Source organism: Amycolatopsis sp. NPDC003676 (assembly GCF_053587275.1).
This window is the reverse complement of record NZ_JBSFNS010000041.1, coordinates 1-55,932: the sequence shown is the minus strand read 5'-3', so window position 1 is coordinate 55,932 and position 55,932 is coordinate 1. Positions and strand designations below refer to the sequence as shown.

Sequence of the window (55,932 nt, the reverse complement as noted above, 5' to 3'; positions counted from 1 at the left end):
CGCGTAGTCGGCGTCGGTGAACTCCTGGAAGTTCGCGGCGTCCCGGGAGCGCAGGTATTCGTCGAACGTCCGTTTCCACGCCTCGCGGTGGAGCACGGCCGTCCCGGTCAGTACGCCGTCCAGGTCGAAGAGGCAGGCGGTGATGGTGTCGGGCAGTCCGATCATGCCTGCAACGTACCGGTCCCGGGTGACATTCGCGGGCCGCGGCGCGACGTTTACCGAGCGTCAGGCGGCGCCTACGCGGCGGTCGAACACCAGTCGTTCCGCCGCCCGCAGGCCGACGCTGATCGCGCCGGTGAGGACGCCGTCGTCGCCGAGTTCGCCTTGCACCACAGTCGTTGTGAGCGGGGTGAACGCGCGGAGCGCCCGGTCGATCGGTTCCAGCAGCAGATCCGCCGCCGTCCCGACTCCGCCGCCCAGGACGATCAGCTCCGGGTCGATCACCGCGGCCACCGAAGCGACGGTGTACGCGAGCCGGTCTGCTTCCTCGGACACCGCGCGTTGCGCCAATTCGTCACCCTCGCGGGCGAGGCGGAAGACTTCGCGCGCCGATCGCGCTGTGCCCAGGCCAAGTTCGCGTGCGCCGCGGACCACCGATTGGGCGGCGGTGGCCTCCTCCAGGTGTCCGCGTGCGGGCGGTTCGCCGGGCTCGTCGGCGACATGCGTACGGCCGTAAGGCAGGTAGCCGATTTCGCCCGCCGCGCCGGTGGCACCGCGGAAAACCCGGCCGTCGACCATCAAGCCCATGCCGACACCGGTGCCGATGGTGATGCAGCCGACCACCGAAGCTCCGCGCGCGGCGCCGCTTTCCCATTCGCCGACCGCGGTGAGGTTCGCGTCGTTCTCCACCACCAGTTCCGGCCCGAGCACCTGCTCCAGGTCGTCGAGCAGCCCCGGACGGCCCCAGCCGGGCAGGTTCGGCGCGTGCCGGAAACAGCGTTTGACCGGGTCCGCGACGCCGGGGGAGCCCAGCACGCGGACCACGATGTCGTCGTTCGTCAGGCCCGCCTCGGCCACGATGTCCGTCGCCAGCTTGCCCAGCGCGGAGATCAGCGCGCTGCCGGAGCGGGCCGTGTTGCGGACGTCGCGCCGGGCCACCGTGGTGCGGCCCAGATCGGCGACCGCGACCCGGATGTGCTCGCGGCCGATGTCCAGGCCCAGCACGTACCCCGCGGTCGGGTCCGCCTCGTAGAGCACCGCCGAGCGGCCGGTGCCGGTGGACGTGTGCCCGGTCGCGCGCGCGAGCCCGGCGGCCTCCAGCGCCAGCAGAGCCTGGCTCACCGTGGGCTTCGACAGCCCGGTGTCCTTCGCCACCTGCGGCCGCGTCGCGGGCCCGCCGCGGCGCAACAGGTCGAGCACCGCCCGCTGGTTGATCATGCGCATCCCGGCCGGGGTGCCGACCGGTGGTGTACCCGACCCTGCCACCTGCTGAGTTTCCTTCCCGTTCGGACTTCCGTCCTGCCACGGTAACCGGATTCGCCCCGCTTTGGCAGGAAAGTTTCTTTTCTTCCGGCTCGGGAGGGCAGGCGGACGGCTCGGTCCCGACGATACGGGCTCGGCGGACGGAACCCGGGAGGGCACGCAGAGTTTGCCGTCCGCTGGTTGACCGGATCAGGCGTCGGGCAGCCAGTTGCCGTGAAACCCGGCTGGCACGCGGCCCGGCAGATGGACCGTCGCGACCGGGGCCGCTTCGATGTCCTGCGCGTCGAGCACCACCAGGTCGCTGCGGTCGTTCGGTCCGTCGTAGACGTAGGCGAGCAGCCAGCCCGCGCCGTCCGGACGGTCGTCTGCCGGAACGAACACCGCCTCGCCGGGGATGTGTCCTTCCGGGAACAGATGCTCGCGCGCGGCGTTGGTGTGCAGGTCATAGCGGCGGAGCACGAGCGGACCCTTCGGACCGTGCGATCCGGTGACGTGCCCGAAACGGGCGTCGAGCCCGGCGAGCCGGTCGTCGATGCGGGGGAAGTCGCCGTCGCGGTCGTCGAGCAGATCCTCGGTCACCGTGCCCGCGCGCGGGTCGATCGTCCACCGCCACAGCACGCCCTTCGGATCCGGGATGCCCGGCTTGGACAGATGCTCGTACCGCACGACGTGCACCACGATCCGGCCGTCGGCGGTGTCGTGCGCGTTGAGGGTGTGGAAGACGTAGCAGGGGTCGATCTCGAACCAGCGCACGCCGTCCTCCGGGCGCTCGCGGCTGAGCAGGCCGAGGCGCGCGCCGTACGTGTCGCTCCAGCGGAACGGCATGCCGCCGTCGGTTCCGTGCTCGAACACCACCGGCAGGTCGAAGAACACGACGTGCCGCCGGGTGAGCGCGAAGTCGTGCATCATCGTCAGGCCGGGCACGTCGATCGGCTGCCGCAGCACGAGTTCTCCGGCGGCGTTGGCACGGTAGTAGCTCACGTGCGGGGCGGTGATGCTCCCGTAGCCGAAGAAATGCAGTTCGCCGGTTTCCGGGCAGATCTTGGGATGCGCGGTCATCGAATCGGCGAGCTTGCCGCCGAAATCGTAGACGCCGACGGTGTCGAGATCCGTGGTGATTTCGTACGGCAGCGAGGATTCCACGAGCGCGAGCGTGCGTCCCGCGTGATTGACGACGTGGGTGTTGGCGACGCTCCATCTCAGGTTTCGCGTTCCGTCGGCGTTGTAGAGCGCCGGATTCGGGATGTCGAAGCTTTCGGTGCGCACCCAGCGGTTGCGGTACCAAGCCGCGCGGCCGTTTTCGAGCCGGACGCCGTGCACCATTCCGTCGCCGGTGAACCAATGCGCGCTGTCCTGTCGCGGGTTCGGACCGTTGCGCAGGTACCAGCCGTTGAGTTCCGGCGGCAACGCTCCGGTGACGGGCAGGTCGTAGGCGGTGAGTTCGTCGTGGACGGGGGCGTAATGGCCTTTGAGGTGGAAATCAGTGGTGGTCATTGATTCGCTTTCTGGGCGCGGGCCCGGACGATGCGCGGGTAGCGAATGGTGAATGCGATCGGGATCGCGAAGCCGAGCACCTTGATGATGATCAAACCGACAGTGGCGTGCGGTGCGGAATGCAGCAGAACGGCTTCGGCGATCCCGGCGACCGTGAAGCTGGCCGCCCACACTGCGGTGATAACGACATTGACCCGGCGAAACACAGCGGTGGCGGCGATTTCCGGCGGAACCATGGTTTTCGCGATCCCGAGCGTGAACGGCCGTTTCGCGGCGAGCGAACCCCAGGCGGTGACCGCCAGCCAGAGATCGGTAAGCGCGCCGACGTAATCCCTGAGCGGCGAGGCCGGATCGCTGAACGACCAGATCGAGAGCGCCGCGAAGAAGACGACCGCGGAGACCTCGATGAACAGCGTGTCCCAGCCCTTGCCGCGCCGGCGTTCCAGCACAAGGAGTCCGCCCGCGAGCACCAATCCGGTCAGTCCGGACCACCGCCAGTCGGCCTGCGTGGACACGACCGCGAAGGCGATCCACGGAAGGAAACTCTTCAGGTAGTTCATCGGTGCCCCTCGCTCACGTTCCTGTGCTGACATGTCAAAGCTAGAAGGTCCTGGCTGGACATGTCAATAGTGGAAGGTAAGGTGAGGGCATGACCTTGCGACACGCGGTGCTGGGGCTGCTCGCCAGCGCTCCCGGAAGCGGCTACGACCTGCTGAAACGCTTCGAAACGGCGATGTCGAGCGTCTGGACGGCCACGCAGAGCCAGCTGTACGGGGAACTGGGCAAGCTGGAGAGCGCGGACTTGATCGAGGTGTCCGCCGAGGGGCCGCGCGGGCGCAAGGAGTACGCGATCACCGACGCAGGACGGTCGGAATTGCGGAAGTGGCTGCTGGAGGAGCGGCCGCCTGCTGCGCGGCGGAACGAGATGCTGCTGCGGGTGTACTTCCTGGGCGAGGTCACGCCGGAGGAGGCGCGGGGGTTCCTTGGCCGGCACGGCGCCTTCGCGAAGGGACTGGTCGACGAGCTGGCGGCGCTGGAAGCCTCGGTCGATTGGGATGACAGCGATCCGTCGCTTTACGGCCGCCTGGCTCTGGAGTGGGGCAAGCGATACGCGGCGATGGAACGGGATTGGGCGAAGTGGGCGGCGGAGACGATCCGCACGGCCCGGGGCTGATCATGACCGGCAACCCGGCCAGCCACTGCGGCGACGATGCCGTTTTCGCGGCCGACCTTCAGGAGGAGGGCGAGCCGGAAGCCGAGTTCAATCCCGGCATCGCCACCCGGTTCCCGCGCAAGAACGCGGCCGCCGGAGTGCTCGCCCGCGACGAACACGGTCGAATCCTGTTCGTCTCTCCGACCTACAAGCCGTTCCTGGAGATTCCGGGCGGCTTGGTGGAAGACGACGAGTCACCGCTGGCGGCGTGCCGTCGCGAGGTCCGCGAAGAACTCGGCATCGACGTGCCGGTCGGACGCCTGCTCGTCGTCGATTGGCTGCCCACGCACGGCGTCTGGCGGGACAGCCTGCAGTTCATTTTCGACGGCGGTGTGCTGAGCCGGGAGCAGATCGGCGCCATCCGCCTGGCTTCGGACGAGGTGAGCCGGTTCGAGTTCCTTGAGCTCGAGACCGCGGTGCCGCAATTACGGCCGTCGAAGGCGCGGCGAATTTCCCTGGCGCACCAAGCGTTTCTGGACGGGGAGACGGTCTACGGAGAGTTTGGCCGGAGGCTCGGGTAGCCCGAACCTCCGGCCGCGCCGGGTCATCCGTTCGAGGACCGCTTCCAGATGTTGATGTCTTCTTCGGTGGCGTGCTGGTCGATCTCGGCCAGCTCCTCCGCGGTGAACGACAGGTTGTCCAGCGCGGCCACGTTGTCCTCCAGCTGCGCCACACTGCTGGCCCCGATCACCAGCGACGTCATCCGCGGATCCCGCAGCGCCCAGGCCAGCGCCAGCTGCGCCAAAGTCTGCCCGCGTCGCTCGGCGATCTCGCCCAGCGCCCGGATCTTGCCGAGCTTCTCCTCGGTGATCGTGTCCGGGTTCAGCGACTTCCCCTGCGCCGCCCGGGAATCCGACGGGACCCCGGAAAGGTACTTGTTCGTCAGCAATCCCTGCGCCAGCGGCGAAAACGCGATGCACCCGGCCCCGGCCTGCTCCAAAGTCCCGAGCAGGTCGTCAGTTTCGGTCCAGCGGTTGAACATCGAGTACGACGGCTGGTGAATCAGCAGCGGCGTGCCCAAATCCCGCAGCATCTGCGCGGCCTCCGCGGTCCGCGCGGAGTTGTAGGACGAGATCCCGACGTACAACGCCTTGCCCGACCGAACCGCCCGGTCGAGCGCGCCGACGGTCTCCTCCAGCGGCGTCTCCGGGTCGAAGCGGTGCGAGTAGAAGATGTCGACGTAGTCCAGCCCCATCCGCCCGAGCGACTGGTCGAGGCTGGCCAGCAGGTACTTCCGCGAACCCCATTCACCGTACGGCCCGGGCCACATGTCGTAGCCGGCCTTCGTCGAGATGATCAACTCGTCGCGGTAGGGCTTCAGGTCGCTCGCCAGCAACCGGCCGAAGTTCTCCTCGGCGCTGCCGTACGGCGGGCCGTAGTTGTTGGCCAGGTCGAAGTGCGTGATGCCCAGGTCGAAGGCGCGCCGGACGATATCGCGCTGAGTGGTGAGCGGGCGGTCGTTCCCGAAGTTGTGCCACAGTCCGAGCGAGATCGCGGGCAGCTTCAGCCCGCTGCGCCCGCAACGGCGGTAGGGCATCGAATCGTAACGGTGGTCTGCGGCAACGTAAGTCACGCCGCGATGCTAGCCCGCGAGGTGTCCGCGCACGGTGGGTGACATCCGGGTAGCGGGGCAAAATCCGGTTTCATGCGCGACATCCCATTTCGCTCCGTACTATGCGTGGCCATGATCAGGCGAGTGGCTCTGGGGTTGGCTGTCGTCGTCTCGGCGGCGGGATGCAGCGGTGCCGGTCCGTCGGAAGTGTTCGCGAGAACGGACGCCTGCAAGTTGCTGACGACTGCCGCTCGGGGCACGCCGATCGACCTGCGGCGGAGCGAGTACAAGCTGACGGCGTCCACTCCCGCCGCGGTGACGGGAGGCATAGGCGGCTGCCGCACCGAATGGAACCCGCCGCGCGGCAAGCTGACCGGCGGCGACCTGGCCGCGACTCTGGACCTGGCCGAGGCGGAGGACTGGAGCGGGCACAGCGAGTCGAGCGTCCAGGGCGGGCACGACGTCCGGAAGGACGCCACGAAAGGCGGCGGCGGATGCCGGTATCAGGTCCAGATTTCCGGCACTGACGCGGCGGTGCACGTCTGGTATCTCGATCGATCCGTGGGCAACGAAGGGTCCTGCGCGGTCGCGAAACAGTTGGTGGACCAGGTCATTCCCAGCCTGCCGTGACGACGTTTCCGATGCTCGGCATACGTCGGAGGAATGCCCGACTTCGCGGCGCTCTTGAGTCGTGCGCCTGGGCTTAGATCCGATGTCTGGTCGCCGGGACGTCTTCGGTGGCGACCGCCCAGTACAGTGCGGGTGAGCGAACGCTTAGGAGGCGACGTGGGCACCGGGTTTTTCTCGTCCGTCGACGATGTGTCGGCGCAGCTGGCCGAGGCCGGGTACCTCGCGTCGACCGCGGTCGCGACCACGGTGTTCCTCGCCGACCGGCTCGGGAAACCGCTGCTGGTCGAGGGGCCTGCGGGGGTCGGCAAGACCGCGCTGGCCACGGCGGTCGCCGAGGTCACCGGCTCGCGGCTGGTGCGGTTGCAGTGCTACGAGGGCATCGACGAGGCCCGTGCGCTCTACGAGTGGAACCACGCGAAGCAGCTGCTGCGGATCACCGCGGGCCGCGACGAGACGTGGGACGAGGCGCGCACCGACATCTTCGGCGAGGAATTCCTGCTGCGCCGCCCGCTGCTCACCGCGATCTCCGGCACTGAGCCGACCGTGCTGCTGATCGACGAAACGGACAAGGCCGACGTCGAGATCGAGGGCCTGCTGCTGGAGGTGCTCGGCGATTTCCAGGTGACCGTGCCCGAACTCGGCACGATCACCGCGACGCAGCAGCCGTTCGTGGTGCTGACGTCGAACGCGACGCGCGAGCTGTCCGAGGCGCTGCGGCGGCGGTGCCTGTTCCTGCACATCGATTTCCCGGACGAGGATCTCGAACGCGAGATCGTCCGGCTGAAGGTGCCCGGCATCGAGGCCGCGCTGGCCGATTCGGTGGTGCGGGTGATCGCCGCGTTGCGGGCGATGGACCTGCGGAAACTGCCGTCGGTGGCGGAGACCGTCGACTGGGCGCGCACGCTGCTGGAGCTGGGCGCGGGCGCGCTCGACGAGCGCGTGGTGCGCGAAAGCCTCGGCGTCGTGCTGAAGCATCAGGACGACATCGCGAAGGCCGGGGCCGGGCTGAGTCTCGACCAGGTGCTGGACGCGTCATGACCGCCGCGCCGGGCCTGACCGGACGGCTCGCCGAGTTCGTGCGGGCCTTGCGGGCGCAAGGCATCCCGGCCGGTCCGGGGGAAACGGCCGACGCGGCGGCCGCGCTGGAGGTCCTCGGCCTGGACGACCGCGAACTGGTCCGCGAAGGGCTCGCCGCCGCGCTGGTCCGCCGGGGCGGGCAGCGGTCGGTGTTCGACGCCGCCTTCGACCTGTACTTCCCAGCTGGCATTGGTGCGCCCGAGTTGGCCCGCGAGAACCCGCCGCAGGACCGGGAGGAACTGCGGGAAGCGCTCGCCGCCGCGTTGGCCGAAGGCGACGACCAGGCGTTGGACCAGCTCGCCGGAATCGCCGTGGACCTGCTCGGCCAATACGGCGTCGGAACCGGCCCGGGCGGCGGATACTCCGCGCACCAGACGCTGGACCGCCTGCAACCGCAGACGCTCATCGCGCAGGTGCTCGCCGCGATGCGCGCCGCCGGCACTCCGGACGAGTTCACCGACCGGCTCACCCGCGACGAAATCCGCCGCCGCGTGGAGGGTTTCCGCGGCCGGGTGCGTACCGAAGCGCGCCGCCGAGCCGCCGAACTTCGGGGCCGCGAACGGATCGCCAAGCACGCGATCGCCCCTGCCGCGGACCGCGTCGACTTCCTCATCGCCAGCCGCACGCAATTGGCCGAACTGCGGCGCACCATCCAGCCGCTGTCCCGCAAACTCGCCACCAGGCTTGCCGCGCGCCGCAAACGCACCACTCGCGGTCAGATCGACTTGCGCCGAACGCTGCGTCGTTCACTCTCTACTGGCGGCGTGCCCTTGCGTCCAGCCTACCGGCACCGCCGCCCCGGCCGCCCGGAAATCATCCTCCTGTGCGACCTTTCCGGTTCGGTGGCGGGTTTCGCGAACTTCACGATGCTGCTGGTGCAAGCGTTGCGGGACCAGTTCAGCAAGATCCGCGTTTTCGGTTTCGTCGACAGCACCGACGAGGTGACGCACCTAGTCGACACCGGTGCCGCGGATCCCGAACAACTGGGCGCGCGCATGCTCAGCGAGGCCGCGGTAGTCCGCTGGGACGGCCACAGCGATTACGGCCGCGCGCTCGGTCAGTTCACCGCTCATTGGCTGGACGCCGTCGGCCCGCGAACATCGGTCCTCATCCTCGGCGACGCCCGGACGAACGGCGGCGACCCGAACCTCGACGCCGTCCGCGCGATCCGCTCCCGCGCGCGGCACGTCCACTGGCTGAACCCTGAACGCCAATCCCTGTGGGGGACCGGTGATTCAGCCGCGCCGGACTACGCGGAACTGGTGGAGATGCACGAATGCCGGACCGCCCAGCAGCTGGGCGTGCTGGTCACGCGCCTTCTGCCGACTTAAGCCAGCCGTCAATCTCTTGATGCAGCAACGCTTGGGTCTCTTCAGGTGCGAACGATGCAGTCACGGCGTTGCTTGCCAGTTTAGCTAATGTCGTGTCGTCGTAACCGAAAACCTCACGCACACGGGTGAATTCGTCGGTGATCGTGGTGCCCGTGACGTCCGGTACATCCGTGTTGAGCGTGACCCTCAGTCCCGCCTCGACCAACTGCGGCAGCGGATGTTCCAGGAACGTCGGAACCAGCCCGAGCACGACGTTCGACGAGGGGCACACCTCAAGCGCGATCCCGCTCTCCGCGGTCTGCGAGGTCAGCTCCGGGTCCTCCAGAATGCGGATTCCGTGGCCAATCCGCTCGGCTCCGCCGATTTCGATCGCCTCGCGGATACTGTCCGGCCCCGCGTCCTCGCCCGCGTGGTGAATGAGGTGCAGCCCCGCCTCCCGCGCCCGGTCGAACACCTCCCGGAACGGAGCGAGCGAGTGCTTTTCCTCGCCGGCCATCCCGATCCCGATGATCTCGTCGTGCCGCTTGGCCAGCTCCAGCGTCTTCTCGGCGCGCTCGATCGACCGTCGCCGCGAGTGGTCGAGGATCAGCTTCCATTGCAGCCCATGCTCTTTCCCGCCCTCCGACAGTCCTTTGAGGACCGCGTTGAGGGGAAGTTCAAGATTTCCGACCCGTTCCCCGTGCGAGGCAGCCGTGAACGTGACCTCGACATACCGGGTCCCCTGAGCGGCTTCGTCCGCGCAGAACTCGCGCGCGATCCGCTCGAAGTCCTCGGTTGTTTGGAGGCACGATCGAGTGAGACTGTTGCGATCGGCGAACGCCCGGAACCCTTCGAACGCTTCGGGCTTCTCGGGCAGCTGGATGCCGTGGACGTCCGCGAGTTCCTTGAGCGTGCCGGGACGGATCGTGCTCTCGAGATGGACGTGGAGATGCACCTTGGGAAGAGCGGAAAGGTCGCGCACGCGTGGATCATGCCTGCCGCGCGCGCCGCCTGTCATCCAGGTTTCGCCGGGAACCCGCGGGGGTCGGGCGACGTTGGGGTAGGTGACGGAGGTTTCCGCAGGGGAAGGGACTTTGTGCGATGGCTTTGATGAAGAAACTCACCGTGCTGGCCGGCGCCGCGGGTGCGGTGTCGTACGTGCGGAACAACCCGCAGAAGGTCAACGAGGCCGTGGGCAAGGCGGCGCGTTTCGTGGACGAGAAGACCAACGGCCGGTACCACGCGCAGATCTCGGGGGCGGTGCGGAAGGTCGCGGATACGACGCGCCCGCGGACTGCTGAGTGATGCTGTCCGCGCTGCCTGTGGCCGCCAACCCGGGTCGGATTACTCGACTCGGTAGGCGGCGGCTCCGTTGTGCAGGAAGCGCGCGCGGCCGTGCCCGTCCGAGCCGATCAGGGACAGCACCTCGTGACCGGTGAGCTTCGGTTCGGCGGTGATGATCGCGCTGTCGTTGAGGCGGACGACCTCGACGCGACGAGCGCGCTTGCCGAACGACGCGGCGGTCTCGTCGCGTGGCCGGTAAGTGAGGAACGCGCGGTCGTGGTCGGAGGTCAGGGCGATGTCGTACAAGGTGGTGCGGTAGGTGCCGCACATCCGGCCCGCGTCGATGGGGGCGGGGTTCGCGGGCGGTACGGGCAGCGGTGCTGTCTCGACGCCGGCGAGGTCCCGGAGGACTGTGCTGAAGAGTTCGTGGGCCAGCGGTTCGGCTCCCGCGCTGTTGGTCAGGACGGCCATCGCCACACCGGCTGAGGGGACGACGCGCAGGAAAGCCTTCTGGCCCTTGGAGACGCCGGTGTGGCCGATGACGCCGTCCCGGTACAGCATCCAGCCGAGTCCCCAGCCGAGGACGCCGCCGCCGAAGTCCGGTATGGATTCGAGCTGAGGTTCGCGCAGTCCCGCGAGCGCGGGGTCGGCGAGGTGCAGGCGCACGAATTCCAGAAGGTCGTGGGCGCTGATCGCGAGATGCGAGCCGCTGGGCGTGGAGAAATAACGGACCGCCCAACTCTTGGTCGTTTCGAGCTTTCCCTCGTTCTCGACATGGCCGACCGCAGCGCGGTGCAGAATCGCCTCGTAGGTGTCGGCGGCGACGGTGGAAAGCCCCAGCGGGGTCGCCAAACGCTCGCGGATCACGTCGTTGAAAGGCTTGCCGCGCAAGACTTCCACCAGTCTGCCGAGTACCGCGTACCCGCTGTTGGAGTAGGAGAAAACACTGCCCGGCGGAAAGAGGTGACCGGCATCGGCGAGGGCGGCGACGAACTTTTCGATCGCGTCGTCGCTGCGGCCGGTGTCGACGAAGTGGTTGCCGTCGATGCCGCCCGTGTGAGTGAGCAGATGCCGGGCAGTCAGTGATTCCGTGGCGGCCGGGTCGCTCAGCCGGAAACCCGGCAGATAGTCGCGAACGGGATGGTCGAGATCCAGGAGATCCTCGCTCACCAGCTGCTGGATCAGCGTGGCCGTCCAGATCTTGGTGATAGAACCGATCTTGAACACCGAATCGGCCGTAGCCTCGACTCGCGTGCGGAGGCTCAGCACGCCCGCCGCCTCGTCCCGGATCTCGCCGCCAGTCAGCACGGCGACCTGTGCGCCCGGTACGTCGTGCTTCGCGATGAGCTCGCTCAGATCCCACCCCATCCGCTCAACCTAGCGCTCAGCTTCAACGCGCGGCTGGATGGGCGGAGAGGGCCAGATCTTCGCGCGGGACCGAGAGTTCCGGCTGCTTTTGCCGGTCTGTGGCTGGCGTGAGACGCGCACAGGGTGCGAAACTCCGGTACGTCGCCATAGGCTGACCGCTGAGGCGTCGACTCTCCCGAGCAAGACGGTGAGTGCCTCGGCGGCATTCCTGGCGAAACGGCCGACCCCGGCTCGGTTCCGACGTCGTTCCTCGGCGAATGCCCCTGGCCGGGCAACCCGGGCCAGACGGAGGTTCCTGTCTGGGAAGCTGACCTCAGTTCGGTCTCGGGTCGCTCTTCGGCGAGTGTTCCTGGTCAGGTGGCTGACTTCAGTTCGGTCCCGGGGTCGTTTCTCAGCGGGCGTTCCTGGCGAGGCAGTCGGCCCAGCTTCGCCGCCCCGAGGTCACTTTTCGGCGAGCGTTCCTGGCCAGGGAGCCGACTCCAGTTCGGTCCCTGGGTCGTTTCTCGGCGGCGTTCCCGGCGAGGCAGCCGACCCCAATCCCGTCCAGGGGCCGTTCCTCGGCCGGAGTTCCTAGCCAAACAGCCGACCCAGCTCCGCCCCGACCTCACTCCTCGGCCAGCGTCGCCAGCACTCCCTCCCCGTACTTGGCCAGCTTGCTCTCGCCCACTCCGCTCACCGTGCCGAGGGCGTCGAGCGTTGTCGGCATCAGCGTGGCGATTTGGCGCAGCGTGGCGTCGTGGAAAATCACGTACGCCGGGACGCCCTGTTCCTTCGCCGTGGCCCCGCGCCAGGCGCGCAGGCGCTCGAAGATCGGGGCCGCTTCCGCGGGCATGTCGACTGGAGCGGCCGCCGGCGTGCGGCGGGACGTTCGCGGGGCGCGCGCCGGGCGTTCGGGTTCGCGGCGCAGCTGTACTTCTTGGGAGCCGTTCAGGACCGCGGTCGAACCTTCCGTCAGCACCAGCGACCCGTAATCTCCTTCTACCGCAAGCAGGTTGCGCGCCAGCAGTTGCCGCACTACCGCACGCCATTCCTGTTCGCGCAGTTCGGTGCCGATGCCGAAGACCTTGAGCGTGTCGTGCTGGAACTGGGTGACCTTCGGGGTCGTTTTGCCGAGCAGGATGTCGATGATCTGGCCGGCGCCGAAACTCTGCCGCCGTTCGTTGCGCAGACGGACCACTGTGGACAGCAGCTTCTGCGCGGGAATGGTGCCGTCCCAGCGTTCCGGCGGGGTGAGGCAGGTGTCGCAGTTCCCGCACGGCTGGCCGGACTGCCCGAAGTACGCGAGGATCTGCGTCCGCCGGCATTCGACTGTCTCGCACAGTCCCAGCATCGCGTTCAGGTGCTGGGCTTGCAGGCGACGGTGCATCTCGTCGCCCTCGGAGTTGTCGATCATTTTGCGCAGCTGCACCACGTCTTGCAGCCCGTAGGCGAGCCATGCGGTGGACGGTTGCCCGTCGCGGCCCGCGCGGCCGGTTTCCTGGTAGTAGCCTTCCACCGACTTCGGCAGATCAAGGTGCGCGACAAACCGGACGTCCGGTTTGTCGATGCCCATGCCGAACGCGATCGTGGCGACGACGACGAGCCCTTCCTCGCGCAGGAACCTCGCCTGGTTCGCCGCGCGGGTCGACTTGTCGAGCCCGGCGTGGTAGGGCAGCGCCGGGATTCCGTTCTGCACCAGGAAGTTCGCCGTTTTCTCCACCGACGCGCGGGACAGGCAGTAGACGATCCCGGCGTCGCCTTGGTGCTCGGTGCGCAGGAGGTCGAGCAGCTGCTTCTGCGGCGAGTTCTTCGGCACGATCCGGTATTGGATGTTCGGCCGGTCGAAGCTCGCGACGAAATGTTTCGCGTCGTCCAGGCCGAGCCGCTGCGAGATTTCCTTGTGCGTGGCCTCGGTCGCGGTGGCGGTGAGCGCGATCCGGGGCACGTCCGGCCAGCGTTCGTGCAGCGACGAGAGCATCAGGTAGTCGGGCCGGAAATCGTGGCCCCACTGGGAGACGCAGTGCGCCTCGTCGATCGCGAACAGCGCGATTTTGCCGCGGTCGAGCAGGCGCACGGTGGATTCGACCGACAGCCGTTCGGGCGCGAGGTAGAGCAGGTCGAGTTCGCCCGCGACGAACGCGTCCTCCACCTCCTGCCGCTGCGCGAAATCCTGCGTGGAGTTGAGGAATCCGGCGCGCACGCCGACGTTGCGCAACGCGTCGACCTGGTCCTGCATCAGCGCGATGAGCGGCGAGATCACCACGCCGACGCCCGGCCGCACCAGCGCCGGGATCTGGTAGCACAGCGATTTCCCGCCGCCGGTGGGCATGAGCACCAGCGCGTCGCCGCCGGAGATCACGTGCTCGACGATCTCCGCCTGGTCGCCGCGGAACGCGTCGTAGCCGAAGACGCGCTGCAAGGTCTCGAGAGCGGGGGAACGGGTGGCCTGCTCGGCCAGATCGGGGTGCGCCACGCGGCCGATTCTAGGGCGGCGGGCCGTCCGGGCGAGCCTGCCCCGCCGGGTTCGGCGCGAGAGTCCCCATCGCACCGGCCGTTTCCGGGCGCTGCGATGGGCCCGGTCGCACAGGGTGAACAGCATGGCGACTGGTGACAGCCGGGATGACGGGACCCTTCACGCCACCCTCGTGACAGACCGTGCCGAGTCGGTCGTACCAGTGCCGTTCGCGTTCGGTGCGGAGGCGCACAATGGGATCCGTGGCTTTTCCGATCAATGACCTGACCGGGTACTTCTCGGGCGAATGGCAGCTCGCGCGCGAAATCGTCGATGTTGACGGGGCGCCGATGGGCGAGGCGAGCGGCCGCGCGACGTTTACCTCGGACGACGGGGTGCTCGTCTACCGCGAGTCGGGAGAGCTGCAGCTCGGAGCGCATCGCGGACCGTTCGTCCGGACGCTGCACTACCGGCCGGTCGGGGGTTCCCGCGCCGCGGTGCACTTCGACCACGGCGGGTTCTTCCACGATGTGGACCTGGCGACCGGGGAGTGGACGGCCGATCACCCGTGTGCCGCCGACTGGTACCGAGGTGCGTACCGCGTGCTCGACGATCGCCGGTGGGAACAGGAATGGGTCGTGACCGGACCGGCCAAGGACCACGTGATCACCAGCCGGTTCACGCGGATGGGCACGTAGTCATCAGTCGGATTCCGCACTGCCTTGCTTGAGATCCGGCGGATATCGAAGCAATGTCCCCTGTGGACTACTTGCGCCGGTTGCGCAGGATCACCAGCAGAACGACTATCGCCGAGACCGCGCAGGCGGCGGTGATCACCATGCCGGCCCAGGCGGGAATCGCGATCCCGGCGATGTTGTCGAAGCCGGGCAGGGCGCGGGGCGCGGTGATCGCCACGGGGCCCTCCGTTCGCGTCGTCGGCGTGCAAATCCGCTTTCGCGCCGGATTTTACCCGACACCGGACGAGACTGTCAGGTCCGAAGTGGACAGTCGCGGTCACCGCGGGTAATGAGCGGATTTCCCCGTGCTGAAGCCGGTTCGGCTGGTGCGAGTGGACCCCTCGCGCCCCTTGGAGTCACGACGCTGGGCAGAGCCGGATCTTCGAGGCATGATCGAGGCAAGCGCACGACGACGGAGGAGGAGCGCGAGATGAATGTGGCCGATCTGCTCGTGGACGGATTCGGCCGGGTGCGGGAAGTGGTGCACCAGGCAGTCGACGGACTGACCGCGGAGCAACTGGCGGCGCGCCCCGGCCCGGAGGCCAACTCGATCGGCTGGCTGGTCTGGCATCTGGCGCGGGTGCAAGACGACCACGTCGCCGACGTCGCGGGCACCGACCAGCTCTGGACGGCAGCGGACTGGCGCGAGAAATTCGACCTGCCGTTCCCGGCCGGGGACATCGGTTACGGGCACAGCAGCGAGGACGTCGCCCAGGTGCGCCCGGAGTCGCCGGATTTGCTCACCGGCTACTACGACGCCGTGCACGAGCACACGGTGTCCTGGGTGACCGGCCTGAACGGGACGGCGCTGGACCGCGTGATCGACGAAGCCTGGAACCCGCCGGTGACGCTGGGAGTACGGCTGGTCAGCGTGCTGTCTGATGACCTCCAACATGCCGGACAGGCCGCCTACGTGAGGGGGTTGCTATTGGGATGACTGTGGCGGAGTGACTGACGCGCCGGGCGAGTGACCGGCTCTGCCCGGACGGTGGCGGTTCGGCGGCGGATTGGCTGCGGCCAGTGGACAGCCGTGCAGCAGCCGTGCAGCCGAACGCTCAGCTGCGCAAGGGCTCACTCGTATCCCGTTCCCCGGTGGTCCGGCAGGCGGCGCGGGCCGGGGCCGTCTTGGCCCAGTTGGTCGTTGGGGTTGGCCAGGCGGCATTTGGCCAGCGACATGCAGCCGCAGCCGATGCAGTCGTTCAGCTGGTCCCGGAGTTGTTCCAGCTGGCGGATGCGCTGGTCAAGGTCGGAGCGCCAGCAGGACGAGATGCGGGACCAGTCCGCGCGGGTCGGGGTCCGGTCGTCCGGCAGGAGGGCCAGCACCTCGCGGATCTGCGCCAGCGGCATGCCCACCCGCTGCGACATGCGGATGAACGTGACCCGCCGCAGGGTGTCGCGGCGGTAGCGGCGCTGGTTGCCCGCGGTGCGCCTGCTGCGGATCAGCTGTTCGTCCTCGTAGAACCGCAGGGCCGACGCTGGTACGCCGCTGCGGTGGGAGAGTTCGCCCACGGTCAGTTCGGGCAGCTCCGTCTTCGCCATGCGCTCAGCATAGCTTGACTTAAAGGGAGCTTGAAGTTCGAGACTCCTTCCGTAGGCGGGAAACCTGTTCCGCCCCGGGAAAAGGAGAATAACGTGTCCGAAGCTCCCGTCCGGCTCACTGTGCTCGTCGGCAGCGCCAGGGAAGGGCGGTTCGCCCCCACGGTCGTGCGCTGGTTCACCCGCCAGGCGGACCGGCACGGCGGGTTCGAGGTCGACGTCATCGACGTCGCCGAGATCTCGTTGCCGCTCGCGATGAACGGCGAGGGGGCCGCGCCCGTCGCCGCCCGGCTCGAGGCGGCGGACGCGTTCGTCGTGGTCACGCCGGAGTACAACCACAGTTACCCGGCCGCGCTCAAGAACGTCCTCGACTGGTTCCGCGGCGAATGGCACGCCAAGCCGGTCGCTTTCGTGTCCTATGGCGGGATTTCCGGCGGGCTGCGCGCGGTCGAGCATCTCCGGCCGGTCTTCGCCGAGCTGCACGCGGTGACCATCCGCGAGACTGTGAGCTTCCACGGAGCGCACGGCCGGTTCGGGGAGGACGGCGAACCGGTCGACCCGAGTGTGGAGGCTGCGGCGAAGGCGTTGCTCGACCAGCTCGAATGGTGGGCCCGGGCCTTGCAGGACGCTCGGTTGGTGCGGGCTTATCCGGCGTAACCGGGCCGCGTGGTGGTGAAGGTCGGCGCTTAGGCGGGCATTGAAGCCGGAGCGGCGCAGGAAGGCAGTCAGCGGTGCCGTGGGGCCTCAACTGGTCCAGCACGGTTCTCTGGTGTCGTGAGGCCCCGCTGGTGCAGGACAGCTTTCCGGTGCCGGACCAGTTGAGGCCGGAGCGCGTTCCGAGCCGATGCTGGCTTGGAGCGGTGAATCCGAGGAATCGGCTAGCGCTCCAGACGCAGTCTCGGCCGAAATCGCCTCGACGGGTGGTGAGTCCGGGGCTGTGCCGCAAACAACGGTACGGCCCCGGCAAGAAGTTCAACCCGCATAACTGTCCACAGTGGACCGCCGAGCGAAAGCAGGTGCATGCTCCGGCCGTAGCCCGACCCCGCCCAGATAAGCCGTAACCCCGGAAAGCGCCGGAAAACGTTGCAGCGCACGCATCGGCGCGGGCAAGCGGTTCAGGGTTCCGTCGAGTGCGGGACGCAGCAGCATTCCATGCTCGCCCCGCTGGCTGGACTGCACCGCGACCGTCGGCAGCAAGCGGCGGCGGCGTACGGCGGCCAGGCGCGACACCGGGACCTTTCCGCGCCGCAACGGTTCCGCGAGAAGTCGGGCGGTGGCGACGGCGTCCTGCACGGCGAGGTTCACTCCGACACCGCCCACCGGCGACATCGGGTGTGCTGCGTCCCCGATGCACAACGCGCCGGGTGCGTGCCAGCGCGGCAGAAGGCCCATCGTTACTTCGAGCAGCTTCACGTCGTCCCACGAGCGTACGGCGGACAGTTGCGCGGGCGTCCAGCCGAACAACTCGCCCAGTCGCGCGCGGAATTCGGAGATCGGGCCGGAACGTAGCGAAGCATCAGAGCCGCGGGGGATGAGGTACGAGGTTTGGTAGTAATCGCCGCGGTCCATGGTCACCGAGGCGTATCCGGGGCCGAACCGGGCGAACACCCCCGGTTCGCCCGGTTCGGCTTTCGGCACCCGCACCTGCCAGACGTCCATCGGGACCTCCGACTCCCGCAGTGCGAGGCCGAGTTCGTGGCGCACCGTCGACCAGCGGCCGTCGCAGCCGACCGTGAGCGGGGCGGCGAGTTCGTGTACTGCACCGGTGTCGTCGCGGTAGCGGACTCCGGTGACGCGGCCGCCTTCGCGGAGCAGCGAAACGACGGAAGTGCCCATGCGCAGGGAGAATTTCGGTTCGGCGGCACCTGCTTCGGCCAACAAGCCGAGGAATTCGGCTTGGGGGACCATCGCGATGTGCCGGTGCGGGCCGCGCAGTTTGCTGAAGTCGGCGGCTATCACGGTCTCCCCGCCGATGTCCATTTTCATCCGTTCCAGGACCGAACGGGACAGAGCGGCGAACTGGGGGCCGAGACCCAGTTCGTCCAGCAGCCGCAGGGTCGACGGGTGCACGGTGTCGCCGCGGAAGTCCCGCAGGAAGTCGCGGTGCTTCTCCAGCACCACCACCTCGACCCCGGCCCGCGCCAGCAGCAGGCCCAGCATCACGCCGGCCGGTCCGCCGCCGGCGACCACGCATCCGGTCCGTTCCATCGGCCCTCCAATTTTAGAGACACTCTAAGTTTAGAGTAACGCTAAGATTCACGCCATGACCGGGTTGCGGGAAGAGAAGAAGCGGCGGACCCGCCAGGCGCTGATCGAGGCCGCGCTCACGTTGTTCGACGAGCAGGGCTACGACGGCACGACCGTCGCCGAGATCTCCGCGCGGGCGAAGGTTTCCCCGGCGACGTTCTTCAACTACTTCGCTACCAAAGAGGACGTCGTCTTCGCTGACCAGCATCTTTACGACGAGGTCGTGGACGGGGTGTTCGCCGCGGCGGAACCCGGCGAGCAGGTTGCCGAGCTGGTGACCAGGACCGTGCACGCGCTGGCGACGGCTGATGCGTGGAGTTTTCCGCTGGACCATCCGCTCACGGAGGTGCGCACCCGGCTGCTCGCCGCGGTGCCCGCGTTGCGCGCCGGATACCTGCTGCGCAACGCCGTGGTGGGCGATCGGTGGGCGGAGAAGCTCTACGAGACTTGCAAGCCGCAGCTGGACCGGGTCGAGGCTGCGGCGTTGACCGGGGCGGTGCTGGGCGCGTTGGAAGCGGCGTTGCGACAGCTGCCGGACGGAAGCAGCGCGACGGAAGTGGTCCTGGCGACTGTCGGCCGGGTCGTGTACGGATTCTTGCCCAAGAAGAAAGGCTAGTTGCAGTACAGGGATTCGAGCTTGGTGTCCGAGGCCACGACGGTGATTCCCGTGCCGACCGGCTGGCCGGACGCCGCCAGCGACGCGGACACGGTGCAGACCACTTGCTGCAGACCGATCGGGTACAGCAGCTTCATGGATTCGGAGACGGTCACGGTCACCGGCTGGGTCGAGGTGTCGACCGTGACGTGCCGGCCGGGGGAGAGCATCGAGTAGAAGCCCTCTTGTTCTTCGACGCGTGTCGGGCCGCCGAACAGTTCCGTGAGCACCGTCGTGGGGGTCGCGTCCCTCGCCCATGCGCGCTGCACCGGGCTGAGCTGTCCCGCGTAGACGAAGTAGAGCGTGATTTGCGGACGCGGTGTGCCCAGCTGGAATCCGCCGGGCGCTTCCCCGGCGGGGATCACCCCGGTCGGCTGGATGCCGCAGCCGGCCAGGAGCAAGACCGAAATCAGCGCGAGGAAGAGCCGGGGAAGTTTCATCGCTCCTCCTGCGCGGTGCGGGGCAGCCGGAGCGTGAAGCGTGCCCCGTCGCCGGTGTTTTCCGCTTCGATGTCGCCGCCGTGCAGCCGGGCGTTTTCCCGCGCGATCGACAATCCGAGGCCGCTGCCGTCGGACCGGGCCCGTGACGTGTCCGCTTTGGCGAAGCGGTCGAACACCTTGGGCAGGACCTCCTCGGGGATCCCCGGGCCGTGGTCGGTGACCGCCAGGGAGACGGTCGCGTCGTCGGTGCTCAGCTCGATTTCGACCGGCGGCGCGCCGTGGTGCAGGGCGTTGCCGACGAGATTGGCGATGACCAGGTCGAGCCGTCGGGGATCCGCGGGCACGGTGATGTTCGGCAGGTCGGCCGCGACGGAGTCGGTCCAGCCCCGGGCGGCGAGGGTGTTCTTCACGGCCTCGGCCAGGTCGACCTCCTCGACGCGCAGCTCGGCCTGTCCGGCGTCGAAGCGGGAGATCTCGACCAGGTCCTGCACGAGCCGGGTCAGCCGGCGCGTTTCGGACGACACCAGCCGCGCGGCCACGGCGGTGTCCGTGGGCAACTGGTCGGCGTCTTCGTCGAGGACGTCGGTGACCACGTTCATCGCCGCCAGCGGGGTGCGCAGTTCGTGCGAGACGTCCGCGACGAACCGGCGTGCGTCGGCCTCCATCTCGCGCAGCGAACCGACAGTGCGTTCCAGCTCCGCCGCGGTGTGGTTGAACGTGGTGACCAGCTGGGCCAGTTCGTCGGAACCCTTGGCCGGCAGGCGCACGTCGAGCTGTCCGCCGCCGAGTTTGCGGGCCGCCGAATTCAGCGCGCGCACCGGCTGCAGCACCTGGCGCGCGGCCAGCAGCGCCAGCGCGACCGCGATCGGCAGGGCCAGCGCGGTCATCTGCCACGCGCGCGTCGCCAGCTGGTCGATCGCGGCCTGCTGGGTGGTCAGCGGGACCGTTTTGTAGACCTCGATCCCGGTGTGTTCCCCTTGCGCCGCGCCGTAGCGCAGCAGCGGCATCCCGATGTAAAGCACCGGACGCCCGCCCTCGACGACCCGCTGGAACTGGACATTGGTCCCGCCCGCGACCGCGGTGCGCAGCCCGGCGGGTATTTCCGCCGGATTCAGCCCTACGCGCGAATGCAGCGACCCGAACACCACGGTCGTGACGCCCTTGAGCGAACTCGCCATGTTGTCGAGCTGCCGCTGGTCGGGCGGAAGCGTCAGCTGCGGCAGGTACGTCCTGACCTCGTCGCGCAGCTGCACCATCGCCGGGTCCTGCACGCCGGCCAGGATCGTGTTGCGCGCGGACACGTAGCTCGCGCCGGCCGCCGCGCCCGCGCCGACCAGCGTCATCGCCGCGAACGCCAGCACCAGCCGCAGGCGCAGCCCGGACACCCACGACCGGAGCCGCTTCACGGCGCGGCCCGCCTCACGAGCGGCCGAACCGGTAGCCGAAGCCGCGCACGGTCTGCACGTGGTCCGGTCGCGCCGGAACGTCCTCGATCTTCGCGCGCAGCCGCTGCACGCACGCGTCGACCAGGCGGGAATCGCCGAGGTAGTCGTGCCCCCACACCGAGGCGAGCAGCTGGCTGCGGCTGTACACCTGGCCTGGCGTGCGCGAGATCTCCAGCAGCAGCTTCAGTTCGGTCGGCGTGAGCGAGACCTGCTCGCCGTGCTTGCGCACCAGCATCCCGGCCCGGTCGATCACCAGGTCGCCGTGCTGTTCGGGGCCGGCGGCACCGGGTTCGGGGGCGGTGCGCCGCAGCACCGCGCGGATGCGGGCGTCGAGCACGCGCGGTTCGATCGGCTTGACGACGTAGTCGTCCGCGCCCGCTTCGAGCCCGGCGACAATGTCGAAATCGTCGCTGCGCGCGGTGAGCATGATGATCGGCACCTGGCCGAGCGCGCGGATCCGGCGGCACGTCTCGAACCCGTCGATGCCGGGCAGCATCAGGTCGAGCACCACGAGGCCGGGCGCGCGTTCACGCAGCTGCGCGACGCCGTCCTCGCCGGTCGCGGCGGTGTGCACCGTGTGTCCTTGACGGCGCAGCGCCAGCTCCATGCCCTCGCGGACGGACGCGTCGTCCTCGATCACCAACACCACAGCCACAGGAGCCATTATTCGGAACGCCCGCGGATTCGCGCGAGCCGGGCGGATCTTGTAGCGAAACCATGACACAGCTCTGACGAGATCCCGAAATCCCGCGGCCAGTCTCGAAGGCATGGCAGTGCTGACTCCTGAAACGCCGACCGTGCCCCTCTCCGCGCCCCGGCACGCGCTCGCCCCTCGACGGCGTTCGCGGACCGCCGTGCTGGTCGCGGCCGCGATCGGGTTCGCGGGCGCGTTCGTCGTCGCCTACCTGCTGTTCGTGCGGACCGAGGCCGGGCAGCGCGCCGAAGACGGGGTCGTCCGCTTCGCGCAGAACCTTCCGCGGTCCACTGTGGACTGGGCGCGCCCGCTGGCCGGGATCGACGGCGTGGAGGTGTTCGGCGCGGCCGGGATCGTCATCGTGGCGCTCGCCGTGCTGCGCAAGCGGTTCGCGCTCGGGGTGACCGCGCTGGTGCTGTACTTGCTGCCGCTGGCCGCCGCGCAACTGCTCAAGATCTATCTGCTCGACCGGCCGGACGTCGGCTCGGCCGGAGCCCCGCACCACAACAGCTTTCCGAGCGGGCACGTGAGCGCGGCGACCGCCGTGCTGCTGGCGCTGGCCGTGGTGCTGCCCGCGCGGTTCCGGACCTGGGTGCTCGCCGTGGGTGCGCCCGGCGTCGCCTGGGTGGCCGCGGCGACCGTCGCGCTGAGCTGGCATCGCCTGTCGGACACCGTCGGCGCGTGCCTGCTGGTGGCCGCGGTGGTGTCGGCGGGCGCGGCGGTCGTCTCGGCTCGGCGTCCGGATGGCGGGCGGGTTCCGGTGGTGCTGACCGGGGTCGCGTTGCTTGGCCCGACGGTGGTGGTGCTGGGCGGGTATGTGGTGCTGGCGTCGGCGACGTCGGTTCCGGCTCGGTTCGTGGCGGCGCTGGTGCTGGCGGCGTTGAGTGCGGTGGCGGTGGTGTTGCTGGCGGCTGGGCCGCTCCGGCGGGTGAATTTCGATCCGTCCGGGGCGCGGAATCGGTTGCGCGACGGGGAGTCTCGTTAAGGCGTCACGAGGGGTTGCGGCGGGGTTTGATCCGCACCGCGGGCATCGGGGGAGCGGGCAGCCGCGCCGGGCCGCCGGGGTACGGGTCGATCGCGCCGAACTGGTCGGAGTTCGCCTCCCACGCCTCGCGGTACTCGGCGATCTCGTCGTGGCTGCGGCCGACGAAGTTCCACCACATCAGGATTTCCTCGCCGAACGGCGGGCCGCCGAGCACGATCACCCGCGCTGGGGATGAGCCGGGGTTGTGCAGGTGGAGCGTGGTCGCGCCGATGCCGAGGTAGCCGAGTTGAGCTTGCTGCAGCGGGGTGCCCGCGAAGGTGACCTCTCCGGTGTCGAGCAGGACACCGTGCTCGAAGGACGGGTCTGCGTCGAGGCTGAGCTCCGCGCCCGGCTCGAGGACGATTTCCGCGCCCAGCAAGTGAGTGAACGTCTTCACCGGCGAGGTTTCTCCGGCAAGGGTGCCGAGGAAGACGCGGGCGGTGGCTCCGTCGAGTTCGGTGGCCGGTGGCGCGTAATGCTGGAAGTCGCGGGCGGTGTGCCGGTGCTCGTCCGGGAGCGCGACCCAGAGCTGGACTCCGTGCAGCGTCGTGGTTTCCGGCGTCGACACTTCTTCGTGGCAGATGCCGTGGCCGCCGGTCATCAGGTTGAGTTCGCCGGGGCGGACCATCGCGTGGGAGCCGAGGCTGTCGCGGTGTTCGATTTCGCCGGTGAACAGCCAGCTCACCGTTTGCAGGCCGGTGTGCGGGTGCGGGCCGACGGACATGCCGCCGCTGACGGAGGTGTCGTCCGGGCCGTAGTGGTCGGCGAAGCACCACGCGCCGATCAGCGAGCGCTGCCGTTGCGGCAGGGTGCGGCGGACAGGCATGGCCCGCGGGCCGCCGAGGGGCACCGAGCGGGCGTCGAGGACCTCGACCTTGCCGGGGTCAACGGGGTCGCCGCCGCACGCTAGTTCGGCCGGGTCGGTCTCGACGTTGCTCATGCCTGACACGATAACCGGCCGCGCGCGAGGTCCTGCTCAGCTGTCCGTGAGGGGAACCCTGAGGGGCTCAGATTCCCTCAGGGTTCCCCTCACGTACCGGAGACCCGGTCATATGGGCATCAATCGGGCGTTTCGACCGCGTCAGCGTCCTTTGTGGACGGGCAACTGGCTGAAGCGACGCAGCTTAAGTTCCCGACATTGGGATTCAGAGTCCGTGGGGTTCCCTTCACGGACAGCGGCGGCGGTCAGCGGGCGAGGAGGTTGCGCAGCCAGTCGAGCGCGGTCGGCAGCGCGTTCAGCACCGAGATGTGCCCGTCGCGCGGGCGCAGCCACAGCTCGGCGTCCGGGAGATTCCGCACGAGCCATTCGCTGTGGCTGACCGGGACGATCTGATCCTCGCCGCCGTGCACCAGCAGCACCGGGACCCGCACGTCGGCAGCCGAAAATCCCCACGGCGTCACGTACGCGAGGTCGTCGTCGGCTTCGGCGGCCACGTCACCGGAAGCACCGGCGTCCTCGCCCAGCGGGCCCCACGTGCCGCGCAGCGCCGTCCAGTCCGCGTCGGTGAAGCTCGTCGGGTCGAATTCTTGCGTTTCTCCGTGCTGCAGCCGGGTTTCCCGGCCTTTGCGGGCGGCGCGCAACGAGCTGTCGTCGACCATCCCGCCGTACCAGTCGTAGTCCTCGGAGTACGGCGCCAAACCGGCGAGCGACACCGCCGCCGTCACCCGATCCGGCAATCCCGCGGCGCAGGCCAGCGCGTGCGGCCCGCCGCCGGATGCGCCCAGCACCGCGAAACGCGGCAGGTCCAGGGCATCCGCCAGCTGCTGCACGTCCTCGGCAGCCGAGCCCACCGTTCGCCCGACGTGAGGGGTGGACCCGCCGTACCCAGGGCGACCGTAGGAAACCACCCGAAAACCTCGAGCGGCGGCAGCCTCCACCACGGGCGGCAGCAGGCGGCCGGACTGCGGAGTTCCGTGGTGCCACACCAGCGGAAAGCCGTCGCCCCCGCTGTCGTGCACTCGAAGATTCCGGCCGTCCGGCAGCAATAGGTCAGTCGTCCCCATGCCGGGAACTCTAGCCACTCCGGCGCGCGCGATCGGCGAAATTGTCCCAGGCCTGCCGCACCAGTGCGGGGTGCGCGAGAAGATCCGACGCGGTCCGGGCCAGCGCCGACGCGGTCGCGAGCAGCACTGTCCGGGCTCGCGGCGAGCCGGTCGCCTCGGCGAACGCCCGGCTGCCGACCGCGCGCACCGGATCGTGGAGCGCGACCGACGGATGGATCGTCGGCATCCGCACGCTCAGGTCGCCCACCTCGGCCCGCCCGGGCACCGCCGCCGCGCCGGACGGGGACGCGTGGATCCCGCACGCCGCGAGATGCCGGGCGAAATGCCCGGACAGCACCGGATTGTCCTGGAACCGCGCGTGAATCGGGCCGAACCGTTCGACGTTCGCCTTGGTCCCGGTCGCCATCGCGGCGCCTTCAGCAGCAGCAGTCACCTCGGTGACCACCCGGCCGAGCGCCTCCGAATCCGGCGCGCGCAACCCGAAGCGGGCTTCGGCGAAATCGGGCACCACGTCGGTCGATTCCCCGCCGTGCGTCACGATTCCCTGCACTGTCGCACCTGCGGGAAGCCGGGCCCGCAGCGCGGCGATCGCGGTGAAGACCTGCACCAGCGAGGCGACCGCGTCGGTGCTGTCCTCGGGCGCTGGGCCGGAATTCCCGTGCACGGTCACCCGCAGTTCGGTCCGCGCGGCGAGCGGCGCGGCGGCCCAGGTGTGCACGCCGGGCTGGAAAGTCAGCACCGCGTCGATCTCGTCGGCGGGGCGGTCGGTGACGACGACGGAACCGGATTGCAGCGTCCGCACGGTGGCGAGTGCCGCGCCGAGCACCGCCGCGGAGACGAGGTTGTGCCCGAATTCGCGAAGCCGGTCGGAAGGGAGCAGCAGGGCGACGCGCGGGCGTCCGGCGCCGTACGCGGCGGTGCGGCCGGTCACGTCGAAACCGGCGGCGGCGAGCGGCCCGAGGTCGGGCGCCTGGTCGTCGGCCGGTTCGCGGGACCAGGCCCAGAGCCGCTCGGCGAGCAGCTCGATCTCGTGGTCGGTCCGGTCGTGCCGGTCCTCGTCGGACTCCATGCCGCCCAGGTACCCAGCGGGCAAGGAATCGATCCCATTCGAAAGTGGGTAATTCGGCCGTGGGCGCGGCGGGGCCGGTGCGCGATGGTCACTGGCATGACAGCGGGAACCTACCGGGTGCTGCCGGCCGAGGTGTCGGCGATCGTGAAGAACGTGGAAGGCCTCGGCTCAGCGGCGTTCTCGGCCGTGCGCGACCTCGAGACGCTCGTGATCGACGCTTTGTCGTTCGCGGGCATCGGCAGCGGGGTCGCCGCGGCGAACACCTTGCTGCAGTCGAAACTCGTCTCGTCGCTCGGCGACTTCGTGAAGCTGATCGAACAGGTCAACGGCAAAGTCCAGCACGCGGCGCAGAACTACGCCGACGCCGACACCGCGGTGGCACAGGGCTACGGCGGCGGAACAGGTGGGGGAGGAGCCGGGGCGACCGGCGGCGGCGGTGCGGCTGCTGGGGGTGCCGCACCGCAGCAGCTGGACGAGCGGGTCGTCGATTCGATCATGCGGTCCGAGGGAGCGACCGGCGAACAGGGCGGAGTGCCGGAGGCGTACGGCTTCCGGCGGAACATGCACAACGGCTACGACCAGATCATGGCCGCCCGCCAGCAGTACGGCATCGGCAGCGCCGAGGAGCACGCCGTGGTCGCGCAGCTGATGACCGCGAACGCGCGCCACGCCGGGGCGCTGGAGTTCTCCGACGCGGGCACGCAGGCCGCGATCATGTCCGGCGCGCACATGCGCGGCGCGGGCGGCGTCCGGGCGATCCTGAACCACATGGGCGGCGCGGACATCGTGCAGAGCGCGCGCACCCTCGACCCGGCCGCGGTGCAGCAGCTGCGGGGCCTGTCGCCGCAGGAATTCCAGCAGCAGTTCCACGACGCCCGGATCGAGTACGACCGCGAGATCTACGGCGACACGACCACCCGCCAGAACGGGCACACGCAGAACTGGTGGGACCGCTACGGAAACGGCCTGACCCAGCGCTACGACCGCGAGCAGCAGGAGTTCCTGCGGCTGTCGCGGTAAAACCGCTTCAGTCCAAATCGGATAACCGGGCCGTCAGGTCCTCGACCAGCCGGGTCACCAGCCGGTCGAGGAGCTGGCGGTCTTCCGCTGTCCAGTCGCTCATCGCGCCGGCGAACCAGTCTTCGATGACGCCGATGTAGCGTTCGGCCGCGGCTTTTCCTTCCGCGGTCAGCTCGATCAGCCGGGCCCGCTGGTCGTCCGGGTCGGCCACGCGCCGCACCAGCCCGCGGCTTTCCAGCCCCTGCACCTGCCGCGTCACGTGCGGCCCAACGACGTTCATCCGGTTCGCGATCTCGCCGACCCGCAGCGGCGCGTCCTCGATGTGCAGGATGCCGAGCACGGTCATAGCCGGCCGTTCCAGCGGCAGCCCGGTGGCCTCGACCGCGCGCTCGAACAGCTTGCCCCGGCGCAGCGACCCGCTCAGCTCGTTCAGCCGGGGCAGCAGGTCCCGGAGCAGGGAAGGGACGGCGGACATCGCGGGCTCCTTGATTAGATACCTAAGTTAGGTATACAGTTGGCTCACCGGGATCGCGCAAGGCAGTTCCGGCCGGTCTCGAAAATGATACCTAAGGTAGGCATCTACCGCCTGCCGGGGAAAAGGGGAGAACCATGAGCAGGAGTGTGCTGATCTCGGGGGCGAGCATCGCGGGCCCGGCGCTGGCGTACTGGCTGAACCGGTACGGCTTCGCGGTCACCGTGGTGGAGAAGGCGGCGGCGGTGCGCGGCGGCGGGTACCCGATCGACATGCGGGGCCCGGCGGTCGAGGTGCTGCGGCGGATGGGGCTGGAGGAGCGGGTGCGGGCGCGGCACGTCGACACCCGGCGGCTGACGTTCCTCGACGGGGACGGCGGCGTCCTGAACAGTGTCGCACCGACCGTGATCACCGGGGACGAGTCCGGGTACGACATCGAACTGGCGCGCGGCGACCTCACCAGCGCGCTCTACGACGCGGTCCGCGACGACGTCGAGTTCCGCTTCTCGGAGTCGATCGCGACGCTGGACGACCGCGGCGACGGGGTCGACGTGACCTTCTCCAGCGGCCGGAGCCAGTCGTTCGACCTGGTCATCGGTGCGGACGGACTGCACTCGAAGACGCGTTCGCTGGCCCTCGGGCCGGAGGAGGAGTTCCACCGCTACCTCGGCTACTGCTTCGCCGGATTCACCATGCCGAACTATCTCGGCCTGTCGCACGAGGGCATGTCGTGGGCGGTCGCGGGCCGGTCGGCGTCGCTCTACGCCGCGGGCGACAGCGACCGGGACCAGGTGCACGGGTTCCTCGTTTTCACCCACGCCGACGCCCCCTTCTATGCGTTCGCCGACCCGGCCGCGCAGCGCGACCTGGTCGCGAGCCGCTTCGAGGGCTGCGGCTGGGAGGTGCCGCGGATGGTCGAGGCGATGCGCTCGGCGGACGATCTGTTCTTCGACGTGGTCAGCCAGATTCACATGCCGGTCTGGTCGAAGGGCCGCGTCGCGCTGGCCGGGGACGCCGCGCACGCGACGTCGTTCCTGTCCGGGCAGGGGTCGAGCCTCGCGATGATCGGCGCGTACCTGCTGGCGTACGAGCTGGCGGACGCTCCGCACGACGTCGCGTTCGCGGCGTACGAGAAGCGGTCGCGGGCGTTCGTGGAGGCCAACCAGGCGCTGGCGACGGGCGGGTCGGCGCTGATGTCGCCGCGGACCGAGGCCGAGGTCGCGGCGCGGAGCTCGGCGTTGCTGGCGTTGGACGGGCTGCCGGGGTCAGAGCACAGCGAGGTGCACAACTTGCTGACGCTGCCGCCGGAGCGCGCGACCGTCTGACCTGCTGCTGGCGAGTCGCTGCCCGGCGCCCGGACGCGGCGTGCGAGGCTACCCGGCGGCATTGCGCGGTGACGGAACGAGGCGGAATGAACGCGATTGCGCGCGGCGGCGGGATGCTCGCGGCGATTCTGGTGGTCGTCGGCGGCACGGCCGGGCTCGGGGTGGCGCTCGGGCTCGGCGGGACGGCGATGCTGGCCGGGCTGACCGCGTTGTTCTGCTTCATCGCCGCCACCGGCGGGCCGCTGCGGCCGGATCTGTGGCTGCTCGCGGCGTTCGCTCCCGCGGTCGTGCTCGGCGGGGCCGGGCCGCGGTTGCTGGGCGAGGTTTCGCCGGTCGCCTCGGTCGCGCTGCTCGTGCTGGTGGTGTTCGCTGCGGCCGTCGTGCCCGCGCTCGGGCCGCGGTATGTGACGGTCGGGCTCGGACTCGGCATGGCTTCGGTGTTCGGCTACGGCTTCCAGTTGAGCGGTGCGGCCAGCCCGGTGCAGATCATCAGTGCGCCGGCGCTGGCCGTCGGAGTCGTCTTCGTGCTGCGGCTTTTGATGGGCCTGCGTGACCCCGGCAAACCGACCCGCACCGCACTGGCCGACGCCCTCGCCGGACCAGACCGCGCGAGCGCGGAGCGGGCCGTGCGGTTGTGGGTGACCGACCGTCCGCGAGCGTGGCAGGCGCGAGTTCTCGCAGGCGGCGCGCGGTATCACGGCACGGCCGCGTTGTTGCGGGACCGGCTGCGCGCGTTCGACGAGGAGCAGGCAGCGGCCGTTTCCCGCGTGCTCGACGCCGCGGACGAACAGGTCGCGGCACTCGCGGAAGCGGTGCGGGCCAAGGCTGTCTCGGATCCGCCGGAGATCGAACGGCTCGACCCGGATGTCGCGCTGCCCGGGGACACCAGCGCGCTGCTCGACGAAGCCTGGGCCGGACTGTTCGCGATCCGGGAAGCGGTGCTGAATCGCGACGAGTCCATTGTGGACTTCCCAAGGCATCTCGTCCGTGAGGCCTTGCGACGCGAGGCGACCGGGGTGTTCTCGTGGCGGTCCGCGCAATTGCGGCACGCCGTCCGGTGTGCGCTGGGAATGCTGGTCGCGGCAGTGATCGCGACGTTCCGACCCGGCGACCCGCTCACGGTGTCTTTCCTGATGACGACCTTCGCGCTGATGCAGCCGGAATGGCGGGACACGCTGGCGAAGGCGTGGCAGCGCGCCGCCGGTGCCGTGGCCGGAGCCGTGGTCCTGGCGGTCGCGCTGTGGCTGTTGCCGCCGGGTGCGTTGCTGCCGCTGGGGATTGTCGCGCTGCTCGTCGGCTTCCCGTTCATGCAGGTCAAACCCATGGTGTTCAACGGCTGCATGGTGCTGATGAGCGTCGGAATGAACGCCACGACGCGACATCTGGACGCGGTTTCGGTGCTCGTGGAGTACCTGCTGCTGGTGGCGTTGGCGGTGGTGATCGGACTGCTGTTCGGCTTCGCCGCGGTGCCAGGCGTCCCGAAACCTTCAGTGGCACAACGATTTTCCGATGCTGTATCCGAGACTGGCGAACTGCTCGCGTCCGTAGCGGAACGGCTGCGCGGCGGAGGCGGACGACGCGAGGTCGGACTGCGGTTCCGCGCCGCCGCCCGAACGCACCAGGACCTGCTGAGTCCTGAACCCGGCAGCCGGGAGCCTTCGCCGGAGCAACGAGAAGCCCTGGAGGAAGCCGGGCAGGGTCTACGCGGGCTCGCCGCGTCGGCAGGCGCGCTGCTGCAGCGAGACGAACAGTCACCGACGATGGCGTCCTTCGCCTCGGCGGCTGCGGACGCGTTGGCGGGCAGTGGCGAGTTGCCGCCGCGTCCGGCCGACGTGGACGAGGAGGAACGGCTGCTGGCCGACCTCGTACGGGCTGACCTGCTCCGCGTGCATCGGGGCGCGGAGGTCCTCGCGAACTGAAGGCCGTGCGGCCACCGAATGCTTCCCTTGCGTACCTTCACCTTCTGTGCTCGCGGTGTCACCATCCGAACATGAGGAAACTCCCGATCGTGACGGTGACGGTGGCCATGGCACTGCTGTTCCCGGTATCCGCGGCGTACGCCGATCCGCCGCACAACCTGCCGCAGAACGCCAACGGGTACGAGCAATCCTTCTCGCCCGCATACGACTACGACGGCGACGGCTGCTACGCCACCCCCGCGATCGGCCCCGACGGCACGCTGGCGCCCGGCCTCAAAACCACCGGCGCGGTCAACGGCAACTGCCACGACAAGTCCGACCTGGACAACTCCCAGACCTACTCCCGGTCGACCTGCAACCACGGCTGGTGCGCGGTCGTCTACGCGAGCTACTTCGAAAAAGACCAGGCCGTAGACGGCAGCGGCCTGGGCGGGCACCGGCACGACTGGGAACACGTGATCTCGTGGATCGACCAGTCGGCGAACCAGGTCGAGTACGTGACGACCACGCAGCATTCCTCGCAGGTGACCTACCCCCGGTCGAAGGTGAGCTTCGACGGCGCCCACCCGAAGGCGGTCTACCACAAGGACGGCCCCGGCACGCACTTCTTCCGCCTGGCCGACGCTCACGACGAACCGCCGGAAAACCACTACCACGACTGGCGCTATCCGCCCCTGGTCGGCTGGGACGGCTGGCCGACGACCGCCCTGCGCGACCGTCTCATGGGCGCCGACTTCGGTGCCGCGACGATCAAGATCAGCGAAGGCCGGTACCAGGACCTGCTGGAAAAGTCGAAGCCCGCCGGCATTCCCTTCGACCCGCGCGGCTGACTTCCCGCAGCGTTCCGCCGAAAACCGGGTAATAGTAATCGGCATGCACTCGGACCCCGCGCTCCCGCTGGACGGATTCACCGTCGTCTCCATCGAACAAGCAGTAGCCGCCCCGCTGGCCACCCGCACCCTGGCCGACCTGGGCGCCCGGGTCATCAAGGTGGAACGCGCGGACGGCGGAGACTTCGCCCGGGAATACGACCACGTGGTCCACGGCACCGGCGCCCACTTCGTCTGGCTCAACCGAGGCAAAGAATCCCTGGCCGTAGACCTGAAAACCGAGGAAGGCCGCGACGCAGTACACCGCCTGATCGCCCGCGCGGACGTCTTCATCCAAAACCTGGCCCCAGGCGCGGCGGCCCGCCTGGGCTTCACCGCCGCAGACCTCCGGGCCAACCAGCCAGAACTCGTCACCGTAGACCTCTCCGGCTACGGAACCGGCGGCCCAAGGGAACAACGCAAGGCCTACGACATGCTCGTCCAAGCCGAAGCGGGCCTGATCGGCATCACCGGCACCCCGGAAACCCCGGTCAAAACCGGCATCCCCACCTCGGACATAGCCTCCGGAATGTACTGCGCGCAAGCAGTCCTGGCCGCCCTCCTGCGCCGCGTCCGAACCGGCCAAGGCGCGACAGTGGAGGTGACGATGCTCGAAGCGACCGTCGAATGGATGGGCTACGCGATGTACAGCCAGATGTACTCCGGCCGCCAGCCCGCGCGGATGGGCCTGAGCCACGCCTCCATCGCCCCCTACGACGCGTACCCGACGAAAGACGGTCAGATGCTGATCGGCGTCCAGAACGACAGCGGCTGGCGAACCCTGGTCATCGCGGTCCTCGAAGCCCCTCAACTAGCCGAAGACCCCCGATTCACCACCAACGTCCTGCGCGTGAAACACCGCGCGGAATGCGACGCGGCAGTAGCCGCCGAAACCGCCCGATGGTCCACAGTGGACCTGGACGACCGGCTGGCCAAGGCTGGAATCCCTGCCGCACAAGTAAAACAGGTCGCCGACGTCGTAGCAGACCCGCAGCTGCGCGCCCGCGACCGCTGGCGGACGATCGGCACCGAACACGCCACGGTCGACGCGCTGCTGCCGCCGGTGACGTTCGCGGACGTCGAGGCGCGGATGGGCGACGTCCCGGCGTTCGGCGCGCATACCCGTGCGCTGCTTGAAGAAGCCGGGCTGGACGCCGACGATCTGCTGAACCGGGGGATCGCCGCCGAGCCGCGTTGACAGTTGTATGGTGCATCTCTAGCATGCGGGGACATGCCGGGAGAAGACCGCGACGGCGATGCCCTGGACGCTATCCACCGCGCGATGATCCTGTTTTCCCGCGGGTCCCGGGTGCGCTCGAACGAACTGTACGAGGGGCTCGGGTTCGTGCAGTACACGATGCTGTCCTCGATCGACCTCGCGGACTGCGCGCACGCCGCGGATCTCGCTCAGGAGTACGGGCTCGATCCCTCGACCGTCAGCAGGCAGCTGGCGGAACTGGAGACCGCCGGGCTGCTGGTGCGCGGTCCGGATCCGCGGCATTCGCGCCGGCAGCGGCTCGAGCTGACCGAGGACGGGCATCGCGCGCTGGCGATTACCCGTGCGGCGCAACGGGAACGGCTCGAGGAGCGGTTGCGGGACTGGCCGCGCCGCGACGTGGCCGAGTTCGGGCGGTTGCTGACCAGGTTCGTCGAGTCCTAGCCGTCCACAGTGGACTCCCGGTGACCCGCAGCGGCTTGGTCAGCCGCGGCGGATCGGGCCCAGCTTCGAGGAAAGGTCCTCGGCGAGATCGGCCGGACGGGGCGGTCCGGCGGCGCGGTCGGCGGCCCAGGCGAGCGCGAGCCGGCTCGGTTCCCAGCCGTCCTCGTCGATCCGGACCAGCTGGAACTCCGGCGGCGAGAACATCCGGCCGATGAACGACGCCGGCGCGTAGGACACGAGGGCGACCAGCCGCCGGTTGAACACCTGCGCGGCCATTTCGAGTTCGCCGCCGCGTCCGCTGACCGCGCGGACGATGTTGCGGACGCCGCGTTTCGCGAGCCGCCGGGTCAGCGCGGCGAGGATGACCGGGTTCGGCCGGGCGAAGTCGATGACCACCTCGCGGTCGCGCAATTCCTCGATGTGGACGAGGTCGCGGCAGGCGAGCGGATCGTCCGCGCGGACCGCGATCGCGCCCTGGTACTCGGCGACAGTGCGGGCGCGCAGCCGCTGGTCCTCGACGGCCAGATGGATCAGCCCGAGTTCCAGATGCCCGGACACGAGCTTCGCGGTGACCTCGGCCGCGGACCCGGCTACCTCGAACGTCGCCGGGGAAGCGAGCCCGCTGACCGCGGTTTCGAGGTCTTCGAGCAGATCCGACGGCGCGTACGCGGTGGCCCCGACCCGGATCGGCGTGCCGTCTTCGAGGACTCCCGCCGCGATGTCCTTCAGCCCGTCGACCTGCCGCAGGATCGCCCGCGCCGGGCCGAGGAGCGCTTCGCCGAGCGGGGTGAGGCGGACCTCGTGGTAGTGCCGTTCGAACAGCGGGCCGCCGAGTTCGCGCTCGAGCAGCTTGATCTGCTTGCTGAGCGGCGGAGGGGTGATCCGCAGCCGGTCCGCCGCGCGCTTGAAATGGAGCTCGTCGGCGACCGCGACGAAGTACTTGAGCCGGGTGAAGTCGATCTCCATCGTCCAATGTCCAGCGGGGCGGGGTTTTCGGCGATCATACGGCGGGGGAGGGGAGTCCGGCCGGTTGTCGGTGCGGGCTGGGATCGGGGACGGCCGGGGCGAGCTGTGCGTTCGGTGTCGCGGGAATCCAGCGGGCGATCAGACGTCACGCTGCGCGAGCGTCCGCCCATCACCACCGGAATCCAGCGCGACAAGACCGCCGAACTGTCACCCCGCGCGCGCAGCCCGCCCGCCGCTCTCCTCCGGTGCCTCCAACACCCCGCGAGCCACCAGCCCAGCCGTCTCCGCGACTCCCAGCCCCAGCAACTCCGCGGCGATCTCGAATGTCTGCTCGCCCAGCAACGGTGCCTGCCCCACCGGCGGGTCGGCGACGTGCGCGGCATGGATCTGCACGTTCTCCAGCACGTACGGCTCCTCCGCGTACGGATGCAGCTCCTCCCGAAACGCGCGCCGCTCCCGGTACTGCTCCCATTCCGGCAGATCAGCGGCCCGCAGCATCGCCCCGGCCGGAACACCAGCAGCCTGCAGCAGATCCATTGCCGCGAACGGGGAATGCCGCTCCGTCCACTTGGTCACCGCCGCGTCGATCCGGGCGCGGGAAGCAGCCCGCCCGGACCGGGTGGCCAAAACAGGGTCGGCGGCCAGGTCGGGACGGTCCAGCACCGAGCACAACGCACCCCAATCCGCGTCGCCGCGGACGGTGACGGCCAGCCAATCATCGTCGCCGGCGGTCGGGAAGACGCCCCATGGCGCGTCGTGCGCGGGGCCGTCCCAACGGTGTCCTCGGCGGGCCAGGTCTTCGGCGGCGATCCGGCCCGCGAAGTGGCTCAGCATCACCTCGGACTGCGCGACGCTCACCGCCCCGCCCTGGGCACTGCGTTCGCGGCGGACGAGCAGCGCCAACGCGGCCAGCGCGCCGATCCGGGCGCACACGTGGTCGGGATAGACCGTGACGGCGTCACTGAACGTGCCCGGCTCACCCGGGTAGATCCACTCGCTGGTGAGTCCGGTCGCGGCGCGCACCAGCGGGCCGTAGCCGAGCCGCCTCGCCCACGGGCCGGTCGGGCCGAACGCGGAGCTGTCCACCACGACGATGCCGGGGTTGACCTCGGACAGCGTGGCCCGGTCGAGGCCGAGCGAGGCGATGACGCCGGGTTTGAAGTTGGTCAGCACGACGTCCGACTGCGCGACCAGCCGCCGCACCAGCGCCTGGCCTTCGGGATCCCGCAGGTTGACGCCGATGGCGCGTTTGTTGCGGTGCCCGGCGGCGAATCCGTGCGACATCAGGCCCGGCAGCGCGGCGCGGGAACCGTCCGGAAACGCCGAGTTCTCGATCTTGATGACGTCCGCGCCGAGATCGCCGAAGAGTCGTCCGGTATCGCCGCCGACCACGATCACGCCGAGGTCCAGGACCCGGATTCCTTCCAGCGGACGGCCTTCACCGCGACGGGCGCGAGCGGCCAGGATCGGCGCGGCGGTGACTCGCGCGCCGGTAGCCGGACCGGCGACGGCGCGGTGTCCGTCGATTTCGGTGATCCCGGCCGGAACTGGCGCGATCAGGCCGGGCGACAGTTCGGTGTCGCGGAAGAAGCCGCGGGCGGTGAGCTGGTCGGTGTGCAGGGCTTCGGCGAGCGTGCGCACCGCAGCGGTCGGCACGCCGTGGCGCTGGCCCTCGCACTCCAGCTCGGAGCGGGTGCGGTCGGCGAAAAAGCGGCCGATCGCGGGCAGCAGATCCGGTGCCGCATAACGTTCGCGCACCTGGTCGTACTTCGGGTCGGCGAATTCGGCCGGACTGCCCATCCATTCGAACATCCCGCGCCACTGCCGTCGCGACAGCAGGCAGATCCGGATATACCCGTCCTGGCAAGGGAAAATCGGGTACCGGTGGCGTTCTTCGGTGCGTCCGCGCGGAAGGTCGCTCAACGGCACTCCGGCGGCGGCGCTGCCGACCATGCCGAACGCCGGGTCCAGCGCCTGCATCGCTCCGTCGAGGACGGAGAAGTCGATGCGGTCGCCGCGCCCGGTGCGCAGCCGGCCGAGGTACAGGCTCACCGCCTGGAACGCGGCTTGCGCGGCGGCGACGTGGTACGGCAGTTCGCCGGGCGGCAGCAGTGGCGCGCGGCCGGGGATGCCGGACCGGGAGAGTTCGCCGGTCAGCGCGTGGAACACCGGGGTGGTGGCCTGCCAGTGCCGCCGGGTCGTAGCGCGGCCGAAATCGCTGATCGACAGGATGACCAGCCCGGGATGCCGGGTGCGCAGGCCGGAGACGTCGAGGAGTTCCTCGGCGGGCGAACCCGGCGGGGTGGTCTCGATCAGCAGGTCGGCGTCGGCGAGCAGCTGTTCCCAGCCGTGCGAGCCGGGTTCGGCGGTGGCGTGGGCGAAGCCGTGCCGGTCGATGGCGGTGCCGAGCGCGACGCCGTCGACGACCGGGCCGGTGGTGCGTTCGTCGGTGACGCCGGGCAGGACGACCCGGGTGACGCGCGCGCCGAGATCGGCCAGCAGCCGTCCGGTCGCGGTCATCGAGCCGGAGGACAGATCGAGCACGCGGACCCCGGACAGCGGCGGGTCGTAGGTGTCGGACAAGGAAACCAGCCTCCTCGATGGCTCAGCTGCGACGGACGGCGCGGAAGGGCAGGTCGCGGTCGATCTCGGGTTCCTTCGGCAGGCCGAGGACGCGTTCGGCGATGATCGTGCGCTGGATCTGGTCGGTGCCGCCGCCGATGGAGGTGAAAAACGCGTTGAGCGCCAGGAAGTTCACGTCGTCGGCGACCGGGTTCTCGTCCCCGGCGAGCAGCGTTTCCGGACTGGCGATGTCGGTGCGGAGGCGGCCTTCAGCGTGCAGGATGCCGGACATCGCGAGCTTTCCCAGCGACATCACCGAACTGGACGTGCCCTGTTCGGCGGCGGCCTTCGCGCGGGCGTTGTTCAGCGCGTTCAGTTCGCGCAACGCGAGCACGGTGGCCAGGTTGTCGCGGATGACCGGGTCGGCGAGGCGGCCGCGTTCCCGGGCCAGTTCGACCAGGTCGTCGGCGATCGATCCGTGCCGCGACGCCCGTGCGCCGTCGCCCATGATGGAGCGTTCGTACGCCAGCGCGGTCTGCAGCACGCGCCAGCCTTTGCCCTCGTCGCCGACCAGGTAGTCCGCCGGGATCTCGACGTCGGTCAGGAAAACCTCGTTGAAGTGCGATTCTCCGGTGATCTGCACCAGCGGCCGGATGTCGACGCCGGGCTGGTGCATCGGCACGACGAAGTAGCTGAGGCCCTTGTGCTTCGGGACATCCCAGTCGGTGCGCGCGATCAGCAGCGCGTAGTCCGCGGTTTTCGCGCCGGACGTCCAGACTTTCTGGCCGTTGACGATCCAGCGGTCGCCGTCGCGGACCGCGGTGGTGCGGACTCCGGCGAGGTCGGAACCGGCACCGGGTTCGCTGTAGAACAGGCAGGTCCGGGAGCGTTCGGTGAGAACGTCGTGCAGCAGGTCGTTCTTGAGTTTTTCGGTGCCGAACGCGAGGACTGTGTTGGCGGGGATGCTGTATTTGTCCTGTCGCGCACCAGGTGCGTTTGCGGCGTCGAACTCGGCGGCGATTACGTCGGCCAGCTCAGCCGGGTACGCGCGGCCGGACCATTCGACCGGCCAGGTCGGCACGGCGTATCCGGCGGCGACGACTTTTTCCAGCCACGCAATGCGTTCCGGCGTGGTGCTCCAGCGATCCTCGGCCGGGGCGAGCCCGGTCCATTCCGCGGCGAGCCACGCGCGGACTTCTTCGCGGAGCTGATCCGCGGCGGGCAGGGTGGTGGTCATGGGTCAGGCCCCTTTCGAGACGAGGTAACGCTCCCGGTGCAGCCGCGAGCTGCCGAACAGCTGTGCGCCGGAGCGGGCGCGGCGCAGGTACAGGTGCGCCGGGTGCTCCCAGGTGAAGCCGATCCCGCCGTGCATCTGGATCGCTGACAGAGCAACGGTTTCGTACGCTTCCGCGCACGCGAACCCGGCGAGCGCGATCGCGCCGGGACTGCCCTCTGACGCGGCGTGCCGGGCGGCGGAGGTCGCGGATTCGACGTCCAGGAGACGGTCGGCGGCGAGGTGCTTCATCGCCTGGAAACTGCCGATCGCGCGGCCGAACTGCACGCGGGTCTTGAGATATTCGACGGTCGTCTCAAAGATCTTGCGAGCGCCGCCTGCCTGTTCTCCGGCCAGCGCGATGATGGTGGTGTCCAAGGCTTTCCGCACAGCTTCCCAACCTGCCGTACCAACGCGCCGCGCTGGTGTATCAGCGAAGGTGAATTGAGACAGCCGTACGGTCGGGTCGAATACCTCCGCCGCAGTGCGGGTGAAACCGGACGCGTCGGGGGAGACCTCGAAGACGCCGATGTCGTCGCTGGTGCGCGCGACGACGAGAATGATGTCGGCGAGCTGGCCCCAGGTGACGTACGACGCGGTCCCGGTGAGAGTCCCGTTTGCTTGTACCGCAATGCTTTCGGGGGTCCACGCGCTACTGACGGCAACGGTCCCGATCGAAGAACCGTCGGCGAGCGCGGGCAGCAGACGGCGTTTGTCCTCTTCGGACCCGGCCGCGTCGATGAGCGTCGCGGTCAGCACCGAGCTGGACAGAAACGGCGACGGCAGCAGCGCCGCCCCGATTTCCTCCGACACCGCTTCGAGTTCTTCCGCGCCCAGCCCGACGCCGCCGTATTCGGTCGAGATCAGCAGGCCGGGCAATCCCAGTTCGGCCAGTTGCTTCCACAGTTCGGGGTCGTAGCCGGACTCGGTCGCCATCACGCGGCGTACGTCGGCCTCGGTGCAGCGGTCCGCGAGCAGGTCGCGCACCGCCTCCCGCAGCTGTTCGGTTTCCGCGGCGCTGATCGCCATCGCCGGACCGCCTTTCCCGTCGTCGGGTCCCGATTTCCATGCTGGGCGCGGAAAACGGCGATGTACATCACGGATTCCGACACCGGCAGGTTTCCGCAAGGGACATCAGGGCACGTGTCGCGGGCGCTCATCTGCCGGTGTCCCGACCGGTCGTTTACGCCGCGTCAGCGGGATGCGAACGTGGAGGTGCGACCACCGGTCGGGAACGGAGTGCGACGATGACGAGCAGGCGGGAGACCCCGGCGCGCCGGAGGGCGGCAATCGCCGGCCTCGGGCTCACTGAGCTGGGAAAAGTCTACGGTCCGAGCGCGCGGCAGTTCGCCGCGCAGGCGGTCCGGCGAGCGGCGGACGACGCCGGGATCGGGCTGTCGGACATCGACGGGCTGCTGGTGTCCGCCGGAACGACGCCCGGAGTGGACCTGAGCCTGCAAGTCGACTTAGGACTGCGCGACCTGCGCATGTTCACCCAAATGCAGGCGTTTGGCTCGACGGCGGGCGCGATGGTGCAGTACGCCGCGATGGCCGTCGAGGCGGGCATGGCCGACACCGTCGCCTGCGTGTTCGCGGACGCGCCGCTCAAGCAAGGCAAAGCGACCGGCGCGGCCTACGGCGGCCGTCGCGTGACCCCGACCGGCTGGGGAAGTCTGCTGGGCTCCAGCGGTTTCGCCGGGCCGAACTCGTTCTACGCGCTCGCCGCGCGACGGCACATGAAGACTTACGGCACCACGAGCGAGCAGCTCGGCGCGATCGCGGTCGCCCAGCGCGCGTGGGCGGCGAAGAACCCGCTGGCGCAGCTGCGGGAGCCGATCACCCTGGCGGATCATCAAGCGTCCCGGTTCATCGCGGAACCGTTCCACCTGCTCGACTGCTGCCTGGTGTCGAACGGCGGCGCGGCCGTGATCGTGACTTCGGCGGAACGAGCGGCAACGATGGCCCAGCCTGCGGTCCAGGTGCTCGGCTGGGGACAGGCGCACCCGGGGAATTCCTTCCGCCGCAACGACAATCTCGGCCTCGTGAGCGGCGCGGCGCAGTCCGGTCCGGCGGCGATGGAGATGGCCGGAGTGACCATCGAGGACATCGACGTCGCCGAAATCTACGACTGCTACACCTTCACCGCGCTGCTCACCCTGGAGGACTACGGGTTCTGCGGCAAGGGCGAAGGCGGCGAGTTCGTCGCGACGCCGGGCATGCTCGGCCCGGACGGCAAGCTCGCGGTGAACACCGGCGGCGGCCAGCTGTCGTCGTACTACCTGTGGGGCATGACGCCGCTGTCCGAGGCGATCATCCAGGCCCGCGGCCAGGGCGGCGAACGCCAGGTGCCGAAGCACGACACCGTGCTGGTGTCCGGCAACGGCGGCATTCTGGACCACCACAGCACGCTCGTGCTCGGAACGGAGGGATGACAGTGCGGATCAATCCAGTCGCCCGCGACGAGGAGTCCGCGGCGTTCTTCGACGGCACTGCGATCGGCGAGTTCCGGCTTCTGCGGCGGCGCAGCACCGGCGAGTACCTCGACCCGCGCACGGTCCCGGACCCCGACGACGATCTGGAGTGGACGCCCGCGGCGGGAACCGGCACGGTGGTGTCGTGGTCGGTGGTGCACAAGCGGGCGCGCGACGGCGGCGAGCCGGAACGCGTGGTCGTCGGCATCGTGGAGCTGGCCGAGGGACCGTGGTGGTGGTGCCGGCTCGACGCCGACCCGGACGCGGACCTCTGGCAGCTGCCGGTGCGGGCAGTGTTCGTGCCCTCCGGTCCCGATCCTGACCACGAGAAGGTGCCGGTCTTCGCACCGGCGGAGGAGGCAGACCATGCCCGATGACGCTCCCGCCGCACTCGTCGAACAGCGCGGACACGTCCTGGTCGTCACGCTCAACCGGCCGCACGCGATGAACGCGGTCAACGCCGAGCTGAGCGAACTCGTCGGCACCGCGCTGGAGCGGGCCGAACAGGATCCGGAAACGCGCGTCGTCGTGCTGACCGGCGCGGGGGAGCGGGCGTTCTGCGCCGGAGCCGACCTGAAAGCCGTGTCGCGCGGCGAATCGCTCGCCGCGCCCGGTCATGCGGAATGGGGCTTCGCCGGCTACGTGCGGCACCCGATTTCGAAGCCGACGATCGCCGCGGTGAACGGGTTCGCCCTCGGCGGCGGCACCGAACTCGCGCTGGCCAGCGACTTGGTGGTGGCGGCCGAATCGGCGAAATTCGGCCTGCCCGAGGTGAAACGCGGCCTCTTCGCCGCCGCCGGCGGGGTGTTCCGGCTGCCGAGGCAGATCCCGCGGAAGATCGCGATGGAGATGATGTTCACCGGCGAACCGCTGGACGCCGCCCGCGCGGCGACGCTGGGGCTGGTGAACCACGTGGTCCCGGACGCCGACGTGCTGACTGAGGCATTGGCGCTGGCGGAGAAAATCGCCGCGAACGCGCCGTTGGCGGTGCAGGCCAGCAAACGCGTCGCACTGGGCATTGTGGACGGTGCGATCTCGGCCGAGGACAGCGACTGGGACAACACGCGTGAGAACGCCGTCGGGGTCATGACGAGCGAGGACGTCCGCGAGGGGACGCTGGCGTTCGTCGAGAAGCGCGCGCCGGTTTGGCGGGCTAAGTAAGCGTTCTGTACTCGGGGAAACGCGCTCTGTTCGCATCGGGTACGTGAGGGAATCAGAGTCAATGAGGGTTCCCCTCACGTACCGCCCCGCCGACACCGGGATCGTGGCAGACTCGGCAGATGCGCGGGTGGGGGGCGACGCCGTGGACGCGGGCGCCGAGAACAGGGTGGCGGCAACCGGCGGTCGTAGTGGCCGCGATCGCGGCGGCGGTGCTCGTCGCGCTGCCTGCCGCGGCGGTGGCGTTGTTCCTGTCCTCGGCCGGGAACGCGACGCTGCACGACCAGATGGACCGGGCGTGCCAGTGGGCGGTCGGCGCGGAATGGACCGGCGGGCTGCCGATGTCGCGGCCGTATCCCGAAGACACCGGGCCGGCCGGGAAAGCGCTCTACGACGCCCGGCTCGCGGCCGCCCGCGACGCTGCTCGGCAGGTGCCGCGGCTGTCCGGCGTGCGGTCGACGCTCTCCAGCAGCGCGAAGGTCAACCCGGTCCGGCCGGGCTCGCCGAATCCGGAACAGTCCGCGACGTGGCTGGTCTACCAGGACGATTTCGCGTCACACCTGCAGGTCCTGGAGGGCGGCAAGGGCCAGGGGGTCTGGGTGTCGAGCCAGTTCGCGCAGGCGCGCGGGCTGCACGCGGGCGACCAGGTCGCGATCCAGGGCGGCTGGGCGCCGAGGACGGGCGTGCCGCCGGGCGCGCCGGTGGCGACGATGCCGGTCGCCGCGGTGTACCGGGACCTGCGCGAGCTGCCTGACCAGCCGTTCTGGTGCCATCTGCAATCGCTGTACCGGCCGAATCCGCTGAGCGAGGCGCCAGTGTTCCCGGTGGCGTTCGTGTCTCGGGACGCGCTGTTCGGCTTGACCCCGGCAGACTCGGGCGTCGGCAGTTACCTCGAAGCCTCGGTCGACCAGGACGGCCTGACCACGGAGAACGCGCCCGCCACGATCGCTGGCCTGGAACAGGTGAGGACGCGCACCGAGAATCAGCCGGACCTGTTCGCGCAGCGCGGCCGGATGCAGTTCACGTCGTCGCTGCGCGGCATCGCCGACCGGGCTGACCAGGTCGAATCCTCGCTCGCCGCGACGGTCGTGCCGATCGGCGTCGCCGGATCGCTGACCGGGCTGGTCATTTCGGTGACGGTCGGGTCGTTCTGGGTCGAACGCCGCCGGGCCGAGCTGGCGGTGCTGTCCGCGCGCGGGGCCGGGCCGGGCGCGCTGGCCGGGAAAGCGTTGCTGGAGCTGGGTTCCATCGCGCTGCTCGGCACCATCGGCGGCTGGTTCGCCGCGCGCGGGCTGGTCAGCGCGCTGGGGCCGAGTCCGCTGGTGACGTCGTCCGCGCTGGGCTCTTCGATCGGCGGCGCGGCGGTCGCTTTCCTGGCGACGCTCGCCGGGATCGCCGGTTCGGTCGTCCTCCGCACGCGGGCGATGTTCGACGCGCGCACGTCGCGGATCCGGCATCTGCCGTGGGAAATCCTGCCGCTGGTCGCTGCGGTGGTCTGCTACTTCGCGCTCGGCGACGGTACGCAGACCGGGCTCGGCCAGGCCGGTTCGGTCGCGCGGATCCCGCCTCGGCTGATTGTCGTGCCGCTGTTGCTGGTGCTGGGGTTGGCGATGCTGGTGACCCGGGTCGTGCGGCTGACGTTGCCCCGGATCCGTGCGGTACGGCGAGAACGGGCGGTGGCGTTCCTGGCCTGGCGGCGGCTTGCTTCGGCACCGGCCGCGGCAGCCGTGCTGGTCGGAGCGACCGCGGTACCGGTGGCGCTTTCGATCTTCGCCACCACGGTCACCGGATCCGTCCAGCGCACGCTCGACGACGAGGGCCAGCTCGTGGTCGGCTCGGACGTCGTCGTGCATTTGACCGGTCCTGCCGCGATTCCGGCTGGCCTCAGTGGACAGTCCACATTGGTCGATCGCTACGACTCGGCGTACCTGGGCGCCAAGACGGTGAACGTGCTCGGCGTCGACCCGGCGACCTTCGGCTCCGCCGCGTTCTGGGACGACCACTTCAGCGGGCCGACGCTGTCGGAGCTGCTCGACCAGATGTCCGGCGACACCGCGGTCGGTGTCATCGCGGGAGTCCCGGACGCGCCCGAGCAGGCGACGCTCAGCATCGGGGGCAAGGACCTGCCGCTGCGCGTGGTCACGGTGGCGCAGTTGCCCGGGAAGAGCGCTGGGTTCCCCGAATTGCTGCTGCGCAAGGACATTCTCGCCAAGTTCGCCGGAGAGAGCGTGCACCGCGAGCTGTGGGCGCGCGGCGATCCGGCGCAGGTGCTGCCGGAACTGGGCAAGGCCGGGGTTCCGTCCGGGACAGTGAGCCGCGCGACCGACGTCACCGCGCACGGTGTGTATGGCGGAGTGACTTACACGTTCGCGTTTCTGACCGCAGTGTCCGCTTTGGTCGGTGTGGTTGTCCTAGTTGGACTCTTGCTGTACCTCAATGCCCGGGCGCGCGCCCGCCGCGGAGCGTATGTCCTATTGCGACGGATGGGCATCACCTCGGGTGCGCACTGGCGGGCGCTCGCCTACGAGGTCGGCGGGTTGCTGGCGGCCGGCTTCGCGTTGGGCATCGGTTTCGCGGCCATTGCGGTCTCGGTGACCTCCGAGGGCTACGACCTCGATCCGGCGACGCCGCCGGGCACCGTGATCCCGGTGCCGTGGGGGCCGGGCGGGCAGCTGTTGCTGGCGGCAGTGGTCGTCGCGCTTGTCGTTACTTATGCGGCCCAGCGCGCGGCTGCGCGGGCGTTGCCTTCGGAGGTGCTGCGTGACACTGCCTGATGCTGTTCGAGGTACTGGATTGACGCACAGCTACCGCACCGCGGGCCGTTCGCTGACCGCTTTGCACGAGGTCTCGATCGCCGCCGCACGCGGCCGGATTACCGCGCTGGTCGGGCCTTCCGGTTCGGGAAAATCGACCTTGCTGCGGTTGCTGGCGTGCCTGGAACGGCCGGACGAGGGCCGGGTCGAGGTCGGCGGCACGGACGTCACCGCGTTGTCCGCACGGGCGCGCCGGGCGGTGCGGAGGCGACGGATCGGTTACGTATTCCAGAATCCGGTCGACAACCTGCTGGATTACCTGACGGTGCAAGAACATCTGGAGCTGGCCGCGAAAATGCGCGGCACCGGCCTTTCCCTGTCCCTGCTCGAACGACTGGGCTTGGACGACCGTCGTAGTCACCGCCCGCGCCAGCTCTCCGGCGGCGAACAGCAACGAACCGCGCTCGCGTTCGCGGCCGTCGGCGACCCGGACGCGGTGCTGGCGGACGAACCGACCGCGCAACTGGACCGTTCGTCGGCCGGATTGGTGGCGGAGGCGTTCCGTGCTTTGGCTGAGGCCGGTCAGACTGTCGTGGTCGCGACGCACGACCCCGTGCTGGCGGAAGCGGCGGACGACGTGGTGGAACTCGTGGACGGGAGGGTCCGGTGAGTGCCTTGCTCAGTCTGTCGGACGTAAGCCGTTCCCACGGCGGGATGCCGGTGCTGCGGCACACGAGCCTGGACCTGATGGCGGGCGAACTGGTCGCCCTGACCGGCCCGTCCGGCTCGGGAAAAAGCACCTTGCTGATGATCGCGGGCGGCTGGGATGCGCCGGACAGCGGGACCGTGACCGCGCACCCGCCGATGCCGGACGTGCCGGTGTCGGAACAGCCGTGGCATGCGCTGGCTTTCGTGCCGCAGTCGATCGCGCTGTTCGAGGAGTTGACGGTCGCCGACAACCTCGCTTTCGCCGCGCGGACCGCGGTGGAGCCGCCGGATCGGTCGAAGCTGCTGGAAACCCTGGACCTCGCGAAGCTGGCGGACCGGTTGCCGAGCGAGGTTTCGCGCGGGGAACAGCAACGGGGCGCGGTGGCGCGCGCTTTGGCGTCGGGCCCGTTGGTGCTGCTCGCGGATGAGCCGACGTCACATCAGGATCGTGCGCACGCGGAGATGGTGCTGACGGCTCTGCGCCGAGCAGCGGACCGCGGGACGGCGGTGTTGGTCGCGTCCCACGATCCGCTGCTGGCCGAGCACGCGGACCGCATCGTCGCGGTCGGCGAGTGAGTCAGTCCACTTTGGATGGGTGTCGCGCGAGGGCGGTCACCTGGATGTCCATGTACGGGAACAGCGGCAGGTTCGACAGGATCTGGTGCAGCTCGTCGTGGTCGGCGACGTCCAGCACCGAGTAGTTCGCGTACTCGCCCGCGATCCGCCAGATGTGCGGCCATTTCCCGCTGCGCTGCAGCTGCTGGCTGTACTCCTTCTCGCGCGCGATGAGGGCGTCGCGGACCGCCGGGTCCAGGTCCGGGGGAAGGCGGACGTCCATCCGCACGTGGTAAAGCATGGTTCTCCGATCGAATCAGGCCGGATCAGGCCGGGTCGAGGACGAAGTTGTACTCGATGGCCTCGCCGTCGCCGGACGGCTGGGGGTCGAGCAGCAGTTCCGGCTTCACCGCGGACGCGATGTCGTCGTCGTTGTGCTCGTCGCCCGGGAAATACAGCTGCGCGGTGAGCAGTTCGTGCCCCGGCGCGGACACCTTGACGTGCAGGTGCGCCGGACGCCACGCGTGCCAGCCCGCCGCCGCGATCAGTTTGCCGCACGCGCCGTCGGTCGGGATCTGGTACGGCGCGGGGCGCACGGTGCGGATCTCGAAGCGGCCTTCGTCGTCGGTGGTGAAGGTGCCGCGCAGGTTCCACTCCGGGATGTCCGGCGCGAACTGCGAGTACAGCCCGTCCGCGTCCGCGTGCCACAGTTCGACCTTCGCGCCGCCCAGTGCCTCACCGGTGGTGGAGGTGACCTGTCCGGTCCAGGTGAGCGCGGTGCCCGGCTCGTTTTCCCGCGAGGGGACCGAACCGCGCGCGCCCTGCTCGGGGGCGTCCGGCACGTAGTAGGGGCCCTCGATGGTGCCCTTGTTGCCCTGGCGGTGCTCGGTGGCGACGTCCTCGACGACGTGCTCGACCCAGACGTCCAGGAACAGCGGCCATTCTCCGTCCTCGCCGACGCTGATCAGCCACGACTTGAGCGCGTTGTACTCCTCGTAGGTCACCTTGTGCTTGCGGATCGTCGCGTGCACGGCCTCGAGCACCTCGCGGGCGAGCAGGCTGACCCGCTCCTTCGGGGTGCCCGCGACGCCGGCGAGCTTGTCGCTCTTGAACCGTTCGGTGGCGTTGGCTCCGGACGCGGCGGCGGTGGGGGAATGCGTGGCAGTCATGAATCCTCCTTGATCCATCGGGGGTTTCCGGCTCAGCGGTCTTGCCGGTAGTGCCGGAGCTTGCCGGGGTCGAGTGCGGCGCCGAGGCCGGCGCCGGGGCGGATGACCAGTTCGCCGTCCGCGATGCACAGCGGTTCGGCGAGCAGGTCGTCGGTCATGTCGAGGAAGTTGGACAGTTCGCCGGGACGGCGCGACGTCAGCTCATACGCCGATCCGAACGCGACAGTGCACAGTGAACCGAGCTGCCCGTCGATCTGGTTGCCCATCACCACTTCCAGCCCGAGACCCTCCGCGAGATGGTGCGTGCGCTGCGAACGCGTGAAGCCGGTGCGGGCGGTCTTGATGCTGATCGCGGTGGCCGATCCGGAGAGGATCTCGCGCGTCACGTCAGCGGGGGTCACCGCGGATTCGTCGGCGATGAACGGAATGTCCACCTGGGACACCAGCCAGCGGCGGCCGAGCACGTCGTCGGCCGGGCACAGCTCCTCGGCGAACAGCAGATCGAGGTCGGCCATTTCCCGCATCGCGCGGGCGGATTCCGCGGCGGTCCAGCCCCGGTTGCCGTCCACATACAGGTCGACCTCGGCGCCGAACCGTTCCCGCAAAGCGCGAACCACTGCGGTGTCAAGGGAAACCGGACGGCGGCCGACCTTCACCTTGAACGTCGTGATGCCGTAGCTGTCGCGAATCCGCTCCGCTTCGGCGACCATCGCGGCGGGTTCGTCGAACCCGAGCATGTGCGACACCTTCATACGGTCGGTGTAGCCGCCGAGCAATTCGGTGACCGAGACGTCGAGGCTTTGCCCCAGCGCGTCCCAGATCGCCATGTCCAAAGCGGACTTCGCGGCCGGATTGCCGACGGTGCGGGAAAGCCGGGCGTGCACCGTTTCGCGTTCGAGCAGGCTCAGGCCGACTACCTGCGGGGCGAACACGGTCTCCAGCACGGCCACGATCCCGGCTTGGGTCTCGCCGTAGGTGAACGGCCGCGGCGGTGCTTCGGCAACGCCGACCACGCCGTCGTCGGTATGCACGCGGACCAGCACATGCTCGGCCGTGTGCACCTCGCCGGAAGCGAAACGCAGCGGTTTGCGGTAGGGGATGGCGAACGGGATCGCCTCCACCCGGGTGATCTTCATCGTGTCCTCCCTGACACGGGCACTTCGACGGGGAACAGCTCGCCGAGCGCGTCGAGCACGGCCGGGACCAGTGCCGAGGCCCGGTCGCGGTGCCAGGCGAGCGCGAGCTGGACGGTGGCGGCGCCGGCGAGGTCGCGGAACACGACCCCGGCCAGCGGCAGCGCCCGCGCGGACGCGGGGACGACGCCGACGCCGAGACCACCGGCGACCAGGGCGAGCAGCACCGCGGTGCCGGCCGCTTCGTGCTCGCGTTGCGGGGTGAAGCCGGCGTCGCGGCAGCTGCGCAGCACCGCTTCGTTGACGACGGAGTAGCTGGCGGGATAGGTGACGAAAGCTTCGGCGCGCAGATCGCTCATCGCGACGACCGGTTCCACCGCGAGCCGGTGGTCGGCGGGGACGGCGAGCACGAGCGGCTCGGTCTCGATGACGTGCAGGTCGAGGTCGCCGCCGGTGACCGGCGGACGCAGCACGCCGATGTCGAGCGTGCCGTCGCGCAGCTGTGCGCACTGCTCGCCGGTGAGCAGGTCGGCGTGCACTTCGAGTTCGACCTCGGGCAGCCGGTGCTGCAGCGCGCGGGCGACCTGCGGCAGGTGCGACAGCGCGGCGGTGCCGGTGAAGCCGATCCGGGCGAGCCCGCGGCGGCCGTCGGCGATGCGCCGGGCTCCGCGCGCACCCGCCTCGACGGCGTCCAGGATCCGCTGGGCCTCGGCGAGGAAGAACCGGCCGGCCGGGGTGACCTGCACCTGCCGCGTCGTGCGGCTGAGCAGGGCGACGCCCAGCTCGTCCTCCAGCTGCCGGATCGCGTGCGAAAGCGCGGGCTGGGCGAGGTGCAGGCGTTCGGCGGCGCGGCCGAAGTGGCAGGTCTCGGCGACGGCGGCGAAGTACCGCAGGTGGCGCAGTTCCATCGGGCTGCCTCCTCACCGGCTCCTCGTCCCGCTCACCGTAAGTTCCGGCATTGAGTGAAGACAAGGAGCGGTTTGCGTGCGATTGATAAACGGCATCGAATAATCACACCCTAGGTCAGGACTGGGTCTTGCCCTGGTGTGACCGCGGGCACGGGGTGGCACAGTGCGGGAAACGCCCTGCTGGGGAGCCGATCAGCGCAGATCAGAGGCCCGTTGGAGGAGTCATGACCGAGATGCTGGACCACGCCGCTTCCGTAGTCGCGGACGCGGTGGTGGAGGACCCGGAGGCGGGCGTCTACCGCGCGAACCGCCGGATCTTCACCGACGAGGAGATCTTCGAACTCGAAATGAAGCACATCTTCGAGGGCAACTGGATCTACCTCGCGCACGAGAGCCAGCTGCCGAACCCCGGCGACTACTTCACCACCACGATCGGCCGCCAGCCCGTCGTCATCACCCGGGACAAGGCGGGCGAGCTGCACTGCCTGATCAACGCCTGCGCGCACCGCGGCGCGATGATCTGCAGGCGCAAACGCGACAACCGGCCCACGCTGACCTGCCCGTTCCACGGCTGGACCTTCCGCAACGACGGCAAGCTGCTGAAGGTCAAAGATCCGGACGGCGCGGGCTACCCGGAGTCGTTCGACACCGGCGGCTCGCACGACCTGACGAAGGTCGCCCGGTTCGAGTCGTACCGCGGGTTCCTGTTCGGCAGCCTGAACCCGGACGTGAAGTCTTTGGAAGAGCACCTCGGCGACGCCACCAAGGTGATTGACATGCTCGTGGACCAGTCACCGGACGGACTTGAAGTACTACGCGGGGCTTCCACGTATACCTACGACGGCAACTGGAAGGTCCAGGCGGAGAACGGCGCGGACGGCTACCACGTCACCGCGACGCACTGGAATTACGCGGCCACCACGGCCCGGCGCAACACCGGCGAATCGGCCAACGACACGAAGACTCTCGACGCTGGTTCGTGGGGCAAGTCCGGCGGCGGTTACTGGTCGTTCCCGCACGGGCACCTGTGCCTGTGGACCTGGGCGGGCAATCCGCAGGACCGTCCACTGTGGCCGCGGATGGCGGAGCTGAAGGAGAAATACGGCGACGCCAAGGGCGAGTTCATGGTGCGCGGGTCGCGGAACCTGTGCGTGTATCCCAACGTGTACCTGATGGACCAGTTCTCGACGCAGATCCGGCATTTCCGGCCGATCGCGCCGGACAAGACCGAGGTCACTATTTACTGCATCGCGCCGAAGGGCGAAAGCGCCGAATCGCGGGCGTGGCGGATCCGGCAGTACGAGGACTTCTTCAACGCTTCGGGCATGGCGACGCCGGACGACCTGGAGGAATTCCGGTCCTGCCAGCTCACTTTCCGGGCGACGGCGGCACCGTGGAACGACATGAGCCGTGGCGCGCGACATTGGCTCACCGGGCCGGACGAGGTGGCGTCGTCACTCGGGCTCGACGGTGTCGTGTCGGCCGGGCAGAAGAACGAGGACGAGGGTCTTTATCCGGTGCAGCACGGGTATTGGCAGGAAACCATGCGCGCGGCGATCGCCCGTGAGCAGGCTGTTCGAGGAGAAACCCGATGACCGCGGCCGCCGAGAAGACTATTACCCAGCACGACGTCGAGCAGTTCCTTTACCGCGAGGCGCGGTATCTGGACGACCGCGAGTTCGAGAAGTGGCTGGAGTGTTATGCCGACGACGTCGTGTACTGGATGCCTTCCTGGGGCGACGACGATCTGCTCACCGAGGACCCGCAGCGCGACATTTCGCTGATCTACTACCCGAACAAGGGCGGGCTCGAGGACCGGGTGTTCCGGATCCGCACCGAACGGTCGAGCGCGACGTCCCTCCCGGAACCGCGGACCAGCCACAACATCTCGAATGTCGAGCTGATCGAGCGGCACGGCGATCTCGTGGACGTGCGGTTCAACTGGCACACGATGTACTTCCGGTACCACACCGTCGATCCGTATTACGGGACCTCGTTCTACACCATCGATTTCTCCGGGCCGTCGCCGTTGATCCGGCGGAAGACGGTGGTGCTCAAGAACGACTACATCCATCACGTCGTTGACGTGTACCACTTCTGAGCGGAGGCGGTCATGAACCACCGGATCGCTCTGTCCTTTGAGGACGGTGTCACCCGCTTCGTCACCTGTGCGCCGGATCAGACCGTCGCGGACGCGTCGTACCGGCAGCGCATCAACATCCCGCTCGACTGCCGCGACGGTGCGTGCGGAACCTGCAAGGCGTTCTGCGAATCGGGGGAGTACGAGGGCGGTTCCTATTTGGAAGACGCCTTGAGCGCGGACGAGGCTGAGCGCGGGTATGTGCTGCCGTGCAGCATGAAGCCGAAGTCCGATCTGGTGCTGCAGATCGCGAGTACCTCGGCGGTCGCGAAGACGCAGGCCGCGGAGCATCACGGCACTCTTGTCGCACTGGAACGGCTTTCGCCGACGACGATGTCGTTGACGGTGGAAATCCGCGACCGGGACCGGCTCGCGTTTCTGCCCGGGCAGTACGTGAACATCACTGTTCCGGGCACCGAGGTGACGCGGTCGTACTCGTTCAGCAACGCGCCCGAGGACGACCGGCTGACTTTCCTGGTGAAGCTCTCGCCGGGCGGGGTCATGTCGGATTACCTGACTGGACGGGCGAAATCCGGCGACGAGCTGACGTTCACCGGGCCGCACGGGAGTTTCTTCCTGCGTGAGACGGACCGGCCGGTGTTGTTGCTGGCCGGGGGCACCGGGCTCGCGCCGATTCTGTCCATTGTGCGCACAATGCGTGATTCTGGCGTGACCAGGCCAGCGCATCTGGTGTATGGCGTGAGCACCGACGACGATCTGGTGGAGACGGCGACGCTGGAGAAGCTTGCCACGGAGGTTCCTGGGCTGACCTGGGACTATTGCGTTTCGGATCCGGGGAGTGCCGCGCCGAACAAGGGCTATGTGACCACGCTGATCCGGGACGAGCACCTGCACGGCGGCGATGTCGCGGTGTATCTGTGCGGTCCGCCGCCGATGGTGGAGGCGGTGCGGGGGCATTTCGCGTCGGCCGGGTTCGAGCCGACCGGGTTCTATTACGAGAAATTCGCGCTTGCCGCACCAGTTCGAGCACCTGAGATCCCCGTGCAGCCGGTGGTGGTCGCCGATCCGGAACCCGAACCGGAGTTGGAGTTCGTCGCGGGCCGCGCGCTGGCCGGGCAGGAGCTGTTCCCGACGGTCGAACTGGCCCCGCTGCGGGCCGGAGCAGTGCTGTCCGCAGCGGAAGAAGCGCGGGTCGCACGCACGATCGCGGGCCAGGAAATGCTGCCCGCGGCCGACGAAACGCCGGGTGAGTACGAAATCGGCGAGGAACACCCGTCGGTACACGAATCGGACGCGGTGTTCGAGGCTCGGCAGGCCCTCGAACTGGGCGCGCTCGAACTGACCATCGGACGGCTGACGTCGGGTCAGCTCGCCGGATACCGGCTGCTGGCCGAGTCGACAGTGCCCTATGTGGACGGTGACCGGTTCCTGGACGCCGCCGCCTATACCGAAACCAACGCGGCCTTCCACGACTACCTGTTCACGCTCACCGGCAACGAGCACCTGCTGCAGGCATATCAGGCGCTCGGCGTGAAAGGTCACATGTCCGAGACGCTGCGCAACGCGACCTGGTGCCATCCGCGCTGCACGCAGGATCACTTGGACCTGGTCGCGGCGTTCGAGTCCGGGGACCGGGCGACCGCGCGACGGCTGGTGGCCGAGCACGCGGAACGGTCGAAGGTCACCACCCGGCGGGCGATGGGCGGTGCCGCCGAGAGGCCGAAATTCCTGTCGCCGGGGCGGTTCGCGGGCAAGGTCGTGGTGGTCACCGGGGCCGCGCAGGGGATCGGCGAGGCGACGGCCCGGCGGATCGCCGCGGAGGACGGCGCGCTGGTGCTCGCGGACCGGTCCGGCCTGGTCAGCGGACTGGCCGACGAGTTGCCCGAGGCCGCCGCGGTGGTCGCCGACCTGGAGACCTGGGCGGGCGCGCAGGCGGTCGTCGAGGCGGCCTTGGCCCGGTTCGGCCGGATCGACGTGCTGGTCAACAACGTCGGCGGCGCGCTGCGGTTCAAGCCGTTCACCGAGTTCAGCCCGGACGAGATCGAAGCCGAGGTCCGCCGGTCCCTGCTGACCACGCTGTTCTCCTGCCGGGCGGTGCTGCCGTCGATGGCGCAGCGGGGCGGCGGGGTGATCGTGAACGTCTCGTCGGCGGCCACCCGCGGCATCCACCGGATCCCGTACTCGGCGGCGAAAGGCGGGGTCAACGCGCTGACCGCGTCGCTGGCGTTCGAGTACGCCGATGCCGGCGTGCGGGTGGTCGCGACCGCGCCGGGCGGCACCGAAGCCCCGCCCCGGCGGATCCCGCGCGGCGGCCCCGATCCGGCCACTGACCAGGAACGGGAGTGGTTCCAGGCGCACATCGACCAGACCGTCGGGTCGTCATTGCTGAAGCGGTACGGCACCCTGGACGAGCAGGCCGCGGCGATCGCGTTCCTGGCCTCGGACGAGGCCTCGTACGTCACCGGCACCGTCCTGCCCGTGGCCGGGGGCGATCCCGGCTGACGGCGGCATCCGGCGAAGCGGGGAGGACCGTGACGACAGCGGCGGAGGAGCTGGCCGGCCTGCTTTCCCAGGCGGGGCGCGCGGTGCTGCTGTGCGGTCCGGCCGGCTGCGGTCGCACGACGCTGGCGCGGCGGGCCGCCGACGCGTTCCCCGGACCGGTGCTCCTGGCGACCGCGGCCGAATGGGAGAGCTGCAGCGCGTTCGCCGTGCTGCGGCAGCTCTTCCCAGACCTGTCTGCGGACGGCGGGCCGTTACCGGTCGCCGAGCGGATCGCGGCGGAGCTGATGCCGGGGACGTTGCTGGTGGTCGACGACGCGCATCTGTCCGATGTGGACTCGGTGCGGACGCTGTCGTCGCTGCTGCGGCATCATCCGGCGGCGCGGGTCACGGCGCTGTTCACTGCGGCGACCGGGGATTCTCGCGCTCGCGCGGACGTTCTGGAGCTGCTCGCCCGGATGTCCGGGGACGAGGTTCGCGTGCCGCCTTTGGACGCCGCGGAAGTGTCCGAAATGGCCTCGGCGCGCGGTATCGCTTTGCATCCGACGATGGCCGAACGGTTGTGTCGGCACACTCTCGGCCGGCCGCGATATGTGGTGCAGCTGCTGACTGAGGTGTCGCGGGCTACCTGGGCTGGGTTCGATCCCAACCTGCCTGCCCCCGCTGCTGTTGCTGCTTCGGTCCGGGAGAGGGTTTCGCAGCTTTCCCCGGCGGCGGAACGGTTTGTCGCGGCTACGGCAGTGCTCGGTGCTGGTGCGGCGGTGCGGTCGGTGGCGTCGTTGGCTGATCTCGACGGGGATCCGTTGCCGTGGCTGGACGAGACGTGTGCGGCACGGTTGGTCGAGCTCGCGCCGCGCGGGCTTGCGGAGGTGGGGCCGCCGGATCCGATGGTGCGCGCGGCTGTGCTCGCCGGGCTGGGGCCGGAGCGGCGGTCGAAGCTGCAGCGGCGGGCGGCGGAGCTGGTCGAGGATCCGGCGCGGAGTTTGCGGTTGCTGGTCGCGGCCAGTCCGGTGCCGGACGCTGGGGTCGCGGATCGGCTTGATGCGCTGGCGGTCGAGCGGGCCGCGGCGGGGGCTTGGGGGACGGCGGCGGTGCTGCTCAACGATGCTGGGCGGCTTACTGAGGATGCTGAACTGCGGCAGGCTCGGATTACTCGGGCTGTTGATGCGTTGATCGGTGCTGGCGATGTGTTTCGGGCTGCCGCGCTTGCTCCGGAAGTCGAGAGTATGCGTGAGACGCCGTTGCGGGATGCGGTGCTGGGCTATCTCGCGGTGGTGCGTGGTCGGGCTGCGGAAGCTGGCGGACGGTTGAGCCGCGCCTGGGATATCGTCAATGCTTCGCGGGATCCGGAGACGGCCGCGTTGATATGTCAGCGGTATGTGCTTGATGCGCTATGCCGGTACTCCGCTGAGGATCTGGTGCGGTGGGCGGATCGGGCCATTGAATTGGCTGTGCCGGAGACTCCTGCTGCGGTGGAGGCCGCGGCTATTCGGGGGCTGGGGCTTGCTGCTTCCGGGCGGGCCAAGCAGGCTCGGCGGGATTACGTGCAGTTGTCCGAGCGGATTCGGCATGGTGCGCAGGCGCAGCGGGTCGTCATGGCGCGGGGGTGGCTGAATCTTCTGACGGATCGGATTGACGACGCTCGGGTGGATTTGGAAAGTGCCGTGCCTACTAGTTATTTGGGCGGGTCGGCGCGGATTTCCTTGTGGGCGCAGGCTTGGTTGGCTCGGACGTTGTTCCTGAGCGGGGAGTGGGACGACGCGTTGCGGGTGGTTCGGGAGGCGCTGGTTCTGGTTGACCGGACGGGGATTGTGGTCACCGCGCCGTTGCTGCACTGGACTTCGGCTGCGGTGCATGCGTTGCGAGGGGATCAGGGGCGGGCTGAGGAGGCGTTGCTGGCTTGTGCTGCTGGGTCGCAGGATTACGAGATCATGCGGGTTCCGGCTTTGTTGGCGCGGGCGCAGGTTGCGGAGGCGGCGGCGGATTCTGCTGGGGTGTTGCGGGCGTTGCATCCGTTGACTCGGTTGACGTTGCCTACGTCGGTGGATGAGCCTGGGCATTGGCCTTGGCATGATCTTTATGCGCATGCGCTCGTCCTTAGCGGACGTTCTGAGGATGCGGATGTGTTTTTGGCTCCTCATGAGCGGGCTGCTGGGAAGCGGGAGCATGCTTCGGCGCGGGCTCGTCTTGCTGCTGCTCGTGGCCGGTTGTTGGGGGCGCGTAATGATCATGTGGGGGCGGTGGCTGCGTTTGATGCTGCGGTGGAGTTGATTGGGGGGTTGCCGTTGCGGTATGACCAGGCTCGGATTGCGTTCGCTTATGGGCAGACTTTGCGTCGGTTGGGGCGGCGGGCTCGGGCGGATACGCAGTTGGTTGCTGCTCGGGACGGGTTTGCGTCTATGGGGGCGGTTACTTATGTGGCTCGGTGTGAGCGGGAGTTGCGGGCTGGTGGGGTGCATTTGCCGCGCGGCGGGGTGGATTTGTTGACGCCGCAGGAGGAGGCGGTGGCGCGGATGGTGGCTCGGGGGCAGTCTAATCGGGAGGTGGCTGCGGAGTTGTTTTTGTCGGTTAAGACTGTGCAGTATCACTTGACTCGGATTTATGCGAAGTTGGGGATTCGGGGGAGGACTGAGTTGGCTGTTTTGCGTTCTGGGGAGGATGTGTGAGTCTGCTCGTCGCCTGGCGGCAACATCGCTGGGGGTTGCGTGGGGCACCCCGAAGCTTGAGTGTGCTGACGGTCTGGGGGTGCTTGTCAAGGCGGGAAAGATGCCTTGACAAG

General features: G+C 69.2%; 53 protein-coding genes (1 of these 53 only partly in view). 27 read left to right on the top strand and 26 right to left on the bottom strand.

The window, feature by feature from the left end:
* The 4 genes from ACWDNU_RS23790 to ACWDNU_RS23775 form a co-directional block, all read right to left on the bottom strand.
* Window positions 1-165, bottom strand: partial view of an HAD family hydrolase gene (locus tag ACWDNU_RS23790; RefSeq protein WP_370935967.1) — the beginning only. Its footprint begins 567 nt before the window's first position; 165 of the gene's 732 nt are visible here — the first part of the coding sequence; the start codon lies at window positions 163-165; its stop codon lies beyond the left edge, outside the window.
* A gap of 60 nt (window positions 166-225) precedes the next feature.
* Window positions 226-1,383, bottom strand: coding sequence for an ROK family transcriptional regulator (locus ACWDNU_RS23785; RefSeq protein WP_370940719.1), 1,158 nt, complete (start codon window positions 1,381-1,383; stop codon window positions 226-228).
* A 228-nt stretch (window positions 1,384-1,611) separates the two neighbouring features.
* Complete coding sequence (locus tag ACWDNU_RS23780; protein ID WP_449670505.1) at window positions 1,612-2,916, bottom strand: carotenoid oxygenase family protein; 1,305 nt, start codon at window positions 2,914-2,916, stop codon at window positions 1,612-1,614.
* On the bottom strand, window positions 2,913-3,476 hold the full coding sequence (locus ACWDNU_RS23775) for a hypothetical protein (protein WP_449670504.1): 564 nt from the start codon (window positions 3,474-3,476) through the stop codon (window positions 2,913-2,915). Before ACWDNU_RS23775 ends, ACWDNU_RS23780 begins: the two co-directional genes overlap by 4 nt.
* Window positions 3,477-3,565: 89 nt before the next feature.
* Between ACWDNU_RS23775 and ACWDNU_RS23770 the strand changes: the two genes are divergently transcribed.
* Window positions 3,566-4,090 (top strand): PadR family transcriptional regulator, encoded by a 525-nt coding sequence (locus tag ACWDNU_RS23770; protein ID WP_449670503.1) that lies wholly within the window; start codon window positions 3,566-3,568, stop codon window positions 4,088-4,090.
* Complete coding sequence (locus tag ACWDNU_RS23765; RefSeq protein ID WP_449670512.1) at window positions 4,054-4,650, top strand: NUDIX domain-containing protein; 597 nt, start codon at window positions 4,054-4,056, stop codon at window positions 4,648-4,650. The genes ACWDNU_RS23770 and ACWDNU_RS23765 overlap by 37 nt, the downstream gene beginning before the upstream one ends.
* Before the next feature lie 23 nt (window positions 4,651-4,673).
* On the opposite strand, the gene mgrA is transcribed toward ACWDNU_RS23765, so the two are convergent.
* Entirely contained in the window at window positions 4,674-5,702 is a 1,029-nt protein-coding gene (gene mgrA, locus ACWDNU_RS23760; RefSeq protein WP_449670502.1) for an L-glyceraldehyde 3-phosphate reductase, read from the bottom strand.
* Between the two features lie 111 nt (window positions 5,703-5,813).
* Between mgrA and ACWDNU_RS23755 the strand changes: the two genes are divergently transcribed.
* From ACWDNU_RS23755 to ACWDNU_RS23745, 3 genes are all read left to right on the top strand, one after another.
* Entirely contained in the window at window positions 5,814-6,311 is a 498-nt protein-coding gene (locus tag ACWDNU_RS23755; protein ID WP_449670501.1) for a hypothetical protein, read from the top strand.
* 156 nt (window positions 6,312-6,467) lie between these two features.
* Window positions 6,468-7,349: an AAA family ATPase gene (locus ACWDNU_RS23750; protein WP_116203827.1), complete on the top strand. Its 882-nt coding sequence runs from the start codon at window positions 6,468-6,470 to the stop codon at window positions 7,347-7,349.
* Window positions 7,346-8,719, top strand: a complete 1,374-nt coding sequence (locus ACWDNU_RS23745) for a vWA domain-containing protein (protein WP_449670500.1) — start codon at window positions 7,346-7,348, stop codon at window positions 8,717-8,719. The genes ACWDNU_RS23750 and ACWDNU_RS23745 overlap by 4 nt, the downstream gene beginning before the upstream one ends.
* Here ACWDNU_RS23745 and add read toward each other — a convergent pair.
* On the bottom strand, window positions 8,697-9,680 hold the full coding sequence (gene add, locus ACWDNU_RS23740; protein WP_449670499.1) for an adenosine deaminase: 984 nt from the start codon (window positions 9,678-9,680) through the stop codon (window positions 8,697-8,699). The two genes, ACWDNU_RS23745 and add, sit on opposite strands and share 23 nt — an antisense overlap.
* Before the next feature lie 128 nt (window positions 9,681-9,808).
* Between add and ACWDNU_RS23735 the strand changes: the two genes are divergently transcribed.
* The gene (locus tag ACWDNU_RS23735; protein WP_446681618.1) at window positions 9,809-10,003 is read left to right on the top strand and encodes an antitoxin; all 195 of its coding nucleotides are present in this window, start codon (window positions 9,809-9,811) and stop codon (window positions 10,001-10,003) included.
* Window positions 10,004-10,042: 39 nt separating this feature from the next.
* On the opposite strand, the gene ACWDNU_RS23730 is transcribed toward ACWDNU_RS23735, so the two are convergent.
* The gene (locus ACWDNU_RS23730) at window positions 10,043-11,350 is read right to left on the bottom strand and encodes a serine hydrolase domain-containing protein (RefSeq protein ID WP_449670498.1); all 1,308 of its coding nucleotides are present in this window, start codon (window positions 11,348-11,350) and stop codon (window positions 10,043-10,045) included.
* A 604-nt stretch (window positions 11,351-11,954) separates the two neighbouring features.
* Window positions 11,955-13,802: a DNA helicase RecQ gene (gene recQ / locus ACWDNU_RS23725; RefSeq protein ID WP_370935975.1), complete on the bottom strand. Its 1,848-nt coding sequence runs from the start codon at window positions 13,800-13,802 to the stop codon at window positions 11,955-11,957.
* A gap of 242 nt (window positions 13,803-14,044) precedes the next feature.
* On the opposite strand from recQ, the gene ACWDNU_RS23720 reads away from it, so the two are divergent.
* Window positions 14,045-14,479 carry a DUF6314 family protein gene (locus ACWDNU_RS23720; protein WP_449670497.1) on the top strand — a complete coding sequence of 145 codons (435 nt, stop codon included), beginning with the start codon at window positions 14,045-14,047 and terminating at the stop codon, window positions 14,477-14,479.
* Window positions 14,480-14,546: 67 nt separating this feature from the next.
* Here ACWDNU_RS23720 and ACWDNU_RS23715 read toward each other — a convergent pair whose 3' ends face one another.
* Entirely contained in the window at window positions 14,547-14,696 is a 150-nt protein-coding gene (locus ACWDNU_RS23715; RefSeq protein WP_344284989.1) for a hypothetical protein, read from the bottom strand.
* Window positions 14,697-14,948: 252 nt separating this feature from the next.
* On the opposite strand from ACWDNU_RS23715, the gene ACWDNU_RS23710 reads away from it, so the two are divergent.
* Window positions 14,949-15,455 carry a mycothiol transferase gene (locus ACWDNU_RS23710; RefSeq protein ID WP_449670496.1) on the top strand — a complete coding sequence of 169 codons (507 nt, stop codon included), beginning with the start codon at window positions 14,949-14,951 and terminating at the stop codon, window positions 15,453-15,455.
* 134 nt (window positions 15,456-15,589) lie between these two features.
* On the opposite strand, the gene soxR is transcribed toward ACWDNU_RS23710, so the two are convergent.
* Entirely contained in the window at window positions 15,590-16,057 is a 468-nt protein-coding gene (gene soxR / locus ACWDNU_RS23705; RefSeq protein WP_354748882.1) for a redox-sensitive transcriptional activator SoxR, read from the bottom strand.
* A gap of 93 nt (window positions 16,058-16,150) precedes the next feature.
* On the opposite strand from soxR, the gene ACWDNU_RS23700 reads away from it, so the two are divergent.
* Window positions 16,151-16,711 carry an NADPH-dependent FMN reductase gene (locus ACWDNU_RS23700; RefSeq protein WP_449670495.1) on the top strand — a complete coding sequence of 187 codons (561 nt, stop codon included), beginning with the start codon at window positions 16,151-16,153 and terminating at the stop codon, window positions 16,709-16,711.
* A 315-nt stretch (window positions 16,712-17,026) separates the two neighbouring features.
* Here the strand turns inward: ACWDNU_RS23700 and ACWDNU_RS23695 are convergent, their stop codons facing one another.
* Window positions 17,027-18,262, bottom strand: coding sequence for an FAD-dependent oxidoreductase (locus ACWDNU_RS23695; RefSeq protein ID WP_449670494.1), 1,236 nt, complete (start codon window positions 18,260-18,262; stop codon window positions 17,027-17,029).
* Between the two features lie 55 nt (window positions 18,263-18,317).
* Between ACWDNU_RS23695 and ACWDNU_RS23690 the strand changes: the two genes are divergently transcribed.
* Window positions 18,318-18,917, top strand: coding sequence for a TetR/AcrR family transcriptional regulator (locus ACWDNU_RS23690; RefSeq protein ID WP_449670493.1), 600 nt, complete (start codon window positions 18,318-18,320; stop codon window positions 18,915-18,917).
* Here the strand turns inward: ACWDNU_RS23690 and ACWDNU_RS23685 are convergent.
* The 3 genes from ACWDNU_RS23685 to ACWDNU_RS23675 all read right to left on the bottom strand — a co-directional run bounded on the left by ACWDNU_RS23685 (window position 18,914) and on the right by ACWDNU_RS23675 (window position 21,496).
* On the bottom strand, window positions 18,914-19,396 hold the full coding sequence (locus ACWDNU_RS23685) for a hypothetical protein (RefSeq protein WP_449670492.1): 483 nt from the start codon (window positions 19,394-19,396) through the stop codon (window positions 18,914-18,916). The two genes, ACWDNU_RS23690 and ACWDNU_RS23685, sit on opposite strands and share 4 nt — an antisense overlap.
* Window positions 19,393-20,739, bottom strand: a complete 1,347-nt coding sequence (locus ACWDNU_RS23680) for an ATP-binding protein (protein ID WP_449670511.1) — start codon at window positions 20,737-20,739, stop codon at window positions 19,393-19,395. The genes ACWDNU_RS23685 and ACWDNU_RS23680 overlap by 4 nt, the downstream gene beginning before the upstream one ends.
* Before the next feature lie 76 nt (window positions 20,740-20,815).
* A complete protein-coding gene (locus tag ACWDNU_RS23675) occupies window positions 20,816-21,496 on the bottom strand; it encodes a response regulator (protein ID WP_449670491.1) in 681 nt (226 codons plus the stop codon).
* Between the two features lie 112 nt (window positions 21,497-21,608).
* Here ACWDNU_RS23675 and ACWDNU_RS23670 point away from each other — a divergent pair, with 112 nt between their 5' ends.
* Complete coding sequence (locus tag ACWDNU_RS23670) at window positions 21,609-22,520, top strand: phosphatase PAP2 family protein (RefSeq protein ID WP_370935983.1); 912 nt, start codon at window positions 21,609-21,611, stop codon at window positions 22,518-22,520.
* Between the two features lie 4 nt (window positions 22,521-22,524).
* Here the strand turns inward: ACWDNU_RS23670 and ACWDNU_RS23665 are convergent, their stop codons facing one another.
* From ACWDNU_RS23665 to ACWDNU_RS23655, 3 genes are all read right to left on the bottom strand, one after another.
* Complete coding sequence (locus ACWDNU_RS23665; RefSeq protein ID WP_449670490.1) at window positions 22,525-23,499, bottom strand: pirin family protein; 975 nt, start codon at window positions 23,497-23,499, stop codon at window positions 22,525-22,527.
* A 245-nt stretch (window positions 23,500-23,744) separates the two neighbouring features.
* On the bottom strand, window positions 23,745-24,563 hold the full coding sequence (locus ACWDNU_RS23660; RefSeq protein WP_449670489.1) for an alpha/beta fold hydrolase: 819 nt from the start codon (window positions 24,561-24,563) through the stop codon (window positions 23,745-23,747).
* Window positions 24,564-24,573: 10 nt separating this feature from the next.
* Window positions 24,574-25,656, bottom strand: coding sequence for a peptidase dimerization domain-containing protein (locus ACWDNU_RS23655; protein WP_449670488.1), 1,083 nt, complete (start codon window positions 25,654-25,656; stop codon window positions 24,574-24,576).
* 72 nt (window positions 25,657-25,728) lie between these two features.
* On the opposite strand from ACWDNU_RS23655, the gene ACWDNU_RS23650 reads away from it, so the two are divergent.
* Window positions 25,729-26,652, top strand: coding sequence for a hypothetical protein (locus ACWDNU_RS23650; protein ID WP_449670487.1), 924 nt, complete (start codon window positions 25,729-25,731; stop codon window positions 26,650-26,652).
* 7 nt (window positions 26,653-26,659) lie between these two features.
* Here ACWDNU_RS23650 and ACWDNU_RS23645 read toward each other — a convergent pair whose 3' ends face one another.
* A complete protein-coding gene (locus ACWDNU_RS23645) occupies window positions 26,660-27,127 on the bottom strand; it encodes a MarR family winged helix-turn-helix transcriptional regulator (RefSeq protein WP_370935988.1) in 468 nt (155 codons plus the stop codon).
* Window positions 27,128-27,261: 134 nt separating this feature from the next.
* On the opposite strand from ACWDNU_RS23645, the gene ACWDNU_RS23640 reads away from it, so the two are divergent.
* The 5 genes from ACWDNU_RS23640 to ACWDNU_RS23620 all read left to right on the top strand — a co-directional run bounded on the left by ACWDNU_RS23640 (window position 27,262) and on the right by ACWDNU_RS23620 (window position 32,897).
* The gene (locus tag ACWDNU_RS23640) at window positions 27,262-28,449 is read left to right on the top strand and encodes an FAD-dependent monooxygenase (protein ID WP_449670486.1); all 1,188 of its coding nucleotides are present in this window, start codon (window positions 27,262-27,264) and stop codon (window positions 28,447-28,449) included.
* An 86-nt stretch (window positions 28,450-28,535) separates the two neighbouring features.
* Window positions 28,536-30,368 carry an FUSC family protein gene (locus ACWDNU_RS23635; protein ID WP_449670485.1) on the top strand — a complete coding sequence of 611 codons (1,833 nt, stop codon included), beginning with the start codon at window positions 28,536-28,538 and terminating at the stop codon, window positions 30,366-30,368.
* 71 nt (window positions 30,369-30,439) lie between these two features.
* The gene (locus ACWDNU_RS23630) at window positions 30,440-31,198 is read left to right on the top strand and encodes an NPP1 family protein (RefSeq protein ID WP_370935991.1); all 759 of its coding nucleotides are present in this window, start codon (window positions 30,440-30,442) and stop codon (window positions 31,196-31,198) included.
* Window positions 31,199-31,241: 43 nt separating this feature from the next.
* Window positions 31,242-32,435: a CaiB/BaiF CoA transferase family protein gene (locus tag ACWDNU_RS23625; protein WP_449670484.1), complete on the top strand. Its 1,194-nt coding sequence runs from the start codon at window positions 31,242-31,244 to the stop codon at window positions 32,433-32,435.
* A gap of 33 nt (window positions 32,436-32,468) precedes the next feature.
* Window positions 32,469-32,897: a MarR family winged helix-turn-helix transcriptional regulator gene (locus ACWDNU_RS23620; protein WP_370935993.1), complete on the top strand. Its 429-nt coding sequence runs from the start codon at window positions 32,469-32,471 to the stop codon at window positions 32,895-32,897.
* Window positions 32,898-32,936: 39 nt separating this feature from the next.
* On the opposite strand, the gene ACWDNU_RS23615 is transcribed toward ACWDNU_RS23620, so the two are convergent.
* The 4 genes from ACWDNU_RS23615 to ACWDNU_RS23600 all read right to left on the bottom strand — a co-directional run bounded on the left by ACWDNU_RS23615 (window position 32,937) and on the right by ACWDNU_RS23600 (window position 38,727).
* A complete protein-coding gene (locus tag ACWDNU_RS23615) occupies window positions 32,937-33,863 on the bottom strand; it encodes a LysR family transcriptional regulator (protein ID WP_449670483.1) in 927 nt (308 codons plus the stop codon).
* Window positions 33,864-34,070: 207 nt separating this feature from the next.
* Window positions 34,071-36,446: a CoA transferase gene (locus tag ACWDNU_RS23610; RefSeq protein ID WP_449670482.1), complete on the bottom strand. Its 2,376-nt coding sequence runs from the start codon at window positions 36,444-36,446 to the stop codon at window positions 34,071-34,073.
* 22 nt (window positions 36,447-36,468) lie between these two features.
* Entirely contained in the window at window positions 36,469-37,662 is a 1,194-nt protein-coding gene (locus ACWDNU_RS23605; protein WP_449670481.1) for an acyl-CoA dehydrogenase family protein, read from the bottom strand.
* A 3-nt stretch (window positions 37,663-37,665) separates the two neighbouring features.
* Complete coding sequence (locus ACWDNU_RS23600; RefSeq protein WP_449670480.1) at window positions 37,666-38,727, bottom strand: acyl-CoA dehydrogenase family protein; 1,062 nt, start codon at window positions 38,725-38,727, stop codon at window positions 37,666-37,668.
* Window positions 38,728-38,945: 218 nt separating this feature from the next.
* On the opposite strand from ACWDNU_RS23600, the gene ACWDNU_RS23595 reads away from it, so the two are divergent.
* The 6 genes from ACWDNU_RS23595 (at window position 38,946) to ACWDNU_RS23570 (ending at window position 45,364) form a co-directional block, all read left to right on the top strand.
* Window positions 38,946-40,130, top strand: coding sequence for a thiolase family protein (locus tag ACWDNU_RS23595; protein WP_370935998.1), 1,185 nt, complete (start codon window positions 38,946-38,948; stop codon window positions 40,128-40,130).
* Window positions 40,127-40,546, top strand: a complete 420-nt coding sequence (locus ACWDNU_RS23590) for a Zn-ribbon domain-containing OB-fold protein (protein ID WP_449670479.1) — start codon at window positions 40,127-40,129, stop codon at window positions 40,544-40,546. The genes ACWDNU_RS23595 and ACWDNU_RS23590 overlap by 4 nt, the downstream gene beginning before the upstream one ends.
* The gene (locus tag ACWDNU_RS23585; protein WP_449670478.1) at window positions 40,536-41,330 is read left to right on the top strand and encodes a crotonase/enoyl-CoA hydratase family protein; all 795 of its coding nucleotides are present in this window, start codon (window positions 40,536-40,538) and stop codon (window positions 41,328-41,330) included. Before ACWDNU_RS23590 ends, ACWDNU_RS23585 begins: the two co-directional genes overlap by 11 nt.
* A 119-nt stretch (window positions 41,331-41,449) precedes the next feature.
* Window positions 41,450-44,101 carry an FtsX-like permease family protein gene (locus ACWDNU_RS23580; protein ID WP_449670477.1) on the top strand — a complete coding sequence of 884 codons (2,652 nt, stop codon included), beginning with the start codon at window positions 41,450-41,452 and terminating at the stop codon, window positions 44,099-44,101.
* A complete protein-coding gene (locus ACWDNU_RS23575) occupies window positions 44,088-44,750 on the top strand; it encodes an ABC transporter ATP-binding protein (RefSeq protein ID WP_449670476.1) in 663 nt (220 codons plus the stop codon). Before ACWDNU_RS23580 ends, ACWDNU_RS23575 begins: the two co-directional genes overlap by 14 nt.
* Window positions 44,747-45,364 carry an ABC transporter ATP-binding protein gene (locus ACWDNU_RS23570; RefSeq protein WP_449670475.1) on the top strand — a complete coding sequence of 206 codons (618 nt, stop codon included), beginning with the start codon at window positions 44,747-44,749 and terminating at the stop codon, window positions 45,362-45,364. Before ACWDNU_RS23575 ends, ACWDNU_RS23570 begins: the two co-directional genes overlap by 4 nt.
* A 1-nt stretch (window position 45,365) precedes the next feature.
* On the opposite strand, the gene catC is transcribed toward ACWDNU_RS23570, so the two are convergent.
* The 4 genes from catC to ACWDNU_RS23550 are packed head-to-tail and all read right to left on the bottom strand — an operon-like array spanning window position 45,366 to window position 48,553.
* A complete protein-coding gene (catC, locus tag ACWDNU_RS23565; RefSeq protein WP_037367634.1) occupies window positions 45,366-45,644 on the bottom strand; it encodes a muconolactone Delta-isomerase in 279 nt (92 codons plus the stop codon).
* A gap of 25 nt (window positions 45,645-45,669) precedes the next feature.
* Entirely contained in the window at window positions 45,670-46,512 is an 843-nt protein-coding gene (gene catA, locus ACWDNU_RS23560; protein WP_449670474.1) for a catechol 1,2-dioxygenase, read from the bottom strand.
* A gap of 32 nt (window positions 46,513-46,544) precedes the next feature.
* Window positions 46,545-47,648, bottom strand: coding sequence for a mandelate racemase/muconate lactonizing enzyme family protein (locus ACWDNU_RS23555; RefSeq protein ID WP_370936006.1), 1,104 nt, complete (start codon window positions 47,646-47,648; stop codon window positions 46,545-46,547).
* The gene (locus ACWDNU_RS23550) at window positions 47,645-48,553 is read right to left on the bottom strand and encodes a LysR substrate-binding domain-containing protein (RefSeq protein ID WP_370936007.1); all 909 of its coding nucleotides are present in this window, start codon (window positions 48,551-48,553) and stop codon (window positions 47,645-47,647) included. The genes ACWDNU_RS23555 and ACWDNU_RS23550 overlap by 4 nt, the downstream gene beginning before the upstream one ends.
* Before the next feature lie 224 nt (window positions 48,554-48,777).
* Between ACWDNU_RS23550 and benA the strand changes: the two genes are divergently transcribed.
* From benA to ACWDNU_RS23530, 4 genes are read left to right on the top strand one after another with little or no spacing between them, the layout of a single operon-like run.
* Window positions 48,778-50,148: a benzoate 1,2-dioxygenase large subunit gene (benA, locus tag ACWDNU_RS23545; protein ID WP_449670473.1), complete on the top strand. Its 1,371-nt coding sequence runs from the start codon at window positions 48,778-48,780 to the stop codon at window positions 50,146-50,148.
* On the top strand, window positions 50,145-50,654 hold the full coding sequence (gene benB, locus ACWDNU_RS23540; protein WP_370936009.1) for a benzoate 1,2-dioxygenase small subunit: 510 nt from the start codon (window positions 50,145-50,147) through the stop codon (window positions 50,652-50,654). The genes benA and benB overlap by 4 nt, the downstream gene beginning before the upstream one ends.
* A gap of 12 nt (window positions 50,655-50,666) precedes the next feature.
* Window positions 50,667-53,156 (top strand): benzoate 1,2-dioxygenase electron transfer component BenC, encoded by a 2,490-nt coding sequence (gene benC / locus ACWDNU_RS23535; RefSeq protein WP_449670472.1) that lies wholly within the window; start codon window positions 50,667-50,669, stop codon window positions 53,154-53,156.
* 29 nt (window positions 53,157-53,185) lie between these two features.
* Entirely contained in the window at window positions 53,186-55,819 is a 2,634-nt protein-coding gene (locus tag ACWDNU_RS23530; protein ID WP_449670471.1) for a LuxR C-terminal-related transcriptional regulator, read from the top strand.
* Window positions 55,820-55,932: the final 113 nt, after the last annotated feature.

Coding starts and splice junctions, on each gene's coding strand:
- soxR (WP_354748882.1), bottom strand. CDS start 16,057: ATGGCGAAGACGGAGCTGCCCGAACTGACCGTGGGCGAACTCTCCCAC.
- ACWDNU_RS23685 (WP_449670492.1), bottom strand. CDS start 19,396: ATGAAACTTCCCCGGCTCTTCCTCGCGCTGATTTCGGTCTTGCTCCTG.
- ACWDNU_RS23775 (WP_449670504.1), bottom strand. CDS start 3,476: ATGAACTACCTGAAGAGTTTCCTTCCGTGGATCGCCTTCGCGGTCGTG.
- ACWDNU_RS23600 (WP_449670480.1), bottom strand. CDS start 38,727: ATGGCGATCAGCGCCGCGGAAACCGAACAGCTGCGGGAGGCGGTGCGC.
- ACWDNU_RS23645 (WP_370935988.1), bottom strand. CDS start 27,127: ATGTCCGCCGTCCCTTCCCTGCTCCGGGACCTGCTGCCCCGGCTGAAC.
- ACWDNU_RS23635 (WP_449670485.1), top strand. CDS start 28,536: ATGAACGCGATTGCGCGCGGCGGCGGGATGCTCGCGGCGATTCTGGTG.
- ACWDNU_RS23650 (WP_449670487.1), top strand. CDS start 25,729: ATGACAGCGGGAACCTACCGGGTGCTGCCGGCCGAGGTGTCGGCGATC.
- ACWDNU_RS23735 (WP_446681618.1), top strand. CDS start 9,809: ATGAAGAAACTCACCGTGCTGGCCGGCGCCGCGGGTGCGGTGTCGTAC.
- ACWDNU_RS23625 (WP_449670484.1), top strand. CDS start 31,242: ATGCACTCGGACCCCGCGCTCCCGCTGGACGGATTCACCGTCGTCTCC.
- ACWDNU_RS23550 (WP_370936007.1), bottom strand. CDS start 48,553: ATGGAACTGCGCCACCTGCGGTACTTCGCCGCCGTCGCCGAGACCTGC.
- ACWDNU_RS23620 (WP_370935993.1), top strand. CDS start 32,469: ATGCCGGGAGAAGACCGCGACGGCGATGCCCTGGACGCTATCCACCGC.
- benC (WP_449670472.1), top strand. CDS start 50,667: ATGAACCACCGGATCGCTCTGTCCTTTGAGGACGGTGTCACCCGCTTC.
- ACWDNU_RS23630 (WP_370935991.1), top strand. CDS start 30,440: ATGAGGAAACTCCCGATCGTGACGGTGACGGTGGCCATGGCACTGCTG.
- ACWDNU_RS23585 (WP_449670478.1), top strand. CDS start 40,536: ATGCCCGATGACGCTCCCGCCGCACTCGTCGAACAGCGCGGACACGTC.
- ACWDNU_RS23755 (WP_449670501.1), top strand. CDS start 5,814: ATGATCAGGCGAGTGGCTCTGGGGTTGGCTGTCGTCGTCTCGGCGGCG.
- benB (WP_370936009.1), top strand. CDS start 50,145: ATGACCGCGGCCGCCGAGAAGACTATTACCCAGCACGACGTCGAGCAG.
- ACWDNU_RS23670 (WP_370935983.1), top strand. CDS start 21,609: ATGGCAGTGCTGACTCCTGAAACGCCGACCGTGCCCCTCTCCGCGCCC.
- ACWDNU_RS23660 (WP_449670489.1), bottom strand. CDS start 24,563: ATGGGGACGACTGACCTATTGCTGCCGGACGGCCGGAATCTTCGAGTG.
- ACWDNU_RS23665 (WP_449670490.1), bottom strand. CDS start 23,499: ATGAGCAACGTCGAGACCGACCCGGCCGAACTAGCGTGCGGCGGCGAC.
- ACWDNU_RS23615 (WP_449670483.1), bottom strand. CDS start 33,863: ATGGAGATCGACTTCACCCGGCTCAAGTACTTCGTCGCGGTCGCCGAC.
- catA (WP_449670474.1), bottom strand. CDS start 46,512: ATGACTGCCACGCATTCCCCCACCGCCGCCGCGTCCGGAGCCAACGCC.
- ACWDNU_RS23780 (WP_449670505.1), bottom strand. CDS start 2,916: ATGACCACCACTGATTTCCACCTCAAAGGCCATTACGCCCCCGTCCAC.
- benA (WP_449670473.1), top strand. CDS start 48,778: ATGACCGAGATGCTGGACCACGCCGCTTCCGTAGTCGCGGACGCGGTG.
- ACWDNU_RS23745 (WP_449670500.1), top strand. CDS start 7,346: ATGACCGCCGCGCCGGGCCTGACCGGACGGCTCGCCGAGTTCGTGCGG.
- ACWDNU_RS23770 (WP_449670503.1), top strand. CDS start 3,566: ATGACCTTGCGACACGCGGTGCTGGGGCTGCTCGCCAGCGCTCCCGGA.
- ACWDNU_RS23605 (WP_449670481.1), bottom strand. CDS start 37,662: ATGACCACCACCCTGCCCGCCGCGGATCAGCTCCGCGAAGAAGTCCGC.
- ACWDNU_RS23640 (WP_449670486.1), top strand. CDS start 27,262: ATGAGCAGGAGTGTGCTGATCTCGGGGGCGAGCATCGCGGGCCCGGCG.
- ACWDNU_RS23690 (WP_449670493.1), top strand. CDS start 18,318: ATGACCGGGTTGCGGGAAGAGAAGAAGCGGCGGACCCGCCAGGCGCTG.
- ACWDNU_RS23590 (WP_449670479.1), top strand. CDS start 40,127: ATGACAGTGCGGATCAATCCAGTCGCCCGCGACGAGGAGTCCGCGGCG.
- catC (WP_037367634.1), bottom strand. CDS start 45,644: ATGCTTTACCACGTGCGGATGGACGTCCGCCTTCCCCCGGACCTGGAC.
- ACWDNU_RS23595 (WP_370935998.1), top strand. CDS start 38,946: ATGACGAGCAGGCGGGAGACCCCGGCGCGCCGGAGGGCGGCAATCGCC.
- ACWDNU_RS23785 (WP_370940719.1), bottom strand. CDS start 1,383: ATGCGCATGATCAACCAGCGGGCGGTGCTCGACCTGTTGCGCCGCGGC.
- ACWDNU_RS23580 (WP_449670477.1), top strand. CDS start 41,450: ATGCGCGGGTGGGGGGCGACGCCGTGGACGCGGGCGCCGAGAACAGGG.
- ACWDNU_RS23555 (WP_370936006.1), bottom strand. CDS start 47,648: ATGAAGATCACCCGGGTGGAGGCGATCCCGTTCGCCATCCCCTACCGC.
- ACWDNU_RS23730 (WP_449670498.1), bottom strand. CDS start 11,350: ATGGGGTGGGATCTGAGCGAGCTCATCGCGAAGCACGACGTACCGGGC.
- ACWDNU_RS23695 (WP_449670494.1), bottom strand. CDS start 18,262: ATGGAACGGACCGGATGCGTGGTCGCCGGCGGCGGACCGGCCGGCGTG.
- ACWDNU_RS23680 (WP_449670511.1), bottom strand. CDS start 20,739: ATGACGCTGGTCGGCGCGGGCGCGGCGGCCGGCGCGAGCTACGTGTCC.
- ACWDNU_RS23710 (WP_449670496.1), top strand. CDS start 14,949: ATGAATGTGGCCGATCTGCTCGTGGACGGATTCGGCCGGGTGCGGGAA.